Below are 55,187 nucleotides of genomic sequence, written 5' to 3'. Positions count from 1 at the left end.
GCCTATCTGGGCCCGAAGAAGCGGGCCTTCAAGGAAGTCTCCAAGGAGGAGTTCGACAAGGCCTCAAAGGGTGAGGGCAACGGCACCCAGGCCTCCGACAGGACGGTCGTCGACAACCTCACCAAGCCTGAGTACGACGCCTACAAGGGGCTCGGTTACCGGAAGATCGACGACAAGGGCAACTTCACGGTTACGCACTACTTCCTCCAGTACTGGGTGAAGGAGACCGCGAAGACCGACTACTTCAAGACCGTCTTCTACATCGGCATCGCCAAGGACTCCGGCCCGCTCGGGGACGCTGTCGGTGGTCAGGGCGTCTCCTGGAACCAGCCGATGGGCCAGAAGGTCACCGCGTTCGGCTACCCCGGCGACCCGCACCCCGACGGTGACAAGCCCTACACCGGCGTGACCCCCAAGTGGTGCTCCGGCAAGACCGGCACCAAGACGTACCAGGTCAACACCTTCAAGGTCGAGACCCACCAGGTGCTCAAGTGCTCGATGACCGGCGGCGCGGACGGCGGCCCCTGGCTGCTCAAGTATGACAACAACAAGCGCACCGGCTACGTCAACGGCGTGACCAGCATGTTCCACGACCAGGACGGCAACGGCCGGGTCGACTTCATCAGCTCGGCCTACTTCGACGGCGAGACCGCCGACGTCTACAACAAGGCGAACTACGCCGAGACCGGGAAGATCGTCGGCCCGAACGGCGAGATGCTCAAGTAGCCCAGGCCGATCTCCCCGGACGCAACACCCTGAGCCTGCTGACCTCCTGGAGCCTTACCAGGCCCCGATCGTTGGTCAGCAGGCTCGCGTCATGTTCCATCGCCGATGGCGCGATAAGCATGTCCGTACGCTGCCCGAACCGCGCTGAGGCATTGAGCATGGAATACGTCGTGAACCCGACCACGAAGAGTTTGCTGATGAGACCAGCGAGAGTGTCAGCCCGACGCTACTGCTCTGCGCAGTTCTTCGCTCTGGCCACCCCTGTCATGAGCTCTCCGAGCGTGATGACGGAGATACCGGGCGTGTATCCCTGGAGCTTGCGCAGGTCGGAGATTTCGCGTTCGATGTCCGCGACCACGCGGGTACCGGCCGCCCGTTAACGCTCTCGGACGACTTCGTCGATGTCGGCCGCGAATTCCGGATCCGCGCCGAACTGGTCGAACCACTGCACGAGCAGATGTCCCGTGGACTGATCAGGAAACACCGGTCGCCGGACCGACATCAGCACGGCCGCAGGACGCCCCCTTCGGGTGATGGCGATCTGTTCACCCGCCTCGACACGATCGATCAGCCGGGACAGGGTCCTGGCTGCTTCTGCGATCCCCACCGTTGCGGAATGGCCGGGGTCGGCCGGAAGAGCACCCATGGTCACACAGGCGCCAGTTCCGCGTTCAGCGCCATCACCGCGCGCTCGCGTTTGTACGGCTCCAGCCGCTTGCGCAGGTCCGCCACGTACGACCGGGATCGCGCCGACTGCAGCTCCCCCGCCAGCGCCAGCGCCTGGGCGGCCGTCGTACAGGCCTCCTCCAGCTCGCCGCACTGTAATAACCCGGCCGCCAGCAGCGACAGGTTGAACATGCGGCCCCGGACGTAGCGGTGGTCCATGTCGAGGGAGCGCCTGGCCTGCCGGACGACCCGCTCCCCCTCCCCCAGGTCGCGGAAGCAGTGCGCGAACTTGGCCGACAGGTACGCCTCGTCGAAGTAGCTCAGCCACGCCGGTTCCGCGCCGGGCTCGCGTGCGTCGAAGGCCAGCTCGGCCTGGTGCAGCGAGGTGCCGCAGGAGCGCGCGTCGCCGAGACCGGCGTGCGCGTGTGCCTCCAGGACGTGGCTGGACGCCAGCAGGGTCGGGACGTTCGCCCGTTCGGCCGAGAGCGCGGCGGCTCTGGCCAGGTCGAGGGCGTGGGCCGGCTGACCCATGTAGATCGCCTGGTGCGCCATGCCCGCGAGGATCTCGGCGCCCAGCGCGTGGTTGTCGGCCCCCCTGGCCAGGCGCAGTGCCTGGATGAGGTAGCGCTGGGCGAGCCCGTGCTGCTCCAGGTCGTAGGCCATCCAGCCGGCCAGCCGGGTGAGCTCGGCGGCCGCCGCCGCCAGTTGCCGCCCGGCGGCCGCGCCGTACGTGCCGTCCTTGAGCAGCGGTGAGACGGCCGTGTCGAGGTACTTGACCACGAACGAGCGGACGCGCCCGCTGCCGAACCGGTTGTCGAGCTCGCCGAACGCGCGGGTGACCTCGTGGATGGCGGTGATGTCCGCCTTGCCCACGCGGCGGCTGCCCGCGCCGCCGACCCGCCCTTCCGCCGGGGACGTCAGCCAGCGCACGGCCCCGACGGACCCTGCCCCTATCGCGAACGTCGAGTCGACGAGGAACTTCCGTCTTTCCACGTCCGCCCGCCACAGCGCCGTCACGGTCGAGACCCCCTCCTGCCACGTGTGCGTGAACACCTGCCCGAGATCGAGAGGTGTCGTGATGGCCGGCATGCCCAGGTCGTCAGTGGTGATCGGCCTGCCCAGCCGGAGAGCGAAGATCTCGGTGAGGAGGCACGGCACCGGATCCCGCGGCCGCTGACCACCGATCCAGCGCAGCACGGAGCTGTGGTCGTACTTGAGGCCGGGGGTGCCTCGCGCGGCTCCCAGATCGACGAGGCGCCTGGCCAGCCCCTTGTGCGAGAAGGCCGCCTCCGCGATGAGCTGCTGTAGCAGCCGGTTGGGCTGGCGTTCCATCGCTCACCTCGCCACAGGTGTCGGCGCCCACTGTCCTTACAGAGAGCTTCTGTCATACCACTAAGAGTAACCTAGCGGTGACCGTTCCATGACGGTCCCTTGACGAGGGAGCGAAGATGTCAGAGGCGGGCGACCCCGTCGGCGCGGGCCTGGGCGACCACGGCGGCGACCACCGCGGGGGCGACCCGCTTGTCGAACGGGCTGGGGATGACGTAGTCGGCCGCGAGGTCGTCGCCCACGACGCCGGCGAGCGCGTCGGCCGCCGCCACCTTCATGTTCTCGGTGATCGTGGTGGCCCTGACGTCGAGCGCGCCGCGGAACACGCCGGGGAAGGCCAGCACGTTGTTGATCTGGTTGGGGAAGTCGGAGCGGCCGGTGGCGACCACCCTGGCGTGCCGGGCGGCCACCGACGGGAGCACCTCGGGCGTCGGGTTGGACAGCGCGAACACGATCGAGTCGGGGGCCATCGACGCGATGGCGGCCTCGGAGACGGTCGAGCCCGACAGGCCCACGAACACGTTGGCGCCCGCCAGCGCCTCCTCGGTGGAGCCGGTGTGGTGGGCGCGGTTGGTGTCGCGCGCCAGGGCCTCCTTGACGGGGTTCAGGCCCTCCCTGCCGGAGTAGATCATGCCCTTGGAGTCGGAGACGGCGATGTCGCCGATGCCCGCTTCCAGCAGGATCCTGGTGACGGCCACGCCCGACGCGCCGGCTCCGGCGACGACGGCGCGCAGGTCGCCGAGCCGCCGGCCGGTCAGGCGGGCCGCGTTCTGCAGCGCGGCGAGCACCACGATGGCGGTGCCGTGCTGGTCGTCGTGGAAGACGGGGATGTCGAGCAGGGCGCGCAGCCGGTCTTCGACCTCGAAGCAGCGGGGCGCGCTGATGTCCTCCAGGTTGATGCCGCCGAAGGAGGGCGCGAGCCGCACCACGGTCTCGACGAGCTCGTCGACGTCCGTGCAGTCGAGGCAGATCGGGACGGCGTCGACGTTGCCGAACTCCTTGAACAGCAGCGCCTTGCCCTCCATGACCGGCATGGCGGCCGACGGGCCGATGTCGCCCAGGCCGAGCACGGCGGTGCCGTCGGAGACGACGGCGACCACGTTGGAGATCCAGGTGTAGTCGTCGGCCAGGGCCGGATTCTCGGCGATGGCGGTGCAGACGCGGGCGACGCCGGGCGTGTAGGCGAGCGACAGATCGTCGGCGTCGCGCACCGGAATGGTGGAGCGGATCTCGAGCTTGCCGCCGCGGTGCAGCGCGAACGCGGGATCGGCGTCGAGGGAGGAAGAATCGGGTGTGGTAGCCACAGAGACCCCAGTATTCGTCGGACGGAAGACCTTCGGCAGACGGGCGCGGGAGGCCTGGCTTCGGTAGCCGCCAGGTTCCCCTCGACGATCGTCTCGTGAGGGGGTACGGGGGTCACCCGTTGCTCCATATTGTCACATGCTGAGATGGCGATGGTGTCGGAGACGACGCCGTTCCGTTGACGCATTGTTAATTGTCAAATGACAGAGCGCCTCGAACGGCCATCTAAACTTCACAAAACCCGTCTTTCGTGGCAAAGCACTTCGAGGAGGCCGCACATGGCCCTCAGTCCTACGAGCCGCCGTGGCTACGTCGCCTGCGCGCTCGCACTGACCGCCGCTCTCGCGCTGAGTGCGTGCGGTAGCGGAGGTGGAGGCTCGACCTCAGCCTCCACCAACACCGCAGGTGGTGTGAAGCTGGTGCATCCCGGCAAGCTCACGGTCTGCACGAACATCCCGTACGAGCCGTTCCAGTTCAAGGACGCGAGCGGCAAGATCGTCGGCTTCGACGTCGACATCGTCGACCTGGCAGCCAAGAAGCTGGGGGTCACGCAGGACATCGTCGACATCGACTTCGCGGTGATCAAGAGTGGTGCCGCCATGGCCGCCGGCAAGTGCGACGTGGCCGCCGCCGGCATGACGATCACTCCGGAGCGCAAGCAGAACATCGACTTCTCCGAGCCGTACTTCGACGCCACGCAGGCACTGCTGGCCAAGAAGGGCACGGGCGCCAAGTCGCTGGAGGACGTCAAGGCGAAGAGCCTCAAGCTTGGCGCGCAGGCCAGCACCACCGGCCTCGAATACGTCAAGAAGCAGGGCCTCAACCCGACCGAGTACGCCGACTCGGCCAAGGAGCTCCTGGCTCTCCAGGCCGGGCAGGCGGACGTGATCGTCCAGGACCTGCCCGTGGTGCTCACCTGGCTGAAGAAGCCCGACATCGCAGCCAAGTTCGAGATGATCGCCAGCCTCAACACGGGCGAGCAGTACGGCGTCGGCCTGAAGAAGGGCTCCGACCCGACCCTGCTCAAGACGATCAACGACTCGATCACCCAGGCCAAGTCCGACGGCACCTACGAGAAGATCTACGTGAAGTGGTTCGGCAAGAAGCCTGGCGAGCTGGGCTGATCCATGGCCGACCAGCCCACGACCGCTGAGTCGGGCCACGCCCGGCTCAGCCCGCGCAAGAAACAGCAGATCAGCCGCGGCGTCCAGTACGGCGTCCTGGTCGTGCTCCTCGTCGCGCTCGTCCTGTACGCGGACTGGGGCAGCCTGGCGCAGAACTTCGCCAAGCCCGACGTGGCCGACAAGGCGCTGCCCGACCTGTTCACGATCGCGTTGAAGAACACGATCATCTACACGGTCGGCGGCTTCGTCTTCGCCTTCGTCCTGGGGCTGTTGCTCGCGCTCATGCGCATCTCGCAGGTGCGTCCCTACCGCTGGATCTCGGTCGTCTACATCGAGATCTTCCGCGGGCTCCCAGCGCTGCTGATCTTCCTGATGATCACGTTCCTGCCGCTGGCGCTGCCCGGGTTCCAGGTGCCCGGCGGCACCTACGGCCAGGGCATCCTGGGGCTCGGCCTGGTGGGCGCGGCGTACCAGGCCGAGGTGTTCCGCGCGGGCCTTCAGGCCGTGCCGAAGGGCCAGACGGAGGCGGCCAGGTCGCTCGGCATGTCGGCGGGCCGGGCACAGCTCACGGTGGTGATCCCGCAGGCCATCCGGATCGTGATCCCGCCGACCACGAACCAGTTCGTCGGCCTGCTGAAGGACTCGTCGCTGGTGCTGTTCCTCGGCGTGTCGGGCGAGTACGTGGAGCTGGCCAAGTTCGGCAACGACCTGGCCTCCCAGTACGCCAACGCCACACCCATCATGGTTGCGGGCATCACGTACCTGATCGTCACCATCCCGCTGGGCTACCTTGCGACCCGGCTGGAGAAGCGTAAGGGGATGGGCCGATGACGCACGCCATCGAGATCAGGGACCTGCACAAGTACTTCGGCGCGAACGAGGTGCTCAAGGGGATCGACGTCACGGTCGAGCCGGGCCAGGTGGTCTGCGTGATCGGGCCGTCCGGGTCCGGCAAGTCCACGCTGCTGCGCTGCGTGAACCTGCTCGAGCAGCCGACCAAGGGCAGCGTGTCCGTCCAGGGCGTCGAGGTCAGCCACCCCGACGCGGACATCGACGCCGTCAGGCGCCGCATCGGCATGGTGTTCCAGCAGTTCAACCTGTTCCCGCACATGACGGCCCTGCAGAACGTCATGATCGCCCAGCGCCGGGTGCTGAAGCGCGGCAAGCGGGAGGCCGAGGTCGTCGCCAGGGAGAACCTGGAGAAGGTCGGCGTGGGCGCCAAGTGCGACGCCTTCCCCGGCCAGCTGTCCGGCGGGCAGCAGCAGCGGGTCGCCATCGCCAGGGCGCTGGCCATGAACCCCGACCTGATGCTGTTCGACGAGCCGACCTCGGCGCTCGACCCGGAGCTGGTCGGCGACGTCCTCACCGTCATGCGCAAGCTGGCGGAGGAGGGGATGACCATGCTGGTGGTCACGCACGAGATGGGCTTCGCGCGTGAGGTGGCCGACCGGGTGGTGTTCATGGACGGCGGCGTCATCGTCGAGGACGGCCCGCCCGCCCAGGTGATCGGCGATCCTCAGCACGAGAGGACCCGCTCGTTCCTCAGGCGGGTCCTGCATCCGGAGGAGTGACCGGCCGTCCGTCCGACGCGCGACGGCGGGGGTACCCGGGTTCCGGGTGCCCCCGCCGTCGCGCGTCAGCCCGTCCCGCCGTCGCACGTCAGCCGTCCCGCCGTCGCGTGTAAGCCCGTCCCCCGGCGCGTGTAATACTCCTGCATGGACTTGACCTCTTACGCGGAGTGGGCCGTCCGCCTGGTCAACGACCCCGACCCGCCGCCCGGGCTCCGCGGGCTCCGTGAGGAACTGATCGCCGTGTTCGCCTCGGCCGACGAGGACACGCTGGTGGCCAGGCTGAACGCGCTGCTCGTGCGCTACCCGGTACGTCCGCAGCTCTCGGGGCACGACGGTCAGCGCTGGCACCTGCACCTGGCCGAGGACTCCGCCGCCTGCGCCGTCATGGGCCTGGCCGCGGTGGTCGCCGAGCTGGGCGCCGACCGGCTCGGACGCTGCCAGGACGCCCGCTGCTCGCGCGCCTTCCTGGACACCTCCTCCAACCGCTCCCGCCGCTACTGTTCGGCGCGCTGCGCCAGCCGGGCCAACGTCGCCGCCTACCGGGCCAGGCGGAGCAACGGCCAGTAGCGCAGCACCACCCGCCCGACGATGTCCTGGACCGGGCCGAAGTCCCAGCTGTCGCGCCGGCCGCTGGCCCGTTGGTTGTCACTCTCCAGCCACCAGCCCTCCTTGCTGTGCCACTGCGCCCGTTTCACGATGAGCCGGTCGGGATCGTCCGGGAGCCTGGCGACGACGAGGTCTCCCGGGTGGACGGTGGCGCCTCTCCTGACGAAGAGCCAGTCACCGGGAACCAGCGCGGGAAGCATCGAGTCGCCCTCGACACGCACTCTCATGGGCTGTGACCCCCTCCTCCGCAGGCGTTTGGACACGAGTAAGGTCGGATGTGGACCAAGCTGATTCGGCATCAAGGAAGGACTTTCTGATGCTCGCACGACTGCTACGACCCAAGCATGTCGCTTCCGCCCACTGCGACCTGCCCTGTGGGGTTTACGACCCCGCCCAGGCCCGCATCGAGGCGGAGTCGGTCAAGGCGATCATGGAGAAGTACGCGGCCAACGAGGACCCTGTCTTCCGTGCCCGTGCGGTCACGATCAAGGAGGAGCGCGCCGAGCTCGTCAAGCACCACCTGTGGGTGTTGTGGACCGACTACTTCAAGCCGCCGCACCTCGAGCAGTACCCCCAGCTCCACCAGCTCTTCTGGGACGCCACGAAGCTGGCCGGCGCCGCCGGTGCCAAGGGCACGGTCGACGTCGCCAAGGCGGAGGACCTCCTGGGCAAGATCGACGAAATCGCCAAGATTTTCTGGGAGACCAAGGCCGCCTAAAACGGCACATTAGGCTCTGTGCGGTGGGAATCCGCGCAGAGCCTTTTCCGTTGATGGCGAGTCTGAATCAGCCAACCACCTCCCAGGGGCGGTAAGTTGCAGTCAGCGTCGTGTATGCGAGGAGGAACGTGACCGAGGACACCGAGACGCGTACGGAAGGCGGGTCTGGCATCCGCGACATGGTGAGCATCAGGCTCCCGGCCGCGAGCGCCTACCTGTCCGTACTGCGTACGGCTACCGCCGGGCTGGCCGCGCGGCTTGACTTCACGCTGGACGAGATCGAGGATCTGCGGATCGCGGTCGACGAGGCGTGCGCCATGCTGCTGAGCGAAGCGGTGCCGGGCACCGATCTGACCGCCGAGTTCGAGCTGACCGGGCATGAGATGCAGGTCAGGGTCGAGGTGGCGACAGTCGGCAGCTCCGCGCCGAAGCGCGACGACTTCGCCTGGATGGTGCTGACCGCGCTGGCCGACGACGTCGACGCGGTAACCGACTCCCCCGACCGCATGGCGATCGTCCTGCGTAAGCGCCGAGGCGCGGCGAGGCCGGCGTGACGGAAAGGACTGGAGCCATGGCCACCAGCGAACACGCCGTGCCCGACAGGGTGCGCGCCCGCATGCTCTTCGCCGAGCTGGCCGAGCTGGGTCCGGGGGAGCCGCGCCGCCAGCGCATCAGGGATGAGCTGGTGGAGCTGCACCTTCCCCTGGTCGAGTACCTGGCCCGTCGCTTCCGCAATCGGGGCGAGTGGCTCGACGACCTCACCCAGGTCGCCACCATCGGTCTGATCAAGTCGATCGACCGCTTCGATCTCAACCGGGGCGTGGAGTTCTCCACCTATGCCACCCCGACCATCGTGGGCGAGATCAAGCGGCACTTCCGCGACAAGGGCTGGGCGGTGCGCGTGCCGCGCCGCCTGCAGGAGCTCAAGCTCTCGCTGACCAAGGCGATCAGCGAGCTGTCGCAGCGTGAGGGGCGCGCGCCGACCGTCGCCGAGCTGGCCGCGTACCTGAAGATGACCGAGGAAGAGGTGCTGGAGGGCCTGGAGTCGGCCAACGCCTACTCGACGGTCTCGCTCGACGCGCCCGACTCCGGCGACGACGACGCGCCGGCGGTCTCCGACTCGCTGGGCATCGTCGACGAGTCGCTGGAGGGAGTCGAGTACCGCGAGTCGCTCAAGCCGCTGCTCGAGCGCCTGCCGCCGCGGGAGAAGCGCATCCTGCTGCTGCGGTTCTTCGGCAACATGACCCAGTCGCAGATCGCCACCGAGCTGGGCATCTCGCAGATGCACGTCTCGCGGCTGCTGGCCCGCACGCTGGCCCAGCTGCGCGAGGGCCTGACGGCGGAAGACTAGTCGTCGCCGTAGAGGGCGGTGGTGGTGGGAGGCGCGAGGAGCGTGCCGAGCCCGACGAGGGCGACCACGATCAGCGGGATCCCGATGAGCGGCTTGTCCGACTGGATGAGCGTGATCGCCACCGGGATCATGAAGATCTGGGCCAGCACGCCCGGCGACCGCCCCCACCGCTCCACCCGGAACAGCCCGCCTCCGGCGACCCAGAGCAGCCCGGCCCCGATCAGCACCCCGAACCCGGCTTCGGCGAGCGCGCTGGTGAGACTCTCGGGCTTGCCGAGCAGGGTCTCCACCGCCACGTAGAGGCCCAGACCGAGCGCCACCAGCCCTTCCAGGGCGACGACGGCAGCGGCGATGATCAGAGTAAGCGGACGGTTTGCCACACCGGGAACCCTATCCGGCCAGGCACCCGCCCTCCGCAAGGACACCGTCCGGCCCCGCACCGACTCGAATGGGAAAGCCTGCCCTCCGACGTTTCACGACGCCCCCACCCCCCGCTCCGGATGGTCTCCTGGCGGATACTCTGGCTTTATGCGCGCGATGCTCCTGGTCAATCCCAAGGCCACGACCACGAACGCCCGCACGCGTGACGTGCTGATCCGGGCGCTCGGCGCCGCCGTCGAGTTGACCGTGGAGGAGACCGGGTACCGGGGGCACGCGGCGTCGCTCGCCGGCACCGCGCGGGCCAAGGGTTACGACATGGTGGCCGTGCTCGGCGGCGACGGAACGATCAACGAGACGGTCAACGGGCTGCTCACCGCCGTCGGCGACGAGGGCGACGACGAGAACCCCAGCGCCCATCGTCCCTTGTTGGCGGTCATTCCCGGCGGCAGCGCGAACGTGTTCGCACGGGCCCTCGGCCTGCCGAACGATCCCGTCGAGGCGACGGGGGCGGTGCTGGAGGCGTTGCGCGACGGGCGGCGCAGAACCGTGGGCCTGGGGCAGGCGCTCTGGGAGGGCCAGAGCCGGTACTTCACCTTCTGCTCGGGGATGGGGTACGACGCCGAGGTCGTCCGGGCCGTGGAGGGGTTGCGCGGGACGGGGCGGAAGGCCACTCCCGCCCGCTACGTGAACACCGCGCTGCGGCACTATCTCGCCACCGACAAGCAGCAGCCGGCCATGACGCTGACCGGGCCGGGCATCCCCACGGTCGAGGGGGTCTTCATGGCGATCATCTCCAACACCTCACCCTGGACGTACGTCGGCGCCCGGCCCGTCACACCCACGCCGTGGGCGAGTTTCGAGACCGGGCTCGACCTGTTGGGGCTCAGGCGCATGGGGCTGGTCTCGCTGACGTCCCTGATCCGGCAGATTCTCACGGAGAGTGACAGTCTTCCGGCCGGTCGGCACCTGGTGCAGCTGCATGACGAGGCCGAGTTCACCCTCTCCGCCGACCGGCCGTTGGCCTTCCAGCTGGACGGGGACTACCTGGGAGAACGCGAATACGTGACATTTCGCTCTACACCGAACGCGTTACAAGTTCTGGTCTAGCCGGTTACATTCGGTCATTGTGTGACGCATCCGACATCTATCTAGGCCAAAACTTCGGGCCAACCCTCTTGCGTGCACTCTCCGTGGCTGAAAAGCTCAGACTGACGTCGGAACGTAGGACCTTTAACCAAACCCCAAGGTCGTTTCGGCGCTCAGCGGACAACCCCGGTCCCACAAAGGATCCGGGGAATTGTCTGGCTGAGCTAGTGAAAGACTTCACAAAGCAGTAGCCGCACGGAGCCCACCTACGGCTCCATCTACTAAGGAGTGGACGCATGGACTGGCGCCACCGAGCTGCCTGCCGTGACGTGGACCCCGAGCTGTTCTTCCCGATCGGCAACACCGGCCCCGCTCTCCTGCAGATCGAGGAGGCCAAGCAGGTCTGCCGGTCTTGCCCGGCCGTCGAGGCGTGCCTGAAGTGGGCGCTGGAGTCCGGACAGGACGCCGGTGTCTGGGGCGGCCTCAGCGAGGACGAGCGTCGCGCGCTCAAGCGCCGCACGGCTCGCGCTCGCGCCCGCGCCACCGCCTGACCCCTTCCCGAGCGAGCCGACCAACCTGGTGTGACCGCGCTTCCGCCAGGACCGCGCCGCGTCCTTACGGGACGCGGCGTTCAGGCTGACGGAAGCGGGATCGAGAGTGTGGCCTCGGTTCCCCCACCCGCCCGCGGTTCGATGGACAGCTTGCCGGAGAGTTCCCCCTCCACCAGGGTGCGCACGATCTGCAGGCCGAGGTTGGTGGAGCTGTCGAGCTCGAAGTCGTCGGGCAGGCCCTGACCGTCGTCCCAGACGATCACGCGCAGCCGGTCGCTCTCAGGGTGCACCACCACCTGGATCCGCTTGGGACGTCCGTGCTGGAGGGCGTTCTGCAGCAGCTCGGTGAGGGCCATCGCGAGCGGCGTGGCGATCAGCGAGGGCAGCACCCCGAACGCGCCCACCCGGCGCGGCGTGACGGCCGCCTCGGGCGCCGACACCTCCCCGGCCATCGCGATCACGCGGTCGGCGATGTCGTCGAAGTCCACGAATTCCTCCGGCGTGTGGGAGAGCGTCTCGTGCACGATCGCGATCGAGCCGACCCGCCGTACCGCCTCCTCCAGCGCCTCACGCCCCTCGGGGACGCGCAGCCGCCGCGCCTGCAACCGCAGCAGCGCCGCCACGGTCTGCAGGTTGTTCTTGACCCGGTGGTGGATCTCGCGGATCGTGGCGTCCTTGGTCATCAGCTCGCGCTCGCGCCGCCGCAGCTCGGTCACGTCGCGGATGAGCACCAGCGCGCCGATGCGCCCGCCACCGACGATCAGCGGGATGGCGCGGAGCTGGACGATCGTGCCGCCCGACTCGACCTCGGTCTCCTTGGCCGCGCGCCCGCTCGCGACGATCATCAGGTCTTCGTTGATCGGCTCGTCGGAGTAGCAGAGGTTCGCCGTCACCCGCCCGAGCTCGGCGCCGACCAGGTCGGCGTGCAGGCCGAGCCGGCGGTAGGCCGACAGCGCGTTCGGCGAGGCGTAGGTCACCCGGCCCGCCCTGTCGAGCCTGAGCAGGCCGTCGCCGACGCGCGGCGAGCGAACCAGGATCGGCTCCTCGCCGGAGAACGGGAAGCGCCCCTCCGCCACCATCTGGGCCAGGTCGGAGGCGCTCTGCAGATAGGTCAGCTCCAGGCGCGACGGGGTGCGGGCCGACGACAGGTTGGTGGAGCGCTGGATCACGCCGATCAGGCGGCCCTCGCCGCTGGCGATCGCGCGCCGCACCGGGATGGTCTCCTCGCGGACGGGCACGCCGCTGGACCAGTCGGGGTCGCCCTCCCGGCAGATGCGCCGCTCGTCCCAGGCCGTGTCGATCAGCTGGCGCTCGCCCTTGGCCGCGACGGTGCCGACGACGTCGTCGTGGTAGACGGTGGGGCCGGTGGTGGGACGCATCTGCGCGATCGCGATCCAGCCGCCCTCGTCCAGCAGGGGCGCCCACAGGACGAGGTCGGCGAACGACAGGTCGGCCAGCAGCTGCCAGTCGGAGACCAGCGAGTGCAGCCAGTCGAGGTCCGCCGCGTCGAGCGCGGTGTGACGGACGACGAGGTCGCTGAGAGTCGGCACGAGTGCATCATGCGTGCTTTCTGCCGCGAGAACCAAACCGGCCCCCCGCTGAGGACCCGATGGCGGGACTTCTGGCGCGGCTGCGTGCGCTCAACGGGCCTTTTTCGGGAATCTCACAAGGTGAGAAGCATCACAGAGGAGATGATCGACACGTTTCTCGAGACCGGCGGGCAAGCGGCACGGCCCTCGATTGCCGCCGCGCTCTCCGCTGTGTATATCCTTCGCAATCAGCCTGAGCTACCTGGAATCGTACGTGCCAGGGCGAGTGGGACAGCCGTGACGGGCCGCGCACTCGATCTGGAAACGGACGGCCCTCCCCCCGTGCGGTCCTGCCCGCGGTTGACCGCTCGGGCCAACCTGAGTTCCGATGATCTCGCGGTGACCAGACACGCCCTCACCGCCGTGGCAGAAGTGAAGGTGAGAGCGTGACAGACGACGGCCCGCGCGTACCGAAGTACTACGACGTGAAACGGAGCCTGCTCGAGCTCACGAAGACGCTGTCTCCGGGCACCGCGCTGCCGCCCGAGCGGACCCTCGCCGTCCGGTTCGAGACCTCGCGCACCACGGTCCGGCAGGCGCTGACGGAACTGGTCGTCGAGGGCAGGCTGCTGCGCATCCAGGGCAAGGGGACGTTCGTCGCCCAGCCCAAGGTGGCGCAGGTCCTCCAGCTCACGTCGTACATCGGCGACCTGCGCACGGCGGGCCTGGAACCCGACACCAAGATCCTCGAGATCGGCTACGTCACCGCCGACGAGGCGCTCGCGCGGCGGCTGGCCATCAACCCGGGCGGGCGCGTGCTGCGCATCCACCGCCTGCGGCTGGCCAATGGCGAGCCCGTCTCGATCGACACGACCCACCTGTCGGCCCGCCGCTTCCCGAGGCTGCGCCGCGAGCTGGAGGTGCACTCCTCGCTGTACGAGACGCTGCACAACGCCTACAACGTGCGGCTCACCGACGCCGAGGAGATCATCGAGACGGTGCTGGCCACGCCGTACGACGCGAAGGCGCTGGGCGTGGACGTGGGCCTGCCCATGCTCCTGCTCACCCGCCATGCCTTCGACGCCGACGGCAACCCGGTGGAGTGGGCGCAGTCGCTGTACCGCGGCGACCGCTACAAGTTCGTCACCCGCCTGCGCCGTCCGTGAACCACCCGTGAACCGCCTGCGAACGGCTCCGGCAGGCGGCCTCCGGTAGGGCGCAGATCTTCACGGTCATCTTCTCGGCCTGGGCGATCAGGCCGCGGAAGCGGTCGATCGGCAGGCTCTTCGACGGCCAGGCGCTCTCCTCCACGATGTAGAGCGCGGCGCCGCTCCGTGTCGCCACCGCCTGCTCGCCGCTCTCGAAGAAGCGGCTCCCCGCCCGCAGCCCCTCGTCTCCGACGTCGAGGGGCCTGGTGAACCACCGGTAGTCGTCGCGGCCGCTCCCGACGTCCGCACATCTCCTCAGGTCGGCGCGCAGGCCGCGCAGGGCCTTCTTCGCGTGGGCGGTGTCCTTGTAGAGGACGATCTGTTCGGACTTCCACCGGTCCTCGACGCTGTAGGAGGCCGTCCTGGCCTCCAGGCGGCCGCTGTCGGCGCGGAGGCGGCGGAAGCAGGGGTTCAGCGCCAGCGGCACCGTCCTGGACTCGCTCACCTGGTAGGTCTCCCCCGGCTTCGCCGGCGGGTGGGACTCCAGGAACAGCATGCCCTGAGGAATCCCGCCCGTCAGGCTCGTCCCTGCCAGTACCGCCGCGACGGCCACACCTAATGGCAACATCTCTCACTCTCCCCGTTCTCATCCCATGAGATGCAAGACACCCCCAACTCGTTCGCCTATTTCGGGACTTATGAGCAAGGCAGGGTGATGATGCAGGCATGGCAAAGGCCCTCGAACAACCCGTCCCCGGCATCACCGTCGGCCATGCGCTGCTCGCCCGCGCCAACGGCGCGGCCCAGCCGGTGGACAGGATCGTGCACGACGGCGACACGATCAACATCGCGGCCGACGGCAACTTCGGCGTCCGCCTGCTCGGCGTGGACGCCCCCGAGGTCAGCTTCGAGCTGCCCCGCAACCCGAACTTCCCCGACTTCCCCAAGGGCTTCGTCGACATCGGCGACCCCGCCTGGACGACCTTCCTCACCGACCCGTTCGCCAAGGGCTACCAGGACCTCGAGCTGCGCTCCGCCCTGCGCGCCCACCTGCTGACCAGGCTGGGCCCGCAGACGGCCGCCAACCACGCCGCACACGCGGCCCCCGCCACCCGCGCGCTCAAGGAGATGATCAGGCTCGACATCACCGAGCAGGGCCTCGACGAGACCACCTTCAAGATCAGGTTGGCCTTCGCGCACGAGATCCTCGACAGGTACGGCAGGCTGCTCTGCTACGTCAACCGCGACCAGAAGCAGCCGCCGCGCCCGCCCGCCTACAACGAACGGTTGCTGGCGGCCGGGCACGTCGTCCCGTACTTCATCTGGCCCAACGTAGACCCGTTCGTCCGCCAGAAGGACCGGGTGGCCGACGCGGTGCCCGCGCCGGGCGACGTCAGGGCCCTCGCCGAGTCCGGCGCGCTGGGCAGGGCCAGGCTGGCGGTGCGGCAGGCCCGTGACGCCGGGCTCGGCCTCTGGGACCACGCGGGGCCGCTCATGCTGCTCCCGTTCGAGCTGCGCTTCCTCGCCCAGCGCCGGGCCCCGGACCGCTACCTGATCGACCTGTCGGACAACGCCAGGGAGCTGCTGCACCCGCAGAGCTACTTCCGCGTCCCCAACCCGGAGGACCGCCTGTTCGTCAACGCCGAACACGCTCCGCTCTTCGGCGCGAAAGGCTGGTCGGTACCGTCACTCTGACGGTGGGGTTAGCCCCACCGTCACCTCGCCCACCAGGCCCCTGTCGAGCGGGCCCGGCGAGTCCATACCGTGGGGGACATGAAAGTCCCCCGCCCGTGGTCCTCCCGGGCCTGGCTCGACACGGCCCACGTGGTGATCGGGCTGCCCGTCGCCGTGGTCCTGTGCGGGCTGACCATCGTGCTCGCCGTGGCGCCCCGCGTCCTGCGCCGCGGCCTGCCCTGGTTCACCTCGGTGCAGCGCTCCCGCTTCGCCGCCTTCCTCGGCGCGGACATCCCGCGCATCGCGGCTCCCGCCGGCTGGCGTGCCCGCGCCACGTGGCGGCAGCTCGGCTACCACCTGCTCTCTCCCGTGGTGGGCCTGGTGAGCGCCGTCCTCGTCGCGGTCGCGTGGGGGGCGGCCGTGGTGGGGCTGACGGCGTTCACACAGCCGATGCTGTATCCGCGGCCCATGGTGTTCCTGCTCGACCTCAGGAACCCGGTCGTGGCCGCCGCCTACGCCGCGGCCGGGCTGGTGCTGCTGCTGCTCGCGCCCGTCCTGGCGCGGGCGATGGCGGCGCTCGACCTGGCGGTGGCCCGTACCCTGCTCGGGCCGAGCCGCGACGAGCTGGACCGGCGGATCGAGACGCTGACCGAGAGCCGCGCAGGGGTGATCGACGCCGCCGACGCCGAGCGCCGCCGCATCGAGCGCGACCTGCACGACGGCGCGCAGCAGCGGCTGGTCTCGCTCGCCATGAACCTGGGCCTGGCCCGCGCCACGCTGACCGACCTGCCGGAACCTGCCCGCGAGGCGCTCGCCCAGGCGCACGAGGAGGCCAAGCAGGCGCTCAAGGAGCTGCGCGACCTCGTCCGCGGCCTGCACCCGGCCGTGCTCAACGACCAGGGCCTGGACGCGGCGCTCTCCGGCGTCGCCGCGCGGGCCCCCATCCCGGTACGACTGCGCGTCGACATCGAGCGGCGTACCTCTCCGACCATCGAGGCGGTGGCGTTCTTCATCGTGTCAGAGGCACTCACCAACATCGCCAAGCACGCGGCGGCCACCAAGGCCGAGGTGGACGTGCGGCGCGAGCGCGACCGGCTGCACGTCCTGGTCTGGGACGACGGCCGCGGCGGCGCCGGGTTCGACGGCGGCACCGGGCTGCGCGGCCTGGCCCAGCGCATCGACTCCGTCGACGGGACGTTCAGGCTGAGCAGCCCGTTCGGCGGGCCCACGACGATCGAGGTGGAACTGCCGTGCGAGTAGTGCTCGCCGAGGACTCCGTCCTGCTGCGTGAGGGTCTGATCCGGCTGCTCGAGGCGGCGGACATGCGGGTGGTCGCCGCCGTGGCCGAGGCCGAGGGACTGCTGCGCGCCGCGGAGGAGCACCGGCCCGAACTGGTCGTCACCGACGTGCGGATGCCGCCCACGCACACCGACGAGGGCCTGCGGGCCGCGCTCGTGCTGCGCCGCCAGCAGCCCGGCCTGGCCGTGCTGGTGCTCTCGCAGTACGTGGAGGAGCGCTACGCCGCGCAGCTGCTGGCCTCGGCCGCCGGCGGCGTCGGCTACCTGCTGAAGGACCGGGTGGCGGACGTGGCCGAGTTCATCGACGCGCTGCGCAGGGTGGCGGCGGGCGGCACCGCCCTCGACCCGGAGGTGGTCTCCCAGCTCCTGCTGCGCGGCCACAGCGACCCGCTCGACCGGCTGACGCCCAGGGAGCGCGAGGTCCTGAAGCTGATGGCCGAGGGACGCTCCAACGCGGGCATCGGCCAGGAGCTGGTGCTCAGCGAGGGGGCGGTGGGCAAGCACATCGGCAACATCTTCAGCAAGCTCGACCTCTCCCCCGCCGAGGGCGACCACCGCCGGGTGCTCGCCGTCCTGCGGTTCCTCAAGATCAGGAGTCTGCCATGAGAGCGGTCTGGCTCGTCCTGGGCGCCGTGACGACCGCGCTCGCCCTGCTGCTCTCCACCTCGGCGATCTGGAACGAGTTCGCCAGGGCCAGCCTGCCCACCGAGACCACGGGCTGGTCCCGCCCGTTCCGGGCCACCTCGCTCAAGATCGAGGTGGGTGAGGGCGACATCGGTCTCAACGTCCTGGCCGGCGAGGCCGGAGAGGTGGTGGCCAACCGGACGATGGAGTGGTCCCGCGACAAGCCCGTCGTCACCGAGAAATGGGGCGACGGCACCCTGCGGCTCGACGCCACCTGCTCCGGCTCCGACCCCCGCTCCAGGCCCCGCTGCCAGGTCTTCTACGACGTCTTCGTCCCGCCGGAGGCGTCTGTCGAGGCCACGACGGGCAGCGGTCCGCTCAACGTGTCCGGCCTCTACGGCGACGTCCGCGTCACCTCGGCCGCCGGCGACCTGGGTCTGGTCGGCGTCGCGGGCGCGGTCTGGGCCCGGAGCGGCACGGGCGAGATCAGGGCCCGCGAGCTCAGCGGCGGCCAGGTCGACGCCGAGACCGGCGAAGGCAGCGTGAACCTGTCCTTCAGCGGGAGGCCGACCAGCGTGAAGGCGGTCGTCAGAGCCTCAGGCGACGTGAACCTGTCGGTGCCCGGCGGCTCCTACGACGTCACGTCGGACGCCGAGGAGAGCAGGATCGACGTCAAAAGAGAGCCCGGCTCCGCCAGGAAGATCATCGCGCGGACGCCCGACGGTTCGGTCTTCGTCTGCTGCCGCCGGTGAAGATCGTCTAGGTTTGGGGCAGACGAGCAAAGGAGCCCCATGGCCGGCACGATCGACACCAGCGTCCCCCACTCCGCGCGCATCTGGAACTACTGGCTGGGGGGCAAGGACAACTACGAGGTCGACAGGATCGCGGGCGAGCAGTTCCTGCAGATCTTCCCGGGCATGCGCGAGGGCGCTCTCGCGTCCAGGGGCTTCCTGACCCGCACCATCGCCTGGCTGGCGGGCGAGGCCGGCATCCGGCAGTTCCTGGACATCGGCACCGGCCTGCCCACCGCCGACAACACCCACGAGATCGCCCAGCGCGTCGCCCCCGAGTCGCGCGTCGTCTACGCCGACAACGACCCGCTCGTGCTCGCCCACGCCCGCGCCCTGCTGACCAGCGCGCCGGAGGGCGCCACCGACTACGTCGACGCCGACGTGCGCGACCCCGGCACGATCCTGGCCGCCGCCGCCGCGACGCTCGACTTCACCCGGCCGATCGCGCTCAACCTGAGCGGCATCATGGGTCACGTCGTGGACGACGAGCAGGCGCTGGCGATCGTCCGTCAACTGCTCGACGCGCTGCCGCCGGGCAGCTACCTGGCGCTCAACGACGGCAGCAACGTCCACAGCGCCGCCAACCGGCAGGCGCACCAGGAGTACAACGAGAGCGGGGCGCTGCCGTACGTCCAGCGCAGCCCCGAGCAGATCGGCCGCTTCTTCGACGGCCTGGAGCTGGTCGAGCCCGGCCTGGTGTCGGTCTCGCGCTGGCGCCCCCTGGGCATCCGCGAGCCCGCCGAGGTCGACGGCTATGGCGCGGTTGGACGTAAGCCTTAAGGTCTGTTTACTCCTGTGACTCGTTGGTAAGTACCCGGGCATGGAGTCTGCGAAGCACGCCGGCGACGCCGCTGTCGCCGTTGCCAAGGCCTACGGCGTCGAGACCATGTTCACCCTCTCAGGAGGGCATGTCTTCCCGCTCTACGACGGCGCGGTGCACGAGGGCATGCGCATCCTCGACGTGCGTCACGAGCAGAGTGCCGTGTTCGCCGCCGAGGCGACGGCCCGGCTGACGAGGGCTCCGGGGCTGGCCGTGCTGACCGCCGGGCCGGGGATCACGAACGGGGTCAGCGGAGTCGCGACGGCCCACTTCAACGGCTCCCCCGTGGTCGTCATGGGCGGGCGGGCACCGCAGTCGCGCTGGGGCAGCGGAGCCCTGCAGGAGCTGGACCACCCGCCGCTGCTCGGCCCCATCACCAAGCTGGCCTTCACCGCGAGCGCCGCCGACTCGGTCGGGCAGGACGTCGAGATGGCCTTCCGCACGGCCGTCGCGCCGCACCGCGGCCCGGTCTTCCTCGACGTCGCCATGGACCACCTGTTCGCCCCCTCGCCCGCGCACGAGGTCCGCACCCAGTCGCCGTCGCCGCTGGAGCCCGACCCCGACGCGCTGCGCGTCATCGCCGGGCTGATCGCCGAGGCCGAACGCCCGGTGCTGGTATACGGCTCGGACGTGTGGATGGACCGGGCCGAGGAGGCCGCCCGCGACTTCGCCGAGACCTGGCGGCTGCCGGTCATCCCGAACGGCCAGGGCCGGGGCATCCTGCCCGCCGGTCACGACCTGCTCGTCACGCGCGCCCGCGGGCTCGCCTTCTCCCAGGCCGACCTGGTCATCGTCGTCGGCACCCCGCTCGACTTCCGCCTCGGCTACGGCTGGTTCGGCGGCAAGGACGGCGCCCCGCTGGCCAAGGTGGTCCATCTCACCGACGCGCCGTCGCAGCTCGCCACGCACATGCAGCCGGTCGCCTCGGCCGCGGGCGACCTGTCGGTGGTGCTGTGGAGCCTCGGCGCCGCCTGCGGCGACGTGGGCGTCAAGCCGACGCGGTACGCGTCCTGGGTCACCCGGCTCGCCGAGACGGCGGCTGCGGCCATCGCCGACGACGCCGGGCTGCTGGCGTCCGACAGCGACCCGATCCACCCCATGCGCATCTACGGCGAGCTGGCCAAGGTGCTCGCCGACGACGCCGTGGTCATCGGCGACGGCGGCGACTTCGTCTCCTACGCGGGCAAGTACGTCGAGCCGAAGCAGCCGGGCAACTGGCTCGACCCCGGCCCCTACGGCTGCCTCGGCACCGGGCTCGGCTACGCGATCGCCGCCCGGCTGGCCAGGCCGTCCTCGCAGGTGGTGCTGCTGCTGGGCGACGGCGCCGCCGGGTTCTCCCTGATGGACGTCGACACCCTGGTGCGGCACAACCTCCCGGTCGTGATGGTCTGCGGCAACAACGGCATCTGGGGGCTGGAGAAGCACCCCATGCAGCTGCTCTACGGCTACGACGTGGCCGCCGAGCTGCGTCCGCAGACCCGTTACGACCAGGTGGCGACCGCGCTGGGCGGCGGGGGCGAGCTGGTCACCAGGCCGTCGGAGATCGGGCCGGCGCTGCGGCGGGCCTTCGACTCGGGAGTGCCGTACCTGGTGAACATCGCCACGGACCCGCAGGTCGCCTACCCCCGCAACACGACCGGCGTCTGACGCTACCTGACGGTGCCCGTCGGGGTCGGCGAGGCCGTGCCCGTCGGGCACGACACGGCCGGGATGAGGACCATGCTGACGGGCTTGCGCACCTCCAGCTCCTCACCGGCCTTCGGGAACGTCTCGCCCACCATGAGGCACTCGGGCGGCGTCTTGCCCTGGGTCTGGTCGTCCGTCTTGATGGTGAACCCGGCCGCGAGGACGATCTTCCTGGCGTCGAGGTAGGGCAGGTCCACCACGGCCGGCACCGGCTTCTTCTCGACCGGCTTCTTCGTGGCGCTCGGCGTGCTCGTCGGCTTCTTCGTCGTCGACGGCGTGGCCGAGGGCGTGCTGGTCGGGGTGCGGGTCGCCCTGTGAGTCGTCGGATCGGGGTCCGGCTCGGGCTCCCTCGTGGGGGACGGCGGCTCCTCCTCCTCGTGGGTCTCCTTGGGCGTGGGCGCCGGCTTCGTGGTCCTGGTCCGCGTGGGAGCGTGCGTGATGATCTCGGACGCGGCGGCGTTGCTCGCCGTCTTCGTGGGATCGGGGTCGCCCTCGGTGGTCATGCCGGTCAGCGCGATCGCCGTGGCGCCCGCACCGAGCACCACCGCCGCGGCGATCCCGGCCACCAGGCCGCCCCTGCGGCGCGCCTTGGCCGCGCGCCTGCTTCCGGGCTGCCTCTGCCCCGCGACGGTCGCCACCGCCTCTTCAGGGGCCGCCTGGTGGGCACCCGTCTGGTACGCCTCCACCGGCGGCGCCATCGTGGCGCCCGTGACCGGCGCGACCGGTTCCGGGGTGGCCGGCTGGCCGGCCGCGGCCTGCCGCGCGGCCTCGCTCATCGCCTTGGCGCTCGGGTGGCGCCTGTCGGGGTCCTTCGACAGCGCCCGCTCCACCAGCGCGCGCACCGGCGGCGGGATCTCCGCGGGCAGCGGCGGCGGCGCCTCGCGGATGTGCTTGAGCGCGATCGTGACGGCGCTGTCGCCGTCGAACGGCCGCTGCCCCACCAGGCACTCGTACGCGACCACGCCGAGCGCGTAGACGTCGACGGCCGGCGTGACGGGAGCGCCCTCGGCCTGCTCGGGCGCGCAGTAGGCGGCCGTGCCGAGCACCATGCCGGCGTCGGTGAGCCGGTTGGCCAGGTCGGAGCGGGCGATGCCGAAGTCGGTCAGCACCAGCGTGCCGTCGCGCTGCACCAACAGGTTGCCCGGCTTCACGTCACGGTGCACGATCCCCTGGTCGTGCACCGCCTGCAACGCCGAGGCGGCCTGCGCGATCAGCTCCATGGCCGACTGTGGCGGGATGCGGCCGAGCCGCGCCAGCAGCCTGTCGAGCGGCTCGCCGTCGACGAACTTCATCACCAGGTAGACGGTGTCGCCGCTGACGCCGTAGTCGTAGACGTCGACGACCCCCGGATGGTTGATCGTCGCCATCGCCCGCGCCTCCGCCTGGAAGCGGGCGACGAAGCCGGGATCGTCCATGCGGCCCGGGAGCAGCACCTTGACGGCGACGGTGCGCGCCAGGACGATGTCCTCGCCACGCCACACCTCGCCCATGCCTCCGGCGCCTATACGGGTATCCAGACGATACCGCCCCGCCAGCGTCGTCCCTTGGGCTACCATGACTCCCCCGTTACCCCCTACCTCAACAACCTCTCCCACCCCAGAGTTTTCTTAACTAAGCGCACTTGTGTCGCGGTGAGGTAACGCAGAGGTCACGGAACTTCGAGAGTGTACGGCTCACGAGTCCCATATGCCACTTGAATCGCTGCAAGCCGTACAAACATATCTTGCGGGCTGACGGCGGGACTTGTCCGGGTTTCGTGGAGATCAGCCGAGCCCCAGTAGGCTGCTCGCCATGACGCTCGCTCCGGGTCTCCGCTCCCAGCTGGTCATCATGGTCGAGAGGGAGGACACCGCGCAGAACGTCGGCAGCGGCGACGTGCCCGTGCTCGCCACGCCCCGGCTGCTCGCGCTGGCCGAGAGGGCCACGGTCGAAGCCGTGGGCCCGCACCTCGCTCAGGGAGAGACATCCGTGGGCACCCGGGTCGAGCTGGAGCACCTGGCCCCGAGCACGCTGGGCACGCACGTCGAGATCGGCGTCGAGCTGACCGAGGTCGACGGCCGGCGGCTGGTCTTCCGGTTCCAGGCCCGCGACAGGCACGCCGTCGTGGGCCGGGGCACGATCGAGCGGGTGGTCGTCGACCGTGCCAGGTTCCTCGAACGCGCTACTCGATGACGGCGATCAGGTCGCCTTCCTGGATCACGTCGCCCTCGTTCACCTTGATCTGCGCCACGACGCCGTCGTCCTCGGCCAGAACCGGGATCTCCATCTTCATCGACTCGAGGATGACCAGCGTGTCGCCCTCCGAGACCTGGTCGCCCTCCTTGACGACGACCTTCCAGACGTTGGCCACCATCTCCGCGTGAATCTCAGCCACCGAAACTCCCCTCGTCCTGTTGATCCAAGAATGCCATGTCCCGTTAGGCCCGCATTCGCCCGACGAGGCCCGTGTCGTAGTCGCCGCTACGGAATTCGGCGTCCTCCAGCAGTTCCGCGCAGAACGGCAGGTTGTTCTTCGGCCCCTCCACGATGAACTCCGCGACCGCTTTCCGGGCGTTCTCCAGCGCTTCCACGCGGTTCGCGCCGAACACGCAGAGTTTGGCCATGAGCGGATCGTAGAACGGCGTGACCGTGTTCCCCTCCTCGTAGCCGGAGTCGACACGGACACCGCTGCCTGACGGCTCGGACCATGCGGTGATCCTGCCAGGGCCGGGGAAGAAGCGCTTGGGATCCTCCGCGTAGACACGGAACTCGATGGCGTGCCCGCTCGGCACCACCCGCACCTCCGGACTCTCGCCCGCGGCGACCCTGAGCTGCAGCTCGACCAGGTCGAGCCCGGTGACCAGCTCGGTGACCGGGTGCTCCACCTGGAGCCTGGTGTTCATCTCGAGGAACACGAAGTCCTGCTTGTCGGCGTCGACCAGGCACTCCACGGTGCCCGCGCCCAGGTAGCCGACAGCCTCGCCGGCCCGAACGGCCGCGGCCAGCATGCGCTCACGCAGCTCGGGCGTGATACCGGGCGACGGCGACTCCTCGGCCACCTTCTGGTGGCGCCGCTGCACCGAGCAGTCGCGCTCGCCCAGCGCCAGCACCCTGCCGTCGGGCAGGCCGAGGATCTGCACCTCGACGTGGCGGGCCCGCTCGATGTAGCGCTCGAGCAGGATCGCGGGCCCGGCGAGCGCGTCACCCTCGCCGCCGGCGGCCGCTGCCGCCGCGAACCTGGCCGCCGCCCTGGCCGCCTGTTCGAACGCCTTGCCCAGCCCCTCCTCGTCGCGCGCGACGGACATCCCGATGCCGCCACCCCCGCCCGCGGTCTTCACCATGACGGGATAGCCGATGCGCTCGGCCGCTTCGAGCGCCAGGCCGAGGTCGGTGACGGGCTCGCGGGTGCCCGCCGCGACCGGCACGCCCGCGTCCTCCATCAGGTTCCTGGCATTGATCTTGTCGCCCATCTGGTCGATGGACTCGGGAGACGGGCCGATCCACACCATTCCGGCGTCGATGACAGCCCTCGCGAACGCCGCGTTCTCCGACAGGAAGCCGTAACCGGGGTGGACGGCCTTCGCTCCGGTGTCGCGGGCGGCTTGCAGCACCTTGTCCGTGTCGAGGTAGCTCTGCGCCGGGTTGGCCGGGCCGATCAGGACGGCCTCGTCAGCCTCGCGCACGAACGGCAGGTCGGCGTCCGCGTCGGAGTACACGGCGACGGCGCGCAGCCCCAGCGCCTTGACCGTGCGGATGATCCGCCGCGCGATCTCTCCGCGGTTGGCGATCAGAACGGGTCCAAGCGTGTCACTAAGCACGCCGACCACCTTATGGCCGCAACCCCGTCAAACCCTTCCCCCTAAATCACCGAACCGGAGAGCGCGATCTGTAGAAATCCCACAACGACCGTCACAATTGGACCTTCACAGCCGGACGGCGCGGTCGACGACGCGGGACAGCGCCTCGATCGCATCGGGATCGTAGGCGGCACCGGCCGCCAGGCGCAGCCGCTCCAGCGCGGCGCTCGCCCGGTCGCGGTCGGTGGACCCTCCGACCAGGTCGTCGTAGGCGTTGGCGGCCTTGATGATCCGGCTCGACAGCGGCGGCTCGTCGGCCATCACGTCGCACTGGCGGCGCACCACCTCCGCCACCCGGTCGAGCACGCCCGTCTGCTTGATCACCTCGGCCCCCAGCTCGGCGATGCGCCGCGCCTGCTCCGGCTCGGTCAGGACGGTGGCGCCCCCCGGAATGGGGTCGCGCAGCGAGAGCTGGCCGATGTCGTGCATGAGCGAGGCGTACTCCAGCTCCAGCAGCTCCGGCTCGGCCATGCCCAGCTCGCGGCCGATCGCCACCGCCAGGCGGCTCACCCTGCGCGAGTGCCCCGGCTCGACGTACCCGCCGACCTCGGTGACCCGCGACAGGGCGCGGACGGTCTGCAGGTAGGTCGCGCGGATCCCGGCGTACTTGCGGAAGGCCACCTGGGTCACCAGCAGCGGCGCGGCGAAGACCAGCAGCGCGACGAGGTCCATGCTGTGCGTCGCCAGCGCCAGCAGCACGCCCGAGGACGCCACCGCGGCCCCCAGCGGGAACGCCATGTTGAGCTCGTCACGCACCGCCACCCTGAATGCGGTGCGCACCTGCTCGGCCCTGAGCATGGCCGCGATCAGCACGTCGACCAGCAGTGTCACCGTGATCAGCGCGACCATCACGGTGAGCGCCGGCCACCAGGTCGTCGTGGGCGGCTGCGTCAGCCGGTAGAGCGGGTCGGCCAGCGGCCGGAAGGCGAAGGCGAGCATCGCGCCCGTGAGCAGGCGGCGGGCCATCGCGTCGAGCCGCGGCGGACGGCCGACCGCCAGGTGCGGCAGCGCGCCCGCGATCATGCCGACCGCGATCACGGCCACCACCTGGAGCGCGGAGTGCCGCAGCGGGTTCTGGCTCAGGTCGAGCAGCAGCGTGTAGCCGAGCGCGGCGGCGGCCCCGATCGGCGCGACCTCCCTGTTGCCCGGCATGGTCAGCCTGGCCAGCTCGCCGACCGCGATCAGCGCGCCGAACCCGACCGCGATCTCCGGCCGGTCGAGCCCGACGGCGGCCGTGTGGGCGACGCCCGCGACCGCCACCAGCCCCGCGCCGCAGATGAGCAGCAACTGCCCCGAGTCGAGCCCCTGGAAGGCACGGGTCACTGCCCGCTCACCACCTGGATGGGCATCGTCGGGTCGTCGTGGTCCTTGGTCGGCGGCTCGGCGGCGTCGGGCGGCGGCGGCTCGACCCGGCGGGGCGGCTGCCACGGCTCGCGCTCGAGCGCCCGCGTGAACGCCGTCACCATGACCGGGTCGAACTGGGTGCCCGCGCCCTTGTGCAGCTCCTGGACGGCCACCTCGACCGGCCGGGCGCCGCGGTAGGAGCGGTCGGAGGTCATCGAGTCGAACGCGTCGGCCACCGCGATCACCCTGGCGAACTCCGGGATCTCGTCGCCTGCCAGCCCCATCGGGTAGCCCTTGCCGTCGTGCCGCTCGTGGTGGTGCATGATCCCGGCGTACGCCTCGTCCAGGAAGTCGATGCCCCGCACGATCTCCAGCCCGCGCATCGGGTGCAGCTGGATCGCGGCGAACTCCTCCTCGGTGAGCGGGCCGTCCTTCTGCAGCACCTTGGTGGGCACGCCGAGCTTGCCGACGTCGTGCAGCATGCCCGCGTAGCGGATGGCGCGCAGCCGCTCCAGGCCCATGCCGATCTCCTGGGCGATCATGGTGGACGCGAGCGACACCCGGGTGCAGTGGCCGCGCGTGTAGTAGTCCTTGGTCTCGACCGCCTGGCACAGGGCCGCGATCGTGGCGTCGTACGAGCGCTGCTGTGCGTGGTACTGCCCGAACGCCCAGCGCGCGACGAACAGCGGTAGCAGCACCAGCACCGCCGAGATGGACGCCACCGTCGCCCAGAGCCCCGCCACCAGCAGCCCGAAGGTGCCGTACCCCAGGTACGACAGCAGGAACTGCACCATGCCCCGCATCGGCACCTCCATGCCGCGCACCCTGGTGGCCAGACCGATCATGGTCAGCGTCAGCAGGATGTTGAGCGGCACGAACACGGCGGTCGCGGCGGCGTACGGGCCGATGAGGTGGTCGAACCGGTTGACCTGCGGCACGCCGACCGCGCCGCCGAGCCACTGGTAGACCCAGCCGGCGGCGTACCCGCAGATCGCGAACTGCGCCCCGTTGAACAGCCGCTTGATCAGCGGCAGCCCCGGACGCACGCTCAGCACCGCCGTCAGGCCCACCAGCGCCGCGCCTTCCGGCCCGATCAGCACCACGGCGGCGAGCGACGCCGAGAAGCTGACCGACACCGCGAACTGCTCCACGTTGAGCAGAGTCGGCATCGACTCGCACACCAGGAACAGCAGCGCGAGCACCAGTAGGACGCCCAGGTCGTCCTGGGTGACCAGGTGCCCGGAGGTGACCACGCTGCGGGCGATGAGCGCGGCCGCCGCCCCGATGACGGCGACCAGGTAGCCCCTCGCAGGCCACGGCAGATCACGCATTGCGGCCCCTAACGGTTTCAGGTCCAGGACACCCCGGGTGGCAAGGCCCCGCCGCCACCAATCAGGAGAACCACGGGGGTGATCAGCACGATGGCGGTGATCAGCCGCGCGATCATAGCCTTCAAGATCCACCTGCCTCCACGTCGATTTCTGTGGCACACGCTACAGAAGGCGAGACGGGAGGCACCTGCCGAGTCGCGAATCGCAAGCAAAGCGTAATCAAGCCACTACCTGGGGCGACTCCGCGCCCACTCGACAGTGTTCTTCAGACCGGTCGACAGGTCGACGCGGGGCTGCCAGCCGAGCCCGTCGAAGGCGGGCACCGGATCGACGGCCATCGCGGGCAGGTCGCCCAGCCGCGGCGGCGCGAAGCCGGGCTTGTCGGGGGAGCCCGCGGCGTCGGCGATGAGCGAGTGCAGCCTGCGGTCGGTGGTCTGGATGCCGGTGCCGAGGTTGAACCTGCGGCCGTTGCCGCCCTGGCCGCACGCTCTGACGAAGCCGTCGACGACGTCCTCGACGTAGACGTAGTCGCGGGTCTGCGTGCCGTCACCGTAGACGACCGTGGGCGTGCCGCCGAGCAGGCCGTCAGTGAAGATCGCGATCACGCCCGCCTCGCCCTCGGGCGACTGGCGCGGGCCGTACACGTTGGACAGGACCAGCGTGGTGTACTCGATGCCGTACAGGGCGCGGAAGGTGGCGAGGTAGGTCTCGCCGCTCAGCTTCGAGGCCGCGTACGGCGAGCGGGGGTCGGTCGGCGCGTCGCTGGGCACCGGGATCGCGGACGGCCTGCCGTACACCGCGACGGACGAGGCGAACAGCACCTTGCGTGTGTTGCCCTCGTGGGCCGCGGTGAGCACCGACGCGGTGCCCTCGACGTTCAGCCTGGCGTCGTGCACGGGGTCGGCGACGCTCTTGCGGACGCTGATCTGAGCGGCGAGATGGCAGATGACCTCGGGCCGCATCTCGGCGGCCAGCCCGATCAGGGCCGGATCGCGGATGTCGAGCTCGTGCAGCTGGAATCGATCGCTCTTGGCGGCCTCGCTGAGATTCTCCCTGCTTCCTGTGGAAAGGTCGTCGACGGCGACGACGTCGTGCCCCTCCGACAGCAGACGATCGACGAGATTCGACCCGATGAACCCGGCACCCCCGGTGACAAGCACGCGCATGGGGGGAATCTTAGTCGGACAGCTCCGCCCTCACTCGCGCGATGCGGGCAAGCACCTTCGATCTCAGGTCGGCGGGCACCGGGTCGCAGCCGCAGTGTTTGGCGACGAGCTGCTTGATCACCTTGTCGAGGTCGTACTCCTTCAGGCACGGACCGCAGTCGTCGAGGTGCACGCGGATGTCGGCCACGTCGCCCTCGGTCAGCTCACCGTCAAGGTAGGCGTAGACCTTGTCCAGCACCTCGCGACAGTCGGTGTCGTGCGGCTTGCCACAGCTCATTTCGATCCCTCCGCCGGGACCAGGCCACGCTCGCGGGCATAGTCTTCAAGGAGCCCTCGCAACTGCCTGCGACCACGGTGCAACCTGGACATCACGGTACCGATCGGGGTGCCCATGATGTCGGCGATCTCCTTGTACGGGAAACCCTCGACGTCGGCCAGATAGACCGCGATCCTGAACTCCTCCGGCAGCGCGGCGAGCGCTTGCTTGATGTCGCCGTCGGGCAGGTGCTCGAGCGCTTCGACCTCGGCGGACTTCAGGCCGGTCGAGGTGTGCGACTCGGCACGCGCGAGCTGCCAGTCCTCGATCTCCTCGGTGCCTGACTGCTTGGGCTCACGCTGCTTCTTGCGGTAGCTGTTGATGAACGTGTTCGTCAGGATCCGGTAGAGCCACGCCTTGAGGTTCGTGCCCTCCTGGAACTGATGGAACGACGCGAACGCCTTGGCGAAGGTCTCCTGTAGCAGGTCCTCCGCGTCAGCGGGATTCCGGGTCATCCGGAGCGCGGCGGAGTAGAGCTGCTCGAGGTAAGGCATCGCCTCGCGCTCGAACCGCTCGCCTCGCTGTTCCAGAGTCTCCGCGCCTGTCGCGGGCACCGGACCCACCCCCCTAAGATCACCGGTGGCCGGCTTTGGCGGTACACCGTACTCAGGGGAGAATACCCGCTCGTCAGCGACCGGCCGGTCACTGGGGAGGGGGCCGAGCAATGTGAGCATGCTCGTCGCAACACACCCGCGTGCTCGTCTGTTCCCGCAAGATAGAAGTGACGAACGCCCCGGTGCGGGGAAAACCATACGTACCGGCTGGTAGCCAATTCCCGGAACCCAGGAGTCGCGTGTGCTGCCCATTCCGGCCGAGGAACTGAACGGCTCAGGGACCCTCGGGCCGTACTGGACCTTCTATCGTGCCGTCGTCGCCGAGCAGCTGAGCCGATGGCTACCCGGTGAGTCCTCCGTGATACTCGACCTGTCGGGCGGCCGTGGCCGCTGGTCCGGCCACGCGGCCAGGGCCGGCCACCGAGTGATCGAGGTGCTCGACTTCCGCCGCACCGTCGAGGGGCAGTCGCGGCTGCGCGACGCCGACCGCGTGCGCCACGTGCGCGCCGACGACCTCGCGTTCCTCCCCGACGAGAGCGTCGACGCGGTGCTCGCCGAGGAGCGGGCCATGTCGATCGAGCTGATGGCCGAGTCGGCCATGAGCGACGTGGCCAGGGTGCTGCGTCCGGGCGGGAGGGCGCTGGTCTGCGTCGACTCCCTCGTGCTCGGCATGGCGATCCTGGCCGAGCAGGGGCAGTGGCAGCATCTGCGGCAGACCGGCGAGGTCATGCTGGTGCCGTGGCCCGACGGCAGCATCACGCGCTGCTTCAGCAGCGGGCAGCTGCGCGAGCTGGTGCTGGGCGCCGGGCTCGAGGTCGAGTGGATGCGCCCGCGCACGGTCCTGTCGCCCTCGACGGTCGACCACGTGCTCGGCTCCGACTCCAGGTCGCTGGCCTGGCTGGTGCGCACCGAGCTGGAGGCGCACCCTGACGACGACGACACGGTCGGCATCCACCTGGTGGCCAGCGTCCGCAAGAGCTAGCCACACGGCCCGCCCGAGGCCGGCGCCCGCGGAAGCCGGCCACCCGAGGGGGCCGGCGTGCGTGGGGTCGGCGCGCGTGAAGCCAGCGTGCGTGGGGCCGGCCTGTCGCTAGCGGCGGCGCTCCGTCCTGCCCTGGCACTGCACGCAGCGCGCCGCCTCCGGGCGTGCCTCCAGCCTGCCCTCCGGCACCGCCCTGGCGCAGTCGACGCACTGGCCGTACGAGCCCTCGTCCAGCCGCTTGAGCGCGGCGAGCACGGCCGTGCGCTGCGTGGTGGCCACGGTCAGCATGGCCTGGGCGCGGTCCGCGTCGGTCAGGTCGGAGCCTGCGTCCGCGGTTGAGTGCTCGCGGACCGCCACCGGGTCCCCCCGCAGGACCCTGATCGATCGGTCCAGTTCGGCGAGCATCACGTGAAGCCGCTCACGAGCGGTCGTGTCGTCCACGAATCCGCACCTCCGGGTAAGGGGAAAGCCTGCGGCGAGACTCCCCGGCAGTCCGCCCGGCGCGCTTTTGGGGCATCTGTGGCGGTGACTCCGCGTGAGCGGATGCATCGCTTTCCTCAGCGGATGCCCGCTTAGCGGGCGTTTTACACCTTAGGAGAGAGCGGTTTCCTCATCAGGGTCCCGGGGCTTGATGAGGTCCGGGCCGTTGTTGCGGACGTTGTTGACGTCGGTGGAGACGGGGTCCGCGACCAGCCCCCCGGACTGGGCGGGCACCAGCAGGCTCGACACCCGCTTCGGGTCGCTGAGCTTGGGGTCGAGCCACTCGGCCCAGCGCCCGCGCTCGATCATCATCGGCATCCTGTCGTGGATGCGCCCGAGGTCGTCCTCGGCCTCGGTGGTGATGACCGTGCACGTCACCAGCCACTTCAACGGGTCGTCGTCGGCGCGGGACGGGTCCTTCCAGAACTCGTAGAGCCCCGCCATCGCCAGCACCCCGCCATCAGCCGGGTGGATGAAGTACGGCTGCTTCTTCTGCTTGGCGTTCTTACGGTCGCGCCCGCTTCGGGCCTCGCTCTCTGCGCCCGAGCTCCCGCGCTCCGGTTCAACAGGCATCCACTCGAAGTACCCGTCGGCCGGCAGCAGGCACCTGCGCTTGGCGAACGCCTGACGGTAGGACGGCTTCTCGGCCACCGTCTCCATCCTGGCGTTGATCATGCGCGACCCGATCGACGGATCCTTCGCCCAGGCGGGGACCAGGCCCCACTTCATGATCCTGAGCTGCCGCACTCCCCTCTCGGCGTCCTTGGGCACCCGGCTGAGGACGGCGTAGACGTTCTTGGTCGGCGCCACGTTGTAGTCGGGCCCCAGCTCCTTGTCGGGGTCGCCGTCGAGCTCGACCTGGAACTCCTCCAGCAGCTGGTGCTTGTTCCGCGCCGACGCGTATCTACCGCACATGCCACCACACTGCCACGGAAGACGGCTGGATGCCGCTTCGGTGACGGGTCGACGCGGCCCATGACGCCCTGACGGCGCTCGTCCACAGGCTGTGACCCCCACATACCAGGGACAGTAGGCTTTGACCATGCCCGTTCCGCACTGGCCCGCCCCGACCGCGACCGCTCCCGTGGCCGCCTCGGTCCGCCTGCCCGGCTCCAAGTCGATGACCAACCGCGCGCTGGTGCTCACCGCGCTGGCCGACGGTCCGAGCGTCGTGCGGCGGGCGCTGCGCAGCCGCGACGCCAACCTCATGGTGGCGGCGCTCGGCGCCCTCGGGCCCATCCTGGTGGCCGCCGACGAGACCGACACGAGCGTCGACTGGCACGTCAGGCCGGCCCCGATCCGCGGCGGCGCCCAGATCGACGCGGGCCTGGCGGGCACGGTCATGCGCTTCGTCCCGCCGGTGGCCGCGCTGGCCGACGGCCCGGTCTCCTTCGACGGCGACCCCCACGCCCGCAAGCGCCCGATGGGCCCGATCCTCGACGCGCTGCGCGCCCTGGGCGCCCGTGTCGACAACGACGCCCTGCCGTTCACCGTCCACGGCCCGCTGACGGGCGGCGAGGTCACCCTCGACGCCTCGGGTTCCTCGCAGTTCGTCTCCGGCCTCCTGCTGACCGCCGCCCGCTTCGAGAAGGGGGTCACGGTCCGCCACGTCGGCCCGCCGGTCCCGTCCCAGCCGCACATCCAGATGACCGTGCAGATGCTCAGGGAGGCGGGCGTCACCGTCGACGACAGCGAGCCCGACGTGTGGCGCGTCGAGCCCGGCCCCATCGCCGCCAGGGAGTGGGTGGTCGAGCCCGACCTGTCCAACGCGGCCCCGTTCCTGGCGGCGGCGATGGTCACGGGCGGCACGGTCACCGTCCCGGGCTGGCCCCTGCTGACCACCCAGCCCGGCGACTCCCTGCGCGACCTCCTGTCGGCGATGGGCGCCACCGTCCAGCTGCGCGAGACGGCCGACGGCGACGCCGATCTCGTGCTCAGCGGCTCGGGCCGGATCGAGGGCATCGACACCGATCTGCGCGAGGTGGGCGAGCTGACGCCGACGATCGCGGCGCTGGCGGCGCTGGCGGCCACACCCAGCCGCATCCGCGGCGTCGAGCACCTGCGCGGCCACGAGACCGACCGCCTGGCCGCGCTCGTCACCGAGATCAACCGCCTGGGCGGCGACGCGGAGGAGACCGACGACGGGCTGATCGTCCGCCCGCGCCCGCTGCACGGCGGCGTCTTCCACAGCTACGACGACCACCGCATGGCCACGGCGGGCGCGGTGATCGGGCTGGCGGTCCCCGGCGTCGAGGTGGAGAACATCGCGACGACGGGCAAGACCCTTCCAGGGTTCGACCAGATGTGGCTGTCGCTGCTGGACGGCTCGTGACGCCCGAACCGTGTAGGCGTCGCCGGCGTGGGCACGGGAAGCGCGGCTGCCTCTGGTCCGGGCGCGGCTGGTGCACGATGGTCACAACAGGGGCCACGACAGGGGCCGAGACGGGGTTCGAGCAGGTTGGGTGATCGCATGGGAGCAGTCCGCTGAGGAAGCGGGAGTACGACGAGGACGACGTACGGGTCAGGCCGGGCAAGGGGTCCCGGCCGCGGACCCGGATCCGTCCTGCCCACGAGGACGCGGTCGAGGGCTTCGTGGTCGCCGTCGACCGGGGGCGTTACACCACGCTGGTCGAGCCGGAGCGGGCCAAAGGCGCCAAGCGCAAGCAGCAACAACGCCGCCTGGTCGTCGCCATGAAGGCGCGCGAGCTGGGCCGCAAGGGCATCGTCGTGGGCGACCGGGTCGCCCTGGTCGGCGACGTGTCGGGGCGTCCCGACACGCTGGCCAGGGTGGTGCGGGTCGAGCCGCGCAGCTCGATGCTGCGCCGTTCCGCCGACGACACCGACGACACCGACGGCATCGAGCGTCCGGTGGTGGCCAACGCCGACCAGCTGGTGATCGTCACGGCGCTCGCCGACCCGCCGCCGCGGCCGCGCATGATCGACCGCATCCTGGTCGCGGCCTTCGACGCCGAGATCGACGCCCTGCTCTGCCTCACCAAGTCCGACCTCGCGCCGCCCGACGAGCTGGTGGCGCTGTACGAGCCGCTCGGGGTCCCGCACGTCGTCGTCCACAAGGGCGGCTCGCTGGCCGAGTTGCACGACCATCTCGCCGGCCGGCTCAGCGTGCTGGTGGGTCACTCGGGGGTCGGCAAGTCCACCCTGGTCAACGCGCTCGTCCCCGACGCCAACCGGGCCGTCTCCCAGGTGAACGCGGTCACGGGGCGGGGCCGCCACACGTCCACCTCGGCGGTGGCGCTCGAACTCCCGGAGGGCGGCTGGATCATCGACACGCCGGGCGTGCGCAGCTTCGGCCTCGCCCACGTGTCGGTGGAGACGGTCCTGGCGGGCTTCCCCGACCTGGTGGAGGGCACGGTCAGCTGCCCCAAGGGCTGCACGCACCTGGGCGACGGCTGCGCGCTCGACGCCTGGGTCGCCGAGGGCCATGCCGGCCCGGAGCGGCTCCAGTCGCTGCGCCGCCTCCTGTCCAGCCGCGAGGGCGCCCCCGACTCCGGCCGTGAGGGCGCACCCGACGAGGAGGCGCACCCGTAGGGGTCACAGCCGCCAGCGGACCTCGCCTTCCTGCCACTCGTCCGTGGGCGTGAGCCCCGCGGCCCTGGCGACCGCGGCAGAGGCGTGATGGTCCGGGTGGATATGGGCGATGACGGCGTCCACCTGTTGCCGGCGGAGCCAGGCGACGAGTTCCATGGCCGCTTCGGTGGCGATGCCCATGCCCTGCCAGCGCGTGCCTACCACCCAGGCGATCTCGGCGGTGAGCCCCGTCTCCGAGGGGCCGATCGTGGCCTGGACGGTCCCCGCCAGGCAGGCCGGGTCGCGGAGCTGAATGACCCAGTTGCACCAGGAGACACCCGGATCGGGAGATCCCGCGACCATCCGCTCGTAGCGGGAGCGCAGGCCCTGCGGGGTCTCAGGGACGCCGCCGATGTAGGTGTGCAGGGCCGGGTCGCCGAGCACCTCGGCCATCTCCTCGGCGTGCTCGACCCGCAGCGGCACCAGCAGCAGCCGGTCGGTCTGCAGGGCCTGGGCTCTGATGGCGTTCATGACGTCTGGTCGCCTCATCGATGATCGTCGGTGGTCAGGCTCTGTTGGGACGAAGGGTCCAGGTGACGGTGAGCGCAGCGACCACGACGTCGTCGGCGTTCCTGACGTCCACCGCCACGTCGAACTCCGGCCGCTTTCCCGCGTCCAGATCGGCGAGCACCTCCTCGCGCGAGGCGAGCAGCCGTCCCTCGGCCACCACCTCCCCCATCGCCAGCTTGCGATAGTGGATCACAGCCGTGGTGGCCAGCGGAACCGCGCGGGAGAGCTGGTCCGCCAGCGCCGACAGCATGGCGGCGCCCGACGCCGACTCGGCGAGCGTGAAGAGCGCGCCCGCGTGCGGGCCGCCCACGTGGTTGTGCAGGTCCGGACGGTCCGGCAGGCGGCAGATGGCGCGGCCGTCGCCGGCGAAGTCGAACGTGATGCCCAGCGTGCGGGCGAAGGGCACGGTCTGGAGCAGGAAACCGCCGACATCGAATGACATGCCCCCATGCTACTGGCGAGTAACCGGAATCGGACTTACCAGAAAGGAACCCCGGTTGACTGATGTTCGGCGCACCGGGCACGGTAGCGTGACTAACCGTGCAGGGTTACAACGACGATCTACGCCTCGCGCATGTCATGGCGGACGCCGCCGACGACCTGACCATGCGCCGCTTCAAGGCGGTCGACCTCAAGGTCGAGACCAAGCCGGACCTGACCCCGGTCAGCGACGCCGACCGCGCGGTCGAGGAGGCGATCCGCGGAACGCTGCGGCGCGCCCGTCCCAGGGACGCCGTGGTGGGCGAGGAGTTCGGCAAGACCGGCTGGGGCGCCAGGTCGTGGATCATCGACCCGATCGACGGCACCAAGAACTACGTGCGCGGCGTCCCCGTGTGGGCGACCCTGATCGCGCTGATGGAGTACGGCAAGGTCGTGGTGGGCCTGGTGTCGGCCCCGGCGCTCGGGCGGCGCTGGTGGGCCGCGGCCGAGGGCGGCGCCTGGACCGGGAAGAGCCTGACCAAGGCCAGCCGCATGCAGGTGTCCTCGGTCGCCTCCCTGGAGGACGCGTCCTTCTCCTACTCCAGCTTCGGCGGCTGGGAGAAGGCCGGCAAGCTCGACAACTTCCTCGACCTCAGCCGCGCCTGCTGGCGTACCAGGGCCTACGGCGACTTCTGGTCGCACATGATGGTCGCCGAGGGCTCCGTGGACGTGTCCGCGGAGCCCGAGCTGTCGCCGTGGGACATGGCGGCGCTCACCGTGATCGTCGAGGAGGCCGGTGGCGTCTGGACCGACGTCGCGGGCGTCCCCAGCCTGGAGGGCGGCAGCCTGGTCTGCACCAACGGCGCCCTGCACGACGAGGTGCTGAAGCGACTCGGCGGCACCGCGCACTAGGCCCGGCTCACGGCTCCCGGCGGCGCAGCAGCCCGGCACGCTCCTGGATGGCGGCCGTGACGTCGTTCAGCTTCCGTTCGTCGGCGATCGTGGTGTTGCCCTCGTAGGTGACGCCTTCGGGCGGGCTGTCGTGCCCGATCGGGTCGGCGTCCCAGAAGTTGCCCCGGTAGACGACGTTCTCCAGCGGCGGGCTGACCTGCAGCACCGAGGTGTTGTCGGCGCGCATGACCACGTTCTCCTCCACCGTGACCCAGGAGGCGCCGTAGTCGGTGTAGAGGGCGAAGTTGTACGGCGTGCGCGTGTCCATGATCACGTTCCCCCGGATGACGGCGCCGTTGTCGTGGGAGTCGCCCTGGGGGCCGGACAGGTAGACGCCGCCGCCGTCGGCCAGCACCGTCATGGTGTCGGCGGTGAGGTTGCGCAGGATGCGGGTGCCTTCGCCGGGGCCCGCCACGATCCCGCAGTAGGGCACGTCGGTGACCTCGTTCTGCGCGACGGTGCATCGGCGCGTGCTCAAGAGCGTGACGCCGGGAGAGCCGGAGTAGTCCAGGCCGATCCGGCGGATCCGGTTGTCCTCGATCAGCACGTCACGGCTCCGGATGACGGCCACGGCGGACGCGGAGAGGGTGTCGAAGTCGCACCCGCGCACCGTGACGTCGCCGCCGCCGGACAGGCCCAGCCCGCTGGCGCCCAGCCGGGTGAACCGGCAGCCCTCGAACCCCATCCCGGCGGTGTCTTCCAGCACCACGCAGGCCGGGATCGTAGACGATTCGACGGGAATCGTCACGGACGCGTCCTCGCCGAAGGTCACCCGGTCGATGGCGCCGCCGTCGTAGTAGCCGCTTCCGTGGTAGTGCAGGAAGCCCTCCGGGCGGCTCGGCCGCAGCCAGGTGGCGTCCGCGAACACCAGCCCCTCGAAGCGGACGTTCCGGGTGCCGGTGGCGCGGAGCAGCGTTTCCAGCACCGGCGCGACCACCCGGGTGTGCTCGGGGCGCTCGCCGGGCCGGGGCCGATAGCGCAGGACGTGCCGCCCGGGACGCGATCGGTCCAGGACGAACGTGCCGGGCTCGGTCAGGAAGCTCGCGTCGTTCTCCACCCGGGTGGGCAGGCCGAGGCCGTGTGACGACTGGCCGCCCCAGACCGAGTTGTACAGCTCGGCCGCCCAGCCGAAGGCGGGCTGCACCATGGTGATCACGGTGGAGCGCGCGTCGCCGGTGACGGCGGCCACGCCGCAGCGGGCCTCGGTCCAGGGGTAGACGCCCCGGTAGACGAACTCGACGTCGCCGGGGCTGCGCCAGCCCTGCGGGCCGGTGCTGTCGGTCGTGTAGCCCGTCTCGGTCATGGCGATCGTGCCGGGGAGGGCGTCGACGCCCGCCCGCTCGGCCCTGCGGCCGTCGACGTAGAGCTGGCGGGTCTCGAGGTCGCCGACGTCGGCCAGCCACACGCCGTCGCGCTCCCGCCAGCCACTGATCTCCCGTCCGCCGCTGATGACCGCCTCGCCGTGCTCGTCACCCTGGTAGACGACCCCGGAGTCGGCCTCGGTCAGCTCCAGGGGCGCGGACAGCGCGTACGTGCCCGCCCCGAGGTGGACGACGACGTCACCGGTAACCTCACGGGCTGCGGCCCGGGCGCGCTCCAGGGTGGCGAAGGGCCGCTCCGGGGTTCCCTGCCAGGAGTCGTCACCCGAAGGGGCGAGGTGGAAATGGAACATCACAGGCATCACCTTTGCTGTATATGGCGTACACGTAGTAGTACACCATAAACGAGAGGAGCGCACCCATGACGAGAGATCCGGACCGCGTCGTCGAGCTGCTGTGGCACGACGGCGACCGCGAGCCCCGGCCGGGGCTGAGCCTGGCCCGGATCGTGCGGGCCGGCATCGAGCTGGCCGACGCCGAAGGCCTGGAGGGCCTGTCCATGCGCAAGGTGGCCGACCGGCTCGGCTTCACCACGATGTCGCTCTACCGCCACGTCCCCGGCCGCGACCAGCTCGTCGACCTCATGCGCGACGCGGTCCTGGGCGAGCAGCCCCTGACGGCCCCGCAGGAGGGCGGCTGGCGGGCCCGCCTGGAGGAGCGCGCCCGCGCGGCCTGGGAACTGCGCAGCAGGCACCCGTGGCTGGCCGAGGTGCGCGGCACCCGGCACGTGCCCGGCCCCAACGCCGTCGCGCACTACGAGTACATGCTGAGCGCGGTCGCCGGCACCGGGCTGAGCCCCGCCGAGATGATCGCCGTGGTGGGCCTGGTCGGCCGCTTCGTCGACGCCGAGGCCCTGGCGCTGGTGGAGACGTCCAGGGAGGAACGGCGCAGCGGGGTGAGCGAGGAGGAGTGGTGGGGCGCCCGCGACTCCCTCTACGAGCGGCTCGACCGCTACCCGACGCTCTCCTACCTGTGGGAGGCGGGCGGGTACGACCAGCCGGAGGACTCCTTCGAGTTCGGCCTGCGGCGCGTGCTGGACGGCATCGAGGTGCTCATCAAAGAGCGTGATGAAAAGCGTGATGAAACATGCCGGGTTTGCGGCACGGTCCTGGAAGGCGCCCCGTCTGGACGGCCCCGCCGGTACTGCTCACGCGCCTGCCAGCAGCGCGCCTACCGCAAGCGCGCCACCACCTAGAGGGCGAGCACCTGCGAGACCGTCCGCATGAGGCTCGACCGGTACGTCCCGCCATACAGCACGACGTGGACGAGCAGCGGATGCAACTGGTGCAAAGGCACCCGATCCCGCCACCCGTCGGCCAGCGGCGCCTCCTCCTGGTACGCCCCCAGCACCCGGTCCAGGAACGGCGCGCCGAACAGGGCGAGCATCGCCAGGTCGGTCTCCCGGTGACCGCCGTGCGCCGCCGGATCGACGAGCACCCCGGTGCCGCCCGACCAGAGCACGTTGCCGCTCCACAGGTCGCCGTGGATGCGCGCCACCGGCTCCGGCGGCCCCGCGACCTCGGCGAACCGCTCCACGGCCCGTTCGACCAGGCCGGCGTCCCCGGACGACAGGCGCGCCCGCCGAAGGAACGGCAGGACGCGGCGGGCGGCGTAGAAGACCGGCCAGTCATCGGCGGGCGAGTTGTCCATCGGCAGCTCCGCGATGAACCCCGGCCAGGGCGCGCCGAAGGCGGGGGCGCCCGCGAGGTGCAGCCGCGCGAGGTCACGCCCGAACCGCTCGGCAGCGGCGGCGGTCGGCGGCTCCTCCGCCACCCACGACAGCACCAACCGGTCACCGTCGGCCTCGACCACCTCGGGCACCGCGATCGCCTCACCCAGCCAGCGCAGCCCGGCAGCCTCGGACGCGATCAGCGGCGGCGGAGCCCCGTCCTTGACGAACACCTCGCGGCCGTCGTCCAGCACGCCGCGCCGCAGCCGCCAGCCGTGCGACGAGCCGAGATCCTCAGTCGATCTCATCGGCGACATGCTTGGCGACGCCCTCGCACGCGGCCTCCACGAGACGCAGCACCTCTTCGAAACCCTCCCGGCCGCCGTAGTACGGATCGGGCACCTCAGCCCCTTCGGGGGCGTCGGGGTCGAACGACCGCAGCAGCCGCACCTCGGCGTCGCCGGGGGCGATCCGCCGCAGAAACCGCAGGTTGTCGCGGTCCATGGCCAGCACCAGGTCGTAGCGGTCGAACCAGTCGTCGGTGAACTGCCTGGCCCGGTGCGCCGAGCCGTCGTAACCGTGCTCGGACAAGGTCTGCAGGGCCCGCTCGTCCATCGGGTCGCCGGCGTGCCAGCCGCCGGTTCCGGCGCTCTCGACCAGAACCCGGTCCCCGAGCCCGTGATCGGCCAGCTTCCTGCGGAGCACCACCTCGGCCATGGGTGAACGGCAGATGTTTCCCATGCACACCAGGATTACGCGGTAGGTCATAGAGCCCATCATGACGGTGACCGGGCGCGTTCACCGAACGTTCACCCTCGATGGGGGGATTGAGTCACTTTGCCTGCGTAATTTCTGAGTCGACTAAGGACCAAGTGGGAGGAACCCAACCGTGAAGTATGCAGGCCGGCTCGCCGCCGTCGCCGTAGTCGGCGCGCTCTCGCTCGCTGCGTGCGGCACAGACAACAACGGCACTGGTGGCGCGAGCACCTCTGCCGCTACCGCCCAGGGCAACGACAACGGCACCAGCGGCACGATCAACGCTGCGGGCTCCTCTGCCCAGGCCAACGCGATCGACCAGTGGAAGAAGGACTTCCAGGCCAAGAACCCGGGTGTCAGCCTGAACTACCAGCCCAGCGGCTCCGGCGCGGGCGTGCAGGCGTTCATCCAGGGAACGGTCGCCTTCGCGGGTTCCGACTCGGCCCTCAAGGACGACAAGGGCGAGCCCGCCCAGGCCGACGCCCGATGCAAGACCGGCAAGGCCATCAACATCCCGATGGTGACCGGCCCCATCGCGGTCGTTTACAACCTGCCCGGTGTCGAGGGCCTGCAGCTGTCGCCCAAGACGCTCGGCGCCATCTTCAACGGCAAGATCGCCAAGTGGGACGACGCGGCCATCAAGGCCGACAACCCGCAGGCCAAGCTGCCCTCCACGCCGATCCAGGCGTTCCACCGCTCGGACGAGTCCGGCACCAGCGACAACTTCACCAAGTTCCTCAAGGCGACGGCTGACTGGCCGTACGAGCCGGCCAAGGCGTGGCCCGCCGAGGCCAAGGGCCAGGGCGCCAAGGGCTCCGACCAGATCGCGTCCAGCGTCAAGGGCGCCGAGGGCGCCATCAGCTACGTCGAGCTCTCCTACGCCGAGAACTCCCAGCTGCAGAAGGCCAAGGTCGCCAACGGCGCCGGCGAGTTCGTCGAGCTGTCGGCCGACAGCGCGGCCAAGACGGTCGAGACCGCCGAGATCAAGGGCACCGGCAACGACCTCAAGCTGGGCATCGACTACGCCACCAAGACCGCGGGCGCCTACCCGATCGTCCTGGTCACGTACGAGATCACCTGCGAGAAGGGCCTGCCGGCCGACCAGTCCAAGCTGGTCAAGTCCTTCCTCACCTACACCGCCAGCGACGAGGGCCAGGCCGCGCTGAAGGACCTGGGTTACGCCCCGCTCGCAGGCACCCTGCTCGCCAAGGTCCGTGCCGCTGTCGAGGCGATCTCCTAACAACTCATGACGACAAACGTCCGTACCCGTGGGGGCGGGTCGGCCACGGGCCGACCCGCCTCGCGGCGCAGCCATGGTGAAGGTCCCTTCCGCTTCGCGGCCACCGGCGCGGGCATCGTCCTGCTGGCGATCATGGCGGCCATCGCCGTCTTCCTCATCAGCGAGGCGATCCCCGCCCTGCAGGCGAACAAGGGCTCCTTCTTCACCGAGCTGATCTGGGACCCCAACGGCAGCCAGGTGTTCGGCATCGCCGCCCTGGCGTTCGGCACGATCCTCAGCTCGGCACTCGCGCTCGTCATCGCGACCCCGATCGCGGTCGGCGTGGCCCTGTTCATCTCCCACTACGCGCCCCGCCGCCTGGCCGGCCCGCTCGGCTACCTGGTGGACCTGCTCGCCGCCGTCCCCAGTGTGGTCTACGGCCTGTGGGGCGTCGTCTTCCTGGTCCCCCTGCTCAAGACGCCGTCGCAGTGGCTGAACGAGAACCTCGGCTGGTTCCCGCTGTTCGCCGGCGAGGGCGCCATCGGCGGCAAGACCATGATCGCGGGCGCGATCGTGCTGGCGATCATGATCCTGCCGATCATCGCGGCCATCACCCGCGAGGTCTTCCTCCAGGCTCCCAAGATGAACGAGGAGGCGGCGCTCGCGCTCGGCGCCACCCGCTGGGAGATGATCAGGATGGCCGTGCTGCCGTTCGGCCGCCCCGGCGTCATCAGCGCCGCGATGCTCGGATTGGGCCGGGCGATGGGCGAGACCATCGCGGTCGCGCTGATCTTCCCCGCCACCTTCGACATCAGCTTCGAGATCCTCACCCCGCACGCCAACAGCATCGCGGCCAACATCGCCAACGGCTTCGGCGAGGCCACCCCGATCGGCCGCGGCGCGCTGATCGCCTCGGGCCTGGTGTTGTTCCTGATCACCCTGCTCGTGAACATGGGCGCGCGCTTCGTCATCAACCGCCGCAAGGAGTTCGCGAGGGCCGGCGCATGACCACGATCCAGCACATCTCGACCAGCCGCCGCGTCAAGGACCGCATCGTCCAAGGGCTGGTCTACCTCGCGTTCGCACTGGCGGTGGTGCCGCTCGTCTCGGTGCTCTGGCTCGTCATCAAGAACGGCCTGGCCCGCTTCGACCTGGAGTTCCTCACCCACTCGATGCGCAACATCGGCGCGCGGGACGCGGGCGGCGGCGCCTACCACGCGATCATCGGCACGCTCGAACAGGTCCTGCTGGCCTCGCTGATCTCCGTCCCGATCGGCCTGCTCACCGCGATCTACCTGGTCGAGTACGGCAACGGCGGCCGGCTGAGCCGATACATCAGCTTCTTCGTGGACGTCATGACCGGCGTCCCTTCTGTCGTTTCCGGCCTGTTCATCCTGGCGTTCTGGGTCCTGTTCCTCGGGATGCCGTTCTCCGGCTTCGCCGGCGCGCTCGCCCTGTCGATCCTGATGATGCCGACCGTGGTCAGATCGGCCGAGGAGATGCTCCGCCTGGTCCCCAACGACCTGCGCGAAGCCTCGTACGCGCTGGGCGTCGCCAAGTGGCGGACGATCGTGCGGGTCGTCCTGCCGACCGCCTTCACCGGCATCGTCACCGGTGTCATGCTCGCGGTGGCCAGGGTCGCGGGCGAGACCGCTCCGCTGCTGCTGACCGTGTTCTTCACCGACTCCATCAACAACGACCCGTTCAACGGGCCGCAGATGGGGCTTCCCCTCTTCGTCTTCGACCAGGCAGGACGTCCCAACGACACCGCCGTGGACCGGGCGTGGACCGGAGCCCTCACGCTCATCCTGATCGTCATGCTGCTGAACCTGGTGGCGCGCCTCATCGCCCGGTGGCGAGCGCCGTCCAGGGGCCGATAGGGGGTATCCGCCGAAATGTCTAAGCAGATCCAGGTTTCGGGCCTCGACGCCTACTACGGGTCGCACAAGGCCATCGAGGACGTCTCGATGACCATCGAGCCGCGCTCGATCACCGCCTTCATCGGCCCGTCCGGATGCGGCAAGTCGACGTTCCTGCGCACGCTCAACCGGATGCACGAGGTCATCCCGGGCGCGCGCGTGGAGGGCAAGGTGCTGCTCGACGGCGAGGACCTGTACGCCCCCAGCATCGAACCGGTCTCGGTCCGCAGGATGATCGGCATGGTCTTCCAGCGTCCGAACCCGTTCCCCACGATGTCGATCTACGAGAACGTCGCCGCCGGGCTCCGGCTCAACGGCCGCGTCCCCAAGTCGCAGCTCGACGGCGTCGTGGAGGAGTCGCTCAAGGGCGCCAACCTCTGGAACGAGGTCAAGGACCGCCTCAACAAGCCCGGCGCCGGCCTGTCGGGCGGCCAGCAGCAGCGGCTCTGCATCGCCCGCGCGATCGCCGTCAAGCCGGAGGTGCTGCTCATGGACGAGCCGTGCTCCGCCCTCGACCCGATCTCCACGCTGGCCATCGAGGACCTGATGGCCAAGCTCAAGGACGAGTTCACGATCGTCATCGTCACCCACAACATGCAGCAGGCCGCCCGGGTCAGCGACAGGACCGCCTTCTTCAACCTCGCCGCGCAGGGCAAGCCCGGCAAGGTCATCGAGATGGACGAGACCTCCCGCATGTTCACCAATCCCTCCCAGAAGGCGACCGAGGACTACATCACCGGGCGCTTCGGCTGATGATCCACCAGCAGGCGGCATCCACGGTGCACGGGGACACGAGGACCAAGCCCGTACTGCTCATCGCCGACCCCGACTGGGCCGTCGTGGAGGAGGTGGCCGCGGTTCTCGAACGCGAGGGCGTGGCCGTGACGGGCGTCGGCGACGGCGCCCAGGGGCTGCTGCAGGCAGGAGCGCTGCAGCCCGACGTGGTACTGGTCGCCGCCACGCTGCCGGTCATCGACGCGGTGGAGTTCGTACGCGCGGTGCGGCTCTCACGAGCCGTACCGGTGCTCCTGGGCGTCGGTGAAGGGCACGCCGAGCAGGCCGTGGCGGCCCTCGCGGCCGGAGCCGCGGCCTGCGTCGCCCGCCCGTACCGGGTGCCCGAACTGCTCCCGTTCATCCAGGCCGCCTCCCCTGAGGGACGCAAGGTGCTCGCCGTCGGCCCCGTCGAGCTGGACGTCCAGGCCTACCAGGTCCGGGTGGACGGGCGGGCCGTGCACCTGCCGCTGCGCGAGTTCGAGCTGCTCCACTACCTGATGCGCAACGCCGACCGGACGGTGACCCGCGAGCAGATCATGCGGCACGTCTGGCACGCGGCGGCCAGCACCTCGACGAACACGATCGCGGTGCACGTCAAACGGCTGCGTCACCGGCTCGGTGACAACGACGACCAGCTCATCCAGACCGTCCGCGGCGTGGGCTACCGCCTCGTCACGCCCGGCATTTCCGGAACGACCGCATAATGCGCTTGGCGACGCCCTCCACCGTCGCTATGCCGTACCCCACCTCGGCACTACCCTCGCTGAGGACGGCGACCGCATAGTCGTGGCCGTGGCCACGTATCACCCCGACGCTGACCACGGCCCAACGCTTGGTCGACACGCGCTTCAGCCAGCCGTTCTTGAGCGCCACCCGGTCGCCCTTGCAGGTGGCGGCGCTGACACCCCAGTTCTGGCCGTCGACGACGTTGCCCATCAGCCTGAGCACCTGCGCCCGGTCCTTGGCCGGGAGCGGGCTCTTCTTCGACACCAGCGCCTTCATCAGGCGGACCTGATCCTCCGCCGACGTCCTGGTGATGCCCCAGCAGTACAGGTCCAGGCAGTCGCCGGGGACCCCCTGGGTGTGGCGCAGGCCGAACCGCCTGCCCGCCCTGGCGAAACCGGAAGCGCCGCCGACCCGGAGCCAGAGCCGGTCGGCGGCGTGGTTGTCGCTGTAGCGGATCATGAGGTCGGCGTCGTGCCTGGTCGCCATGGAGAGCTTGCGCCACGGCGTTCTGAGCAGCAGGGCCATCAGGATCTGCACCTTGGCGGTGCTCGCGGTGATCAGACGCTCGTTGCGGTGATAGCGATACAGGCGGCCGGTGCCCAGGTCCTCGACCATGGCGGTGACAGGCCCAGGACGTCCGGCCAGGTAGCGGTCCAGACGCTTGGTGATCTCCTTGGGCACGCCGGACGCCACCCCCGCCACCAGCCTTCCGGCCCCCTCACCCCTCGTCAGGCTCTCAGGGTTCTTCGCCACCTCAACCCTTTTCAGACCTGCATGGCTCCAGGCAGCCTCAGCCCGCGTCTCCCCCTCGACGGACGATGCATGCGGGAGGTCAGCGGCCCCAGGCTGCCCGACCGTCGCCTGGGCGCCGCCGCACACGGTCATCGGGAGGAGAAGGGCCACAGCCGTGATCAATCGCGATAACACGCCCCCGCCCTTCTCATGATTTTCCGCGAATTATCGCGAGAAACCAGACAACGGCGCTAGCGGGAAACGCGGACCATTTTCGCGATCGATTCGTCGTCACAGGTGGCCCAGAAGCCGCCCACGACATCCTCCAGGTGCTGGAGCGAGTCCGCCCGGAACAGCACATCCTGATATTTCGTGATGTCGTACTTGGTGGTGCTCATGGCCTGTAGGTCCAGCGGCCTGATGTCCATGCCGCGGAACTCCTCGATCTCCCCGTACGACGACAGGATCCCGGCCCCGTACGCCTTGAGCTCGGCCCCCTCCGACATCACGCCGAACTCCAGGGTGAACCAGAAGACCTTCGAGACGATCTCCAGCGCCTCCTCGCTCTCCACCCGCCGTGCCGCCTCCCCGGCCAGCCGGTAGAGGGCGGCGTACCGGTCGTTGGCCAGCGCGTTGGCGTGCCCGATCACCTCGTGGATCACGTCCGGCTCGGGCGTGTAGAACGGGACGGAATGGTGGCGGATGTACTGCGTCGAGTGGAAGTACCCGTCGGCGAGCACGCCGTAGAAGTCGCGCAGCGGGACGAGCCCGGCGGCGGGCAGGTACCGGAAGCCCGTCAGCGGCTCGAGCAGCCGGCTGACCTCCTCCAACTGCGGGATCCTGTCCTGAGGCAGCCCGAGCCTGGCGGCGCCGTCGAGGTACTCCGCCGTGGCGTACTTGTCGTGCTTGACCGCCAGTTCCCTGGTGACCAGCGCCCAGATGCCGTGCTCCTGCTCGGTGTACTCGGCGACCGGGATCGGCGTCCCGCGCCGGTAGTTCACCGCCAGCCCCGCGATCGCGTTGCGCCTGGTCCGGTAGACCGGGTCGGCGAAACCAGGATGCGACGCGGCCAGCTCGACCACCACCGAACCGTCATCCCTGGCCGCGACCGGGGCGAAGTACTGCGCTTCCTCGAACATGGAGCAGATAACAGCAAATCCGAAATTTCCTGGCAAGAGCGCCCAGTTCTCCTGCGCGATACGCTAGCTGAAGTACGCCCATATCCCCATTCTCCTGGTCGAATCGCACAGTCTCGAGGGGGCCCGCCCATGGACGAGCTGGACGCCAAGCTGCTTGTGACCATGCGGGCACACCCGCGCATCGGGCTCACCGAGCTGGCCCGGCTGCTCGGCGTCGCCAGAGGCACCGTCCAGGCCCGCGTGGAGAAGCTGACGGCGCGCGGCGTGATCGTCGACTTCGGCCCGACCGTCTCCACGGCCGCGGCCGGGTACCCGATCCTGTCGTTCGTGTCCCTGCAGATCGCCCAGGGACGCCTGGACGAAGCCGTCCAGGCCCTTCGCGCCGTCCCGCAGATCCTGGAGGTGTACGGCACGAGCGGCCAGCACGACCTGCTCTGCCGGGTGGTCGCCCGCAGCACCGACCACCTCCAGGAGGTCATCGCACGCATCCTGGCCTCCCCCGGCGTCCAGCGGACAGACACCACGATCGCGCTCTCCACCCAGATCCCGTACCGCGTCGAGCCCCTGCTGACGTCCCGCTGACCACCAACGCACCCTGCTGTTGGGTAAGACCGGCCGGCGACGCCGGGCTCGCCGGTTACCTGGAACGGATGTACGACGTCGCCGAGCGCCTGGCCCGCGTGCCGCGTCGCCCTGGATGGGGATCCCCGTAGCATCCGCCGAAAATCCACCACATTCGTCCGACCTGCGATGATAACGATCCAATGACCGATGTTGGCGGATTGCGGGCAGTTCGCCACGGTACGGCAAAATTACTGATGTGCTAGTCGGATTGCTCGGACCCTTCGAGGTCCGGAACCATGATGGGGCCGTGGTGGAGGTTCCCGGGATTCGGCTGCGCGCCCTGCTGGCCGCACTCGCCCTCGAACCCGGCCGGATCGTCACGCGTGCGAGGCTGGTGGACTGGATCTGGGGGCAACAGCCGCCCGCGGACGAAGTGAATGCCTTGCAGGCGTTGGTGTCCAGGCTGCGCAGGGTGCTGCCGGACGGTGTGATCGAGGCGGATTCCGGCGGATACCGGCTGGCCGTGGCTCCTGATGCCGTGGACGCGTGCCGGTTCGAGCACCTGGTCGGCCAGGCCCGTGCCGCCGAGCCTGCGGCGCGGGCTGATCTGCTGCGCTCGGCCTTGGCCTTGTGGCGCGGCACGGCCATGGCGGATATCGCACTGCGAGACAGCGATGCGTTCGACGCCGCGGTCGCGCGCCTGGACGATCTCTACGTCGCCGCGCTCGGGGATCGGGTGGATGCGGATATTCGCCTCGGCCGTGGCTCGGAGTTGGTCTCCGAGCTGACCGAGCTGGTCGCCACGTATCCGCTGCGGGAGGGGTTCGTGGCGGCGCTGATGCGAGCGCTCGCCGAGGCGGGGCGCGGCAACGAGGCGTTGACCGTGTACCAGCGGACGCGCGAGCTGCTCGCCGAGGAGTTGGGCGCCGACCCATCGGCCGAGCTCTCCGCGCTGCACACCGCGTTGCTACGGGGCGAGCTGGGCGAGCGGGCGGAGAACCGCCGGACGAACCTGCGCGCCGAGCTGACGAGCTTCGTCGGCAAGGACGATGACATCTCCGCGGTCGCCGTTCTGGCCATCGGGCATCGGCTGGTCACCTTGACGGGGGCGGGCGGCTCCGGCAAGACAAGGCTGGCCACGGAGACCGCGCGGACGATGCTCACCGAGCTGCCGGATGGGGCGTGGCTGGTCGAACTGGCCTCGGTGCGGGCAGGCGGTGACCTGGCGCAGGCCGTCCTTACCGCGATCGGCCTGCGTGACCAGGCATTGCTCGGTGATGCGCGCGGCGGGGAACCGATGGATCGGCTCATCGCCGCGGTCCGGGAGCGCGCGATCTTGCTCATCCTGGACAACTGCGAGCACGTGATCGAGGAGGCCGCGGCCTTCGCGGATCGGCTTCTGGGAGAGTGCCGGAGGCTGCGGATTCTGGCCACGAGCAGGGAACCCCTCGGTATCACCGGGGAGGTCCTGTGGCAGGTCGAGCCGCTCGCGCTGCCCGCGAAGGGAGCGGACCCCGCCGAGGTCGCCTCCTCTCCCGCGGTGCGGCTGCTGCGGGACCGCGCGAATTTGGTACGCAAGGACATCGGCTCCGACGCGCACACCTTGGCGGCCATGGCGCGGATCTGCCGGGCGCTCGACGGGGTGCCACTGGCGATCGAACTGGCCGCGGCACGCCTCCGCACCATGTCCATCGATCAGCTTGCGCGCCGGCTCGATGACCGATTCCGGCTGTTGACCAGCGGCAGCCGTACGGCGCTGTCCCGGCACAAGACACTGCGCGCGGTCGTGGACTGGAGCTGGGATCTGTTGACCGAGGCCGAACGTGGCGTGCTGCGGCGGCTCTCGGTGTTCTCCGGCGGGGTAAGCCTGGAAGCGGCCGAACGGGTGTGCGGCGACGAGACGTTCGGCGGGGAGCAGGTACTCGACCTGCTGACCGCGTTGATCGAGAAGTCGCTGCTGCTCGCCGACGGCGAGGGCACGCCGCGCTATCGGATGCTCAACACCATCAGCGAGTACGCGGCGCACCGGCTCGCCGAAGCCGGGGAAACCGAGCCGGCGCGCCGGGCGCACCTTGCCTACTTCACCGAGCTGGCCGAGACGGCCGAGCCGCACCTGCGCCGGGCCGAGCAGCTGGAATGGCTGTCCACGTTCAAGGCCGAGCACGACAACATCGGTACGGCCCTGCGCGGGGCGATCGCCGAGGGGTGGGCACAGGAGGCGATGCGGCTGGTCGGGGCCGTGGGCTGGTACTGGTATCTCAGTGGGTACAGGGCCGAGGGCACCGAGTTGAGCATCGCGGCCGCCTCGCTGCCCGGTGAGGTGTCCGATGAGGTGCGGGCGATGGCGTACAGCATCGTGACAGTGTTCATGACCTCGGGGCCCGGCCGCGATCAGTATCAGGCGCAGGAGTGGATCCACAAGTTGCACCGATTCACCCAGGACAGGGAGTATCGCCACCCTTTGCTCAAATTCGCCGGACTGTGGGAGCGGATGCTGCAGGAGCCGACGGATCTCCTGCCCGCGTTCGAGCCGCTCATCGCCACCGACGATCCATGGGTGCGCGCGCAGGCCAGGCTCACTCGTGGTCGCTTGCGGCTCACGCTCGGCGGAGACGAGACCGACGTGGACACCGACGCCGAAACCGCCCTTGCCGACTTCCGCACGCTGGGTGACCGCTACGGGATCTCGCTGGCGCTGACCTTCCTGGCCGATCGGCTCGCCATGCGCGGCCAGTTCGCACGTGCGTGTGAGCACTACGAAGAGGCGGTCGCGGCGCTGACCGAGGTAGGCGCGACCGAGGACGTGGCCATCTCGCGGGCACGGCAGGCTCAGCTGTACTGGCTGCTCGGCGATGAGCGATCCAGCACGTCCGCCATGGCCGAAGTACAGCGCTTCGCGGATGGGATCGCCTGGCCGGACACGCTTGTCGAGCTGGAGCTTTCGAAGGCGCAGCTGGCGCGCTGGCGCGGCGAGCCGGACAAGGCACACCAGCACCTGGCCGCGGTGCGGGCGATGCTGGTCGACGAGGAACGGAGCGACTTGGCCCGCGCCAGGTCCATGGACCTGTACGGCTACCTCACCGAGGATCTCGAGAAGGCCCGCGCGTATCGGAGCGAGGCGTTCCGCGCGGCTGTGGCGGCGACGTATCCGCCGCTGATCGCCGACGTGCTGATCGGGATCGCGGATCTCGCGCTGCGCCAGGGACAGTACGAGCAGGCCGTGCGATTGCTCGCGGCAAGCGACGCCGTGCGCGGTACGCCGGATCGTTCGCAGCCGGACGCTTCCAGGATCGCCGCGGACGCGCGCAATCGCCTCGGTGAAACCGTGTTCACCGAGGCGACCCGTGCCGGGCAGCAGCAGGATTGGCGTGAGCTGGCGGAGATCACCCTCGCTTCGTGAACGTCGCGCGCGCCCACAGGTAGCCGATCAACATGATCCCCACGCACCAGGCGATCGCCATGATGGCCGAGCCCGTCGACGGTGCGCCGGCCAGCAGCCCGCGCAGGGTTTCGATGATCGAGGTGAACGGCTGGTACTCGGCGAACTGCCGCGCCCCCGCCCCCATCTTGTCGGCCGGCACGAACGCGCTGCTCAGGAAGGGAAGGAGCATCAGCGGGACACCGATGAGGCCCGCGCTTTCCGGTGACTTCGCCGCGAGACCGAACGCGATCGTCAGCCAGCCGATCGCCAGGACCGCCAACGCCACGATGCCGATCACGCCGAGCCACTGCGTGAAACTCGCCGACGGCCGGAATCCCATCAGAAACGAGACCCCGATGATGAGCGCGATGGCCACCAGGCTCCGTAGCATGGTCGCGATCACGTGCGCGTTCAGCACCGCGCCCCGGGACACCTGCATCACGCGGAGCCGGTTGATGAATCCGGTCGTCATATCGGAATTCACCGCGATCGCGGTGGGGCTGATCCCGTAGCAGATGGTGGTAATGATCAATCCTGGCGTCGCGTAATCGGCGTAGTTGACGCCGACGTTGAACGCGTCGCCGAGTATGTAGACCATCAGGAACATCAGAACGAGCGGCATGATGATGCCGTTGAACAATGCCAGCGGATTTCGCATCGTGTGCCGGAAGTTGCGCCGCAACATGGTCGCGGAGTCCGAGATGACGTTCATCGTGCACTGATCTCCTTGTTCTTGTGGCCGGTAAGGGCGAGGAAGACATCGTCCAGGTCCGGTGTATGCACCGACAGTTCCTCGGCTTCAATGGAATGCGCGTCGAGCCGATCGAGCAGCGCGCGCAATGACCTCACCCCGCCGTCGCCGGGCACCCGCAGGGTCAGCTCTTCGGCGTCCCTCGTGGACTCGTGCAGGACCCGTGCCGCGGCGTCGAGTGCGTACTGATCGGTGAACCGCAGCCGGACATGGCTGCCGGGAACCCGGCGCTTGAGCTCGTCGGCGGTGCCCTCGGCGACCAGCCGGCCCTGATCGAGTACGGCGATACGGTCGGCGAGCTGGTCGGCCTCCTCGAGATACTGGGTGGTGAGGAAGATGGTCCTACCGTCGGCGACCAGTTCCCGAATGATCTCCCACATGGTGCGGCGGCTGCGCGGATCGAGTCCCGTCGTGGGCTCGTCCAGGAAGATGATCTGCGGCTTGCCGACCAGCGTCATGGCAAGGTCCAGCTTGCGGCGCATGCCGCCGGAGTAGGACGACGCCGGCTTGCTCGCCGCTTCGACCAGGTCGAACTGGTCGAGCAACCGGCGGGCGATCTGCTTACCCTGTGTCTTGGGCAGGTGCAGGAGATCCGCCATCAGCAGCAGGTTCTCCTCGCCGGTGAGCAGGTCGTCCACCGAAGCGAACTGCCCGGTGACCCCGATCGCCGCGCGCACCGCCTTGGTCTCCGTAACCACGTCGTGCCCGGCGACGACCGCCTTCCCGGCGTCGGGGGTCAGCAGCGTGGTCAGCACGTTCACCGTCGTGGTCTTCCCGGCGCCGTTGGGCCCGAGCAGGGCGAAGATCGTACCGGCCCGGACATCCAGGTCGACGCCGTCGAGCACGATCTTGTCTTTGTATGCCTTTCGCAGCCCCGAGGCCGCAATCGCTGAACCGTTCATGGCGTCCACGATCGCCGACCGCTCTGATGCCGGGCCGTTGCCGTGCTGACGCGGCCGCTGACACGACACCGCATCAGACCTGATCGCCGCCGGGACCTCTGCCGACCAGGCGCGCCGCCCGACGACATCGCCGCCGGCCACGTTGAAGCCCTCTGACACCCGAGATTCCTGACGTCCCAAACCCAGATGCCATGCTCTCGCTGGTCAGGCAGGTGTGTCAGATATTCGGCGGCCCCGCGGAATCGGACAACGACACGATCGTTAACTACTCCGGTTCACCCGGCTACGCAGTACCCGCGCCACCGCCCAGCGGCAAACGCTTGGCAACGTCCAGTCGCACCTCGCCGTAGGGCTGGACGTGCTGCCAGAACAGCGGAGCCAGCCCGCGGCTGTCGGCGGGCTTGAGCAGCTTGGCCCACTCCGGATCGGGGAGGACGTCCTGGAGCATCAGCGTGTTGATGTCCACGAGCGCGGCGCGCAGGCACAAACGCTCATCTCCAGCTCCTTACGCCGCTGGTGGCGATGTCGCCGCCCTTGCCGTAGAAGATGACACTGTTGGTTCCCTTGGAGGACTCCACCACGTTGAGCCCTTCCTGGGTCCCCCGCTGGAGTTCCGGGGACGGAGATAGCGGGCGACGAAGATGGTCTTCTGCGCGCGGCCGACCTCCAGCATGGCCCGGTACGTCGGGTGGGAGGCGGACTCGGTGAACCGGCGCAGGATCGCCTCGGTGGAGGCAGTGCCGTGCTTGATCGCGGTGGCGTATTTGATCAAGATCAACGCCGTTTGGGGCTCATGACACGCTACCTACCGACCCCCCTCCATGCACGAGGGGCGGTGCCACCGCTGTGCACCGCATGCCTCAGGCGGCCGCGCGGCGCTCGTGCAAGGCGCATATGTAGAGGGCCGCAATGACCGTGCTGAGGGCGGGGGCGTTCCGACAAGGATCGGCCGCGCGCCCAGCCGCCCGGCACCCGCCCGGCGCCCGCCCGGCGCCCAGGCGCCCGGCACCCCCCGGCGCCCAGCCGCCTGGCGCCGCGGCGCCAGGCCTTGACCATGGCGCCACGACTTGCCTATCGGTGCGTCGGATGCGGTACGACGCGCCGATCGGTTCAACAGCTTGTGTCAGTACGTCCAGCTGTGCCGCAGCTCAGCCTGCCAGCCGTCGTTCGGGAAGTAGTTGTGAATGATGTACGCCGGCCCAAGCCCCTTGGCGAAGATGTTGTCCCGCTGATGCCGCAGCTCCAGCGGCCCACCGACGTCACCGTTGCCGCGGTTGTTGTCCTTCCAGATCTCGAACTGCTTGATGCAGGTCCGCCCCTGGAAATACTTGTTGTTGCACGTGGGAGCGGACGGAGGGAACCATACCTGCTTGTGGTAGAAATCCACGGAGGTGGCACCCGGAATGAGGATCTTCCCCCACGCCTCCAGACAGTACGGCTCCGACTGGATATCCCATTTAACGTAGTGCTGCTTGCCCTCAAGGGAGAGAATCGGCTTCATGTTCTGACAGTTGACGTCACCGATCTGCTCCTTGGTGACGCGCTGCTTGAGCATCCCGTCCTTGTTGCCGTACCCGTCCAGCAGCACCCATTTACCATCGGCGCTGCGTTCGAACTTCTCGTAGTTCGCGGGCGGCCACTTGTCGGGGTCCCCCCACCTGATGTACGAGACGTTGCCACCTTGCGGCTCCCACGCCCACTGGTTCCGCCACGACCCCGACCAGAACTGCCCGGCGCTCCGCTCGAACATCCTGGAGTAATCTCCGTACGTGCCCAAGTCAGCCGACTTCGCCACCTCAGCAGCATTTCCGGTTTGGGACGTCCCAACAATAAACAGTCCGACCAACGCCGCCACTGCCGCCGCGAACCTTCTAACTCCCCAGCTCATCCCACTCCCAATCGAATACGCTTTTCACAGATAATCAACAGCCCTCAGAGGCGGTTCATTAAATGCGCTTCCGTCCCAACCGGGACGCCATACCGCACGAGGCTATCAGCGGGTCTGTCAGAGAACCCAATACTTCAAAGAAGGATGAATTGTCATAGTCGACTATCTTCACCTGCGAGAAGCAGAACGTGATCGCAACAGTCAACCTGCAGATCGAGTTGCATCCGCGGAAAGGTGCAGTTCGGCCTGGCGACAGGAGTAGCGCCGTGAGCTGACGACGACCATCGCGCACCCTTCCGGGGGCGAACTTTCGAGCTCTAAAGGAGCCGCACCCCAGAGGGCAGGTATTAGCCAGCACCGCACAGGGTGGAGAAGAAGGCGATGCCGACAACGACACTGCGGAAGACACACGGGCAGCAGCCTCTCGCATGTCGACCCTGCCGCCCACACCCCGAAGGTCCCGACCTCCATCACATGTGCTCCGGCGGCCCGAACGACCAGGGCAGCCGGACTCCCTTGACCGGACCACTCGGGCCTGGGTGGCCGGCAGCTTCCAGATCGACAGACCGAACGGCTTCACCTCTGCCAAGATTCGACGCGCATCACTCCACGGCCGAACGGTGGGAACCAGGGCCGAATGGTAGGACCCAGGGCCGAGAGATGGTGAGAACCAGGGCCAAGAGGTTGACGTCGGCCAGGGCCGACACCGTGCGCGGCGCCGGCCACAGGCAGCGGGATACCCGCCTCCTGGAACCTCGCCCCCTGGCCAGAGAGCCGGACTTTCCCCACAAAAGCGGAAAGGGCGGGAAGAGAACCCCTCAACAGGGGTCCTCTTCCCGCCCTCACCTAACAATTGTCCGGCGGTGACCTACTCTCCCACACCCTCCCG

General features: G+C 69.6%; 60 protein-coding genes (1 of these 60 running past the window's edge). 30 read left to right on the top strand and 30 right to left on the bottom strand.

From position 1 onward, the window contains the following. Positions 1-726 carry the final stretch of a trypsin-like serine peptidase gene (locus tag ABT294_RS22910; RefSeq protein WP_350808263.1) on the top strand. It extends 774 nt beyond the left edge of the window, so only the last 726 of its 1,500 coding nucleotides appear in the window; its start codon lies off the left edge, out of view; it ends in the stop codon at positions 724-726. A gap of 226 nt (positions 727-952) precedes the next feature. Here ABT294_RS22910 and ABT294_RS22905 read toward each other — a convergent pair whose 3' ends face one another. The 4 genes from ABT294_RS22905 to ABT294_RS22890 form a co-directional block, all read right to left on the bottom strand. Then, positions 953-1,084, bottom strand: a complete 132-nt coding sequence (locus ABT294_RS22905; RefSeq protein WP_350808262.1) for a PIN domain-containing protein — start codon at positions 1,082-1,084, stop codon at positions 953-955. An 18-nt stretch (positions 1,085-1,102) separates the two neighbouring features. After that, positions 1,103-1,372 carry a type II toxin-antitoxin system Phd/YefM family antitoxin gene (locus ABT294_RS22900; RefSeq protein WP_350808475.1) on the bottom strand — a complete coding sequence of 90 codons (270 nt, stop codon included), beginning with the start codon at positions 1,370-1,372 and terminating at the stop codon, positions 1,103-1,105. Between the two features lie 2 nt (positions 1,373-1,374). Beyond that, the gene (locus ABT294_RS22895; RefSeq protein ID WP_350808261.1) at positions 1,375-2,724 is read right to left on the bottom strand and encodes an NsdA family TPR-like regulatory protein; all 1,350 of its coding nucleotides are present in this window, start codon (positions 2,722-2,724) and stop codon (positions 1,375-1,377) included. A 119-nt stretch (positions 2,725-2,843) separates the two neighbouring features. Beyond that, the gene (locus tag ABT294_RS22890; RefSeq protein WP_350808260.1) at positions 2,844-4,025 is read right to left on the bottom strand and encodes an NAD(P)-dependent malic enzyme; all 1,182 of its coding nucleotides are present in this window, start codon (positions 4,023-4,025) and stop codon (positions 2,844-2,846) included. Between the two features lie 408 nt (positions 4,026-4,433). Between ABT294_RS22890 and ABT294_RS22885 the strand changes: the two genes are divergently transcribed. The 4 genes from ABT294_RS22885 (at position 4,434) to ABT294_RS22870 (ending at position 7,285) form a co-directional block, all read left to right on the top strand. Beyond that, a complete protein-coding gene (locus ABT294_RS22885) occupies positions 4,434-5,147 on the top strand; it encodes an ABC transporter substrate-binding protein (protein WP_350808259.1) in 714 nt (237 codons plus the stop codon). Positions 5,148-5,150: 3 nt separating this feature from the next. After that, complete coding sequence (locus ABT294_RS22880) at positions 5,151-5,978, top strand: amino acid ABC transporter permease (protein ID WP_350808258.1); 828 nt, start codon at positions 5,151-5,153, stop codon at positions 5,976-5,978. Continuing rightward, a complete protein-coding gene (locus ABT294_RS22875; protein WP_350808257.1) occupies positions 5,975-6,718 on the top strand; it encodes an amino acid ABC transporter ATP-binding protein in 744 nt (247 codons plus the stop codon). Before ABT294_RS22880 ends, ABT294_RS22875 begins: the two co-directional genes overlap by 4 nt. A gap of 144 nt (positions 6,719-6,862) precedes the next feature. Then, positions 6,863-7,285, top strand: coding sequence for a CGNR zinc finger domain-containing protein (locus tag ABT294_RS22870; RefSeq protein ID WP_350808256.1), 423 nt, complete (start codon positions 6,863-6,865; stop codon positions 7,283-7,285). Here ABT294_RS22870 and ABT294_RS22865 read toward each other — a convergent pair. Continuing rightward, positions 7,255-7,623, bottom strand: coding sequence for a S24 family peptidase (locus tag ABT294_RS22865; protein WP_350808255.1), 369 nt, complete (start codon positions 7,621-7,623; stop codon positions 7,255-7,257). The genes ABT294_RS22870 and ABT294_RS22865 overlap by 31 nt on opposite strands. 17 nt (positions 7,624-7,640) lie before the next feature. Here ABT294_RS22865 and sodN point away from each other — a divergent pair, with 17 nt between their 5' ends. The 3 genes from sodN to ABT294_RS22850 all read left to right on the top strand — a co-directional run bounded on the left by sodN (position 7,641) and on the right by ABT294_RS22850 (position 9,393). Continuing rightward, positions 7,641-8,042, top strand: a complete 402-nt coding sequence (gene sodN / locus ABT294_RS22860) for a superoxide dismutase, Ni (protein ID WP_350808254.1) — start codon at positions 7,641-7,643, stop codon at positions 8,040-8,042. 128 nt (positions 8,043-8,170) lie between these two features. Further along, a complete protein-coding gene (locus ABT294_RS22855; RefSeq protein WP_350808253.1) occupies positions 8,171-8,596 on the top strand; it encodes an ATP-binding protein in 426 nt (141 codons plus the stop codon). After that, on the top strand, positions 8,593-9,393 hold the full coding sequence (locus ABT294_RS22850) for an RNA polymerase sigma factor SigF (RefSeq protein ID WP_350808252.1): 801 nt from the start codon (positions 8,593-8,595) through the stop codon (positions 9,391-9,393). The genes ABT294_RS22855 and ABT294_RS22850 overlap by 4 nt, the downstream gene beginning before the upstream one ends. On the opposite strand, the gene ABT294_RS22845 is transcribed toward ABT294_RS22850, so the two are convergent. Beyond that, the gene (locus ABT294_RS22845; protein WP_350808251.1) at positions 9,390-9,773 is read right to left on the bottom strand and encodes a hypothetical protein; all 384 of its coding nucleotides are present in this window, start codon (positions 9,771-9,773) and stop codon (positions 9,390-9,392) included. The genes ABT294_RS22850 and ABT294_RS22845 overlap by 4 nt on opposite strands. Positions 9,774-9,921: 148 nt before the next feature. Between ABT294_RS22845 and ABT294_RS22840 the strand changes: the two genes are divergently transcribed. Continuing rightward, positions 9,922-10,881, top strand: coding sequence for a diacylglycerol/lipid kinase family protein (locus ABT294_RS22840; protein WP_350808250.1), 960 nt, complete (start codon positions 9,922-9,924; stop codon positions 10,879-10,881). A gap of 275 nt (positions 10,882-11,156) precedes the next feature. Next, a complete protein-coding gene (locus tag ABT294_RS22835) occupies positions 11,157-11,411 on the top strand; it encodes a WhiB family transcriptional regulator (protein ID WP_350808249.1) in 255 nt (84 codons plus the stop codon). Between the two features lie 80 nt (positions 11,412-11,491). Here ABT294_RS22835 and ABT294_RS22830 read toward each other — a convergent pair whose 3' ends face one another. Then, positions 11,492-12,961: a histidine kinase N-terminal domain-containing protein gene (locus tag ABT294_RS22830; protein ID WP_350808248.1), complete on the bottom strand. Its 1,470-nt coding sequence runs from the start codon at positions 12,959-12,961 to the stop codon at positions 11,492-11,494. 425 nt (positions 12,962-13,386) lie between these two features. Between ABT294_RS22830 and ABT294_RS22825 the strand changes: the two genes are divergently transcribed. Next, on the top strand, positions 13,387-14,106 hold the full coding sequence (locus ABT294_RS22825) for a GntR family transcriptional regulator (RefSeq protein WP_350808247.1): 720 nt from the start codon (positions 13,387-13,389) through the stop codon (positions 14,104-14,106). On the opposite strand, the gene ABT294_RS22820 is transcribed toward ABT294_RS22825, so the two are convergent. Then, the gene (locus ABT294_RS22820) at positions 14,084-14,716 is read right to left on the bottom strand and encodes a hypothetical protein (RefSeq protein ID WP_350808246.1); all 633 of its coding nucleotides are present in this window, start codon (positions 14,714-14,716) and stop codon (positions 14,084-14,086) included. The genes ABT294_RS22825 and ABT294_RS22820 overlap by 23 nt on opposite strands. A 98-nt stretch (positions 14,717-14,814) precedes the next feature. Between ABT294_RS22820 and ABT294_RS22815 the strand changes: the two genes are divergently transcribed. The 6 genes from ABT294_RS22815 (at position 14,815) to ABT294_RS22790 (ending at position 20,942) form a co-directional block, all read left to right on the top strand. Beyond that, positions 14,815-15,783 carry a thermonuclease family protein gene (locus tag ABT294_RS22815; RefSeq protein ID WP_350808245.1) on the top strand — a complete coding sequence of 323 codons (969 nt, stop codon included), beginning with the start codon at positions 14,815-14,817 and terminating at the stop codon, positions 15,781-15,783. A gap of 78 nt (positions 15,784-15,861) precedes the next feature. Further along, complete coding sequence (locus ABT294_RS22810) at positions 15,862-17,022, top strand: sensor histidine kinase (RefSeq protein ID WP_350808244.1); 1,161 nt, start codon at positions 15,862-15,864, stop codon at positions 17,020-17,022. Continuing rightward, positions 17,013-17,666, top strand: a complete 654-nt coding sequence (locus ABT294_RS22805) for a response regulator transcription factor (protein ID WP_350808243.1) — start codon at positions 17,013-17,015, stop codon at positions 17,664-17,666. Before ABT294_RS22810 ends, ABT294_RS22805 begins: the two co-directional genes overlap by 10 nt. Further along, positions 17,663-18,436: a DUF4097 family beta strand repeat-containing protein gene (locus tag ABT294_RS22800; RefSeq protein WP_350808242.1), complete on the top strand. Its 774-nt coding sequence runs from the start codon at positions 17,663-17,665 to the stop codon at positions 18,434-18,436. The genes ABT294_RS22805 and ABT294_RS22800 overlap by 4 nt, the downstream gene beginning before the upstream one ends. A 39-nt stretch (positions 18,437-18,475) precedes the next feature. After that, the gene (locus ABT294_RS22795; protein ID WP_350808241.1) at positions 18,476-19,255 is read left to right on the top strand and encodes an SAM-dependent methyltransferase; all 780 of its coding nucleotides are present in this window, start codon (positions 18,476-18,478) and stop codon (positions 19,253-19,255) included. 40 nt (positions 19,256-19,295) lie between these two features. Beyond that, positions 19,296-20,942 carry an acetolactate synthase gene (locus ABT294_RS22790; protein ID WP_350808240.1) on the top strand — a complete coding sequence of 549 codons (1,647 nt, stop codon included), beginning with the start codon at positions 19,296-19,298 and terminating at the stop codon, positions 20,940-20,942. Positions 20,943-20,944: 2 nt separating this feature from the next. On the opposite strand, the gene ABT294_RS22785 is transcribed toward ABT294_RS22790, so the two are convergent. Continuing rightward, positions 20,945-22,537, bottom strand: coding sequence for a serine/threonine-protein kinase (locus ABT294_RS22785; protein WP_350808239.1), 1,593 nt, complete (start codon positions 22,535-22,537; stop codon positions 20,945-20,947). A 235-nt stretch (positions 22,538-22,772) separates the two neighbouring features. Between ABT294_RS22785 and ABT294_RS22780 the strand changes: the two genes are divergently transcribed. Continuing rightward, positions 22,773-23,153 carry a thioesterase family protein gene (locus tag ABT294_RS22780; RefSeq protein ID WP_350808238.1) on the top strand — a complete coding sequence of 127 codons (381 nt, stop codon included), beginning with the start codon at positions 22,773-22,775 and terminating at the stop codon, positions 23,151-23,153. Here ABT294_RS22780 and ABT294_RS22775 read toward each other — a convergent pair. From ABT294_RS22775 to ABT294_RS22745, 7 genes are all read right to left on the bottom strand, one after another. Next, positions 23,143-23,355 (bottom strand): biotin/lipoyl-binding carrier protein, encoded by a 213-nt coding sequence (locus ABT294_RS22775; RefSeq protein WP_350808237.1) that lies wholly within the window; start codon positions 23,353-23,355, stop codon positions 23,143-23,145. The two genes, ABT294_RS22780 and ABT294_RS22775, sit on opposite strands and share 11 nt — an antisense overlap. 43 nt (positions 23,356-23,398) lie before the next feature. Beyond that, positions 23,399-24,778, bottom strand: a complete 1,380-nt coding sequence (locus tag ABT294_RS22770; RefSeq protein ID WP_350808236.1) for an acetyl-CoA carboxylase biotin carboxylase subunit — start codon at positions 24,776-24,778, stop codon at positions 23,399-23,401. A gap of 105 nt (positions 24,779-24,883) precedes the next feature. Beyond that, positions 24,884-26,140 (bottom strand): HD-GYP domain-containing protein, encoded by a 1,257-nt coding sequence (locus ABT294_RS22765; RefSeq protein WP_350808235.1) that lies wholly within the window; start codon positions 26,138-26,140, stop codon positions 24,884-24,886. Continuing rightward, a complete protein-coding gene (locus ABT294_RS22760; protein ID WP_350808234.1) occupies positions 26,137-27,492 on the bottom strand; it encodes an HD-GYP domain-containing protein in 1,356 nt (451 codons plus the stop codon). The genes ABT294_RS22765 and ABT294_RS22760 overlap by 4 nt, the downstream gene beginning before the upstream one ends. 227 nt (positions 27,493-27,719) lie before the next feature. Beyond that, positions 27,720-28,658 (bottom strand): NAD-dependent epimerase/dehydratase family protein, encoded by a 939-nt coding sequence (locus ABT294_RS22755; RefSeq protein ID WP_350808233.1) that lies wholly within the window; start codon positions 28,656-28,658, stop codon positions 27,720-27,722. Positions 28,659-28,668: 10 nt separating this feature from the next. Next, entirely contained in the window at positions 28,669-28,935 is a 267-nt protein-coding gene (gene rsrA / locus ABT294_RS22750) for a mycothiol system anti-sigma-R factor (RefSeq protein WP_350808232.1), read from the bottom strand. Next, positions 28,932-29,537 carry a sigma-70 family RNA polymerase sigma factor gene (locus tag ABT294_RS22745; protein WP_502912112.1) on the bottom strand — a complete coding sequence of 202 codons (606 nt, stop codon included), beginning with the start codon at positions 29,535-29,537 and terminating at the stop codon, positions 28,932-28,934. The genes rsrA and ABT294_RS22745 overlap by 4 nt, the downstream gene beginning before the upstream one ends. A gap of 232 nt (positions 29,538-29,769) precedes the next feature. Between ABT294_RS22745 and ABT294_RS22740 the strand changes: the two genes are divergently transcribed. Beyond that, positions 29,770-30,510 (top strand): class I SAM-dependent methyltransferase, encoded by a 741-nt coding sequence (locus ABT294_RS22740; RefSeq protein WP_350808230.1) that lies wholly within the window; start codon positions 29,770-29,772, stop codon positions 30,508-30,510. A 108-nt stretch (positions 30,511-30,618) separates the two neighbouring features. Here the strand turns inward: ABT294_RS22740 and ABT294_RS22735 are convergent, their stop codons facing one another. Then, entirely contained in the window at positions 30,619-30,951 is a 333-nt protein-coding gene (locus tag ABT294_RS22735) for a TraR/DksA family transcriptional regulator (RefSeq protein WP_350808229.1), read from the bottom strand. Between the two features lie 150 nt (positions 30,952-31,101). Continuing rightward, entirely contained in the window at positions 31,102-31,905 is an 804-nt protein-coding gene (locus ABT294_RS22730; protein ID WP_350808228.1) for an SOS response-associated peptidase, read from the bottom strand. Positions 31,906-32,032: 127 nt separating this feature from the next. On the opposite strand from ABT294_RS22730, the gene aroA reads away from it, so the two are divergent. Continuing rightward, complete coding sequence (gene aroA / locus ABT294_RS22725; RefSeq protein ID WP_350808227.1) at positions 32,033-33,322, top strand: 3-phosphoshikimate 1-carboxyvinyltransferase; 1,290 nt, start codon at positions 32,033-32,035, stop codon at positions 33,320-33,322. A gap of 152 nt (positions 33,323-33,474) precedes the next feature. Continuing rightward, complete coding sequence (gene rsgA / locus ABT294_RS22720; RefSeq protein ID WP_350808474.1) at positions 33,475-34,539, top strand: ribosome small subunit-dependent GTPase A; 1,065 nt, start codon at positions 33,475-33,477, stop codon at positions 34,537-34,539. Between the two features lie 3 nt (positions 34,540-34,542). On the opposite strand, the gene ABT294_RS22715 is transcribed toward rsgA, so the two are convergent. Beyond that, positions 34,543-35,049: a GNAT family N-acetyltransferase gene (locus ABT294_RS22715; RefSeq protein WP_350808226.1), complete on the bottom strand. Its 507-nt coding sequence runs from the start codon at positions 35,047-35,049 to the stop codon at positions 34,543-34,545. Between the two features lie 34 nt (positions 35,050-35,083). Continuing rightward, on the bottom strand, positions 35,084-35,530 hold the full coding sequence (locus ABT294_RS22710) for a DUF4442 domain-containing protein (RefSeq protein WP_350808225.1): 447 nt from the start codon (positions 35,528-35,530) through the stop codon (positions 35,084-35,086). A gap of 98 nt (positions 35,531-35,628) precedes the next feature. Between ABT294_RS22710 and hisN the strand changes: the two genes are divergently transcribed. After that, a complete protein-coding gene (gene hisN / locus ABT294_RS22705) occupies positions 35,629-36,420 on the top strand; it encodes a histidinol-phosphatase (RefSeq protein WP_350808224.1) in 792 nt (263 codons plus the stop codon). Between the two features lie 7 nt (positions 36,421-36,427). Here the strand turns inward: hisN and ABT294_RS22700 are convergent, their stop codons facing one another. After that, the gene (locus ABT294_RS22700) at positions 36,428-38,131 is read right to left on the bottom strand and encodes a right-handed parallel beta-helix repeat-containing protein (protein ID WP_350808473.1); all 1,704 of its coding nucleotides are present in this window, start codon (positions 38,129-38,131) and stop codon (positions 36,428-36,430) included. Positions 38,132-38,199: 68 nt separating this feature from the next. Here ABT294_RS22700 and ABT294_RS22695 point away from each other — a divergent pair, with 68 nt between their 5' ends. Next, positions 38,200-39,033 carry a TetR/AcrR family transcriptional regulator gene (locus tag ABT294_RS22695; RefSeq protein ID WP_350808223.1) on the top strand — a complete coding sequence of 278 codons (834 nt, stop codon included), beginning with the start codon at positions 38,200-38,202 and terminating at the stop codon, positions 39,031-39,033. Here ABT294_RS22695 and ABT294_RS22690 read toward each other — a convergent pair. Beyond that, complete coding sequence (locus ABT294_RS22690; RefSeq protein ID WP_350808222.1) at positions 39,030-39,815, bottom strand: fructosamine kinase family protein; 786 nt, start codon at positions 39,813-39,815, stop codon at positions 39,030-39,032. The genes ABT294_RS22695 and ABT294_RS22690 overlap by 4 nt on opposite strands. Then, positions 39,802-40,275 (bottom strand): low molecular weight protein-tyrosine-phosphatase, encoded by a 474-nt coding sequence (locus ABT294_RS22685; protein ID WP_350808221.1) that lies wholly within the window; start codon positions 40,273-40,275, stop codon positions 39,802-39,804. Before ABT294_RS22685 ends, ABT294_RS22690 begins: the two co-directional genes overlap by 14 nt. Before the next feature lie 121 nt (positions 40,276-40,396). Here ABT294_RS22685 and pstS point away from each other — a divergent pair, with 121 nt between their 5' ends. From pstS to ABT294_RS22660, 5 genes are read left to right on the top strand one after another with little or no spacing between them, the layout of a single operon-like run. After that, positions 40,397-41,503: a phosphate ABC transporter substrate-binding protein PstS gene (gene pstS, locus ABT294_RS22680; RefSeq protein ID WP_350808220.1), complete on the top strand. Its 1,107-nt coding sequence runs from the start codon at positions 40,397-40,399 to the stop codon at positions 41,501-41,503. Positions 41,504-41,509: 6 nt separating this feature from the next. Then, positions 41,510-42,490, top strand: a complete 981-nt coding sequence (gene pstC / locus ABT294_RS22675; protein WP_350808219.1) for a phosphate ABC transporter permease subunit PstC — start codon at positions 41,510-41,512, stop codon at positions 42,488-42,490. Next, entirely contained in the window at positions 42,487-43,362 is an 876-nt protein-coding gene (pstA, locus tag ABT294_RS22670) for a phosphate ABC transporter permease PstA (protein WP_350808218.1), read from the top strand. Before pstC ends, pstA begins: the two co-directional genes overlap by 4 nt. Before the next feature lie 15 nt (positions 43,363-43,377). Then, positions 43,378-44,154, top strand: a complete 777-nt coding sequence (gene pstB / locus ABT294_RS22665; protein ID WP_350808217.1) for a phosphate ABC transporter ATP-binding protein PstB — start codon at positions 43,378-43,380, stop codon at positions 44,152-44,154. Next, a complete protein-coding gene (locus ABT294_RS22660; protein ID WP_350808216.1) occupies positions 44,154-44,879 on the top strand; it encodes a response regulator transcription factor in 726 nt (241 codons plus the stop codon). Before pstB ends, ABT294_RS22660 begins: the two co-directional genes overlap by 1 nt. On the opposite strand, the gene ABT294_RS22655 is transcribed toward ABT294_RS22660, so the two are convergent. Both ABT294_RS22655 and ABT294_RS22650 read right to left on the bottom strand, forming a co-directional pair. Then, complete coding sequence (locus tag ABT294_RS22655; RefSeq protein WP_350808215.1) at positions 44,848-45,654, bottom strand: serine hydrolase; 807 nt, start codon at positions 45,652-45,654, stop codon at positions 44,848-44,850. The two genes, ABT294_RS22660 and ABT294_RS22655, sit on opposite strands and share 32 nt — an antisense overlap. A 230-nt stretch (positions 45,655-45,884) precedes the next feature. Next, positions 45,885-46,772 carry a phenylalanine 4-monooxygenase gene (locus ABT294_RS22650; RefSeq protein ID WP_350808214.1) on the bottom strand — a complete coding sequence of 296 codons (888 nt, stop codon included), beginning with the start codon at positions 46,770-46,772 and terminating at the stop codon, positions 45,885-45,887. Positions 46,773-46,901: 129 nt separating this feature from the next. Between ABT294_RS22650 and ABT294_RS22645 the strand changes: the two genes are divergently transcribed. Together ABT294_RS22645 and ABT294_RS22640 are read left to right on the top strand one after the other, a co-directional pair. Further along, a complete protein-coding gene (locus ABT294_RS22645) occupies positions 46,902-47,354 on the top strand; it encodes an Lrp/AsnC family transcriptional regulator (protein WP_350808213.1) in 453 nt (150 codons plus the stop codon). 289 nt (positions 47,355-47,643) lie between these two features. Then, entirely contained in the window at positions 47,644-50,736 is a 3,093-nt protein-coding gene (locus ABT294_RS22640; protein ID WP_350808212.1) for an AfsR/SARP family transcriptional regulator, read from the top strand. Here the strand turns inward: ABT294_RS22640 and ABT294_RS22635 are convergent. From ABT294_RS22635 to ABT294_RS22615, 5 genes are all read right to left on the bottom strand, one after another. Further along, on the bottom strand, positions 50,720-51,469 hold the full coding sequence (locus ABT294_RS22635) for an ABC transporter permease (protein ID WP_350808211.1): 750 nt from the start codon (positions 51,467-51,469) through the stop codon (positions 50,720-50,722). The two genes, ABT294_RS22640 and ABT294_RS22635, sit on opposite strands and share 17 nt — an antisense overlap. Then, positions 51,466-52,410, bottom strand: coding sequence for an ATP-binding cassette domain-containing protein (locus ABT294_RS22630; protein ID WP_350808472.1), 945 nt, complete (start codon positions 52,408-52,410; stop codon positions 51,466-51,468). Before ABT294_RS22630 ends, ABT294_RS22635 begins: the two co-directional genes overlap by 4 nt. Before the next feature lie 283 nt (positions 52,411-52,693). Then, complete coding sequence (locus ABT294_RS22625) at positions 52,694-52,897, bottom strand: Tn3 family transposase (protein ID WP_350808210.1); 204 nt, start codon at positions 52,895-52,897, stop codon at positions 52,694-52,696. 18 nt (positions 52,898-52,915) lie between these two features. Next, positions 52,916-53,182 (bottom strand): Tn3 family transposase, encoded by a 267-nt coding sequence (locus tag ABT294_RS22620; protein ID WP_350808209.1) that lies wholly within the window; start codon positions 53,180-53,182, stop codon positions 52,916-52,918. A gap of 351 nt (positions 53,183-53,533) precedes the next feature. Next, a complete protein-coding gene (locus ABT294_RS22615; protein ID WP_350808208.1) occupies positions 53,534-54,160 on the bottom strand; it encodes a hypothetical protein in 627 nt (208 codons plus the stop codon). Positions 54,161-55,187: the final 1,027 nt, after the last annotated feature.

Source organism: Nonomuraea sp. NPDC000554 (assembly GCF_040300065.1).
GTDB lineage: Bacteria > Actinomycetota > Actinomycetes > Streptosporangiales > Streptosporangiaceae > Nonomuraea.
This window is presented reverse-complemented; position numbering and strand designations above follow the sequence as displayed.

What these genes read in the sequence shown, in the direction of transcription:
- ABT294_RS22660 (WP_350808216.1), top strand. Translation starts at nt 44,154, where the DNA reads ATGATCCACCAGCAGGCGGCATCCACGGTGCACGGGGACACGAGGACC.
- sodN (WP_350808254.1), top strand. Translation starts at nt 7,641, where the DNA reads ATGCTCGCACGACTGCTACGACCCAAGCATGTCGCTTCCGCCCACTGC.
- ABT294_RS22715 (WP_350808226.1), bottom strand. Translation starts at nt 35,049, where the DNA reads ATGAACGCCATCAGAGCCCAGGCCCTGCAGACCGACCGGCTGCTGCTG.
- ABT294_RS22635 (WP_350808211.1), bottom strand. Translation starts at nt 51,469, where the DNA reads ATGAACGTCATCTCGGACTCCGCGACCATGTTGCGGCGCAACTTCCGG.
- pstA (WP_350808218.1), top strand. Translation starts at nt 42,487, where the DNA reads ATGACCACGATCCAGCACATCTCGACCAGCCGCCGCGTCAAGGACCGC.
- ABT294_RS22840 (WP_350808250.1), top strand. Translation starts at nt 9,922, where the DNA reads ATGCGCGCGATGCTCCTGGTCAATCCCAAGGCCACGACCACGAACGCC.
- ABT294_RS22785 (WP_350808239.1), bottom strand. Translation starts at nt 22,537, where the DNA reads ATGGTAGCCCAAGGGACGACGCTGGCGGGGCGGTATCGTCTGGATACC.
- ABT294_RS22800 (WP_350808242.1), top strand. Translation starts at nt 17,663, where the DNA reads ATGAGAGCGGTCTGGCTCGTCCTGGGCGCCGTGACGACCGCGCTCGCC.
- ABT294_RS22730 (WP_350808228.1), bottom strand. Translation starts at nt 31,905, where the DNA reads ATGTGCGGTAGATACGCGTCGGCGCGGAACAAGCACCAGCTGCTGGAG.
- ABT294_RS22760 (WP_350808234.1), bottom strand. Translation starts at nt 27,492, where the DNA reads ATGCGTGATCTGCCGTGGCCTGCGAGGGGCTACCTGGTCGCCGTCATC.
- ABT294_RS22645 (WP_350808213.1), top strand. Translation starts at nt 46,902, where the DNA reads ATGGACGAGCTGGACGCCAAGCTGCTTGTGACCATGCGGGCACACCCG.
- ABT294_RS22875 (WP_350808257.1), top strand. Translation starts at nt 5,975, where the DNA reads ATGACGCACGCCATCGAGATCAGGGACCTGCACAAGTACTTCGGCGCG.
- ABT294_RS22755 (WP_350808233.1), bottom strand. Translation starts at nt 28,658, where the DNA reads ATGCGCGTGCTTGTCACCGGGGGTGCCGGGTTCATCGGGTCGAATCTC.
- ABT294_RS22870 (WP_350808256.1), top strand. Translation starts at nt 6,863, where the DNA reads ATGGACTTGACCTCTTACGCGGAGTGGGCCGTCCGCCTGGTCAACGAC.
- ABT294_RS22820 (WP_350808246.1), bottom strand. Translation starts at nt 14,716, where the DNA reads ATGTTGCCATTAGGTGTGGCCGTCGCGGCGGTACTGGCAGGGACGAGC.
- ABT294_RS22880 (WP_350808258.1), top strand. Translation starts at nt 5,151, where the DNA reads ATGGCCGACCAGCCCACGACCGCTGAGTCGGGCCACGCCCGGCTCAGC.
- ABT294_RS22835 (WP_350808249.1), top strand. Translation starts at nt 11,157, where the DNA reads ATGGACTGGCGCCACCGAGCTGCCTGCCGTGACGTGGACCCCGAGCTG.
- pstB (WP_350808217.1), top strand. Translation starts at nt 43,378, where the DNA reads ATGTCTAAGCAGATCCAGGTTTCGGGCCTCGACGCCTACTACGGGTCG.
- ABT294_RS22790 (WP_350808240.1), top strand. Translation starts at nt 19,296, where the DNA reads ATGGAGTCTGCGAAGCACGCCGGCGACGCCGCTGTCGCCGTTGCCAAG.
- ABT294_RS22795 (WP_350808241.1), top strand. Translation starts at nt 18,476, where the DNA reads ATGGCCGGCACGATCGACACCAGCGTCCCCCACTCCGCGCGCATCTGG.
- ABT294_RS22615 (WP_350808208.1), bottom strand. Translation starts at nt 54,160, where the DNA reads ATGTTCGAGCGGAGCGCCGGGCAGTTCTGGTCGGGGTCGTGGCGGAAC.
- ABT294_RS22695 (WP_350808223.1), top strand. Translation starts at nt 38,200, where the DNA reads ATGACGAGAGATCCGGACCGCGTCGTCGAGCTGCTGTGGCACGACGGC.
- ABT294_RS22630 (WP_350808472.1), bottom strand. Translation starts at nt 52,410, where the DNA reads ATGAACGGTTCAGCGATTGCGGCCTCGGGGCTGCGAAAGGCATACAAA.
- rsrA (WP_350808232.1), bottom strand. Translation starts at nt 28,935, where the DNA reads ATGAGCTGTGGCAAGCCGCACGACACCGACTGTCGCGAGGTGCTGGAC.
- ABT294_RS22865 (WP_350808255.1), bottom strand. Translation starts at nt 7,623, where the DNA reads ATGCCGAATCAGCTTGGTCCACATCCGACCTTACTCGTGTCCAAACGC.
- ABT294_RS22780 (WP_350808238.1), top strand. Translation starts at nt 22,773, where the DNA reads ATGACGCTCGCTCCGGGTCTCCGCTCCCAGCTGGTCATCATGGTCGAG.
- ABT294_RS22815 (WP_350808245.1), top strand. Translation starts at nt 14,815, where the DNA reads ATGGCAAAGGCCCTCGAACAACCCGTCCCCGGCATCACCGTCGGCCAT.
- ABT294_RS22690 (WP_350808222.1), bottom strand. Translation starts at nt 39,815, where the DNA reads ATGAGATCGACTGAGGATCTCGGCTCGTCGCACGGCTGGCGGCTGCGG.
- aroA (WP_350808227.1), top strand. Translation starts at nt 32,033, where the DNA reads ATGCCCGTTCCGCACTGGCCCGCCCCGACCGCGACCGCTCCCGTGGCC.
- ABT294_RS22685 (WP_350808221.1), bottom strand. Translation starts at nt 40,275, where the DNA reads ATGACCTACCGCGTAATCCTGGTGTGCATGGGAAACATCTGCCGTTCA.
- ABT294_RS22895 (WP_350808261.1), bottom strand. Translation starts at nt 2,724, where the DNA reads ATGGAACGCCAGCCCAACCGGCTGCTACAGCAGCTCATCGCGGAGGCG.
- ABT294_RS22650 (WP_350808214.1), bottom strand. Translation starts at nt 46,772, where the DNA reads ATGTTCGAGGAAGCGCAGTACTTCGCCCCGGTCGCGGCCAGGGATGAC.
- ABT294_RS22700 (WP_350808473.1), bottom strand. Translation starts at nt 38,131, where the DNA reads ATGTTCCATTTCCACCTCGCCCCTTCGGGTGACGACTCCTGGCAGGGA.
- ABT294_RS22900 (WP_350808475.1), bottom strand. Translation starts at nt 1,372, where the DNA reads ATGGGTGCTCTTCCGGCCGACCCCGGCCATTCCGCAACGGTGGGGATC.
- ABT294_RS22710 (WP_350808225.1), bottom strand. Translation starts at nt 35,530, where the DNA reads ATGTCATTCGATGTCGGCGGTTTCCTGCTCCAGACCGTGCCCTTCGCC.
- pstC (WP_350808219.1), top strand. Translation starts at nt 41,510, where the DNA reads ATGACGACAAACGTCCGTACCCGTGGGGGCGGGTCGGCCACGGGCCGA.
- ABT294_RS22810 (WP_350808244.1), top strand. Translation starts at nt 15,862, where the DNA reads ATGAAAGTCCCCCGCCCGTGGTCCTCCCGGGCCTGGCTCGACACGGCC.